62 protein-coding genes and 1 tRNA gene (2 of these 63 cut by a window edge) are annotated in these 53,562 nt (G+C 63.5%); 29 read left to right on the top strand and 34 right to left on the bottom strand.

The genetic code is table 11. The features are described 5' to 3' along the window. A protein-coding gene (locus ABIB80_RS20370; protein ID WP_311985791.1) for an acyltransferase family protein crosses the window boundary here: on the top strand, positions 1-640 show its 3' portion. Its footprint begins 383 nt before the window's first position; the window shows 640 of its 1,023 coding nt (coding positions 384-1,023); its start codon lies off the left edge, out of view; its stop codon occupies positions 638-640. A gap of 132 nt (positions 641-772) precedes the next feature. Continuing rightward, positions 773-964: a DUF3072 domain-containing protein gene (locus ABIB80_RS20365; RefSeq protein ID WP_219680320.1), complete on the top strand. Its 192-nt coding sequence runs from the start codon at positions 773-775 to the stop codon at positions 962-964. A 27-nt stretch (positions 965-991) separates the two neighbouring features. Here the strand turns inward: ABIB80_RS20365 and ABIB80_RS20360 are convergent, their stop codons facing one another. The 3 genes from ABIB80_RS20360 to ABIB80_RS20350 all read right to left on the bottom strand — a co-directional run bounded on the left by ABIB80_RS20360 (position 992) and on the right by ABIB80_RS20350 (position 1,865). Then, positions 992-1,261: a hypothetical protein gene (locus ABIB80_RS20360; RefSeq protein ID WP_219680235.1), complete on the bottom strand. Its 270-nt coding sequence runs from the start codon at positions 1,259-1,261 to the stop codon at positions 992-994. A 5-nt stretch (positions 1,262-1,266) separates the two neighbouring features. Then, positions 1,267-1,509 carry a hypothetical protein gene (locus ABIB80_RS20355; RefSeq protein WP_245285858.1) on the bottom strand — a complete coding sequence of 81 codons (243 nt, stop codon included), beginning with the start codon at positions 1,507-1,509 and terminating at the stop codon, positions 1,267-1,269. A gap of 116 nt (positions 1,510-1,625) precedes the next feature. Continuing rightward, positions 1,626-1,865 carry a hypothetical protein gene (locus ABIB80_RS20350; RefSeq protein WP_007591404.1) on the bottom strand — a complete coding sequence of 80 codons (240 nt, stop codon included), beginning with the start codon at positions 1,863-1,865 and terminating at the stop codon, positions 1,626-1,628. Between the two features lie 180 nt (positions 1,866-2,045). Here ABIB80_RS20350 and ABIB80_RS20345 point away from each other — a divergent pair, with 180 nt between their 5' ends. The 5 genes from ABIB80_RS20345 (at position 2,046) to ABIB80_RS20325 (ending at position 4,683) form a co-directional block, all read left to right on the top strand. Continuing rightward, positions 2,046-2,300, top strand: coding sequence for a hypothetical protein (locus ABIB80_RS20345; RefSeq protein WP_007591405.1), 255 nt, complete (start codon positions 2,046-2,048; stop codon positions 2,298-2,300). Positions 2,301-2,580: 280 nt separating this feature from the next. Then, positions 2,581-2,979 carry a VOC family protein gene (locus tag ABIB80_RS20340; RefSeq protein ID WP_007591406.1) on the top strand — a complete coding sequence of 133 codons (399 nt, stop codon included), beginning with the start codon at positions 2,581-2,583 and terminating at the stop codon, positions 2,977-2,979. Positions 2,980-3,203: 224 nt separating this feature from the next. After that, a complete protein-coding gene (locus tag ABIB80_RS20335; RefSeq protein WP_219680237.1) occupies positions 3,204-3,656 on the top strand; it encodes a VOC family protein in 453 nt (150 codons plus the stop codon). After that, positions 3,623-3,805, top strand: a complete 183-nt coding sequence (locus tag ABIB80_RS20330; RefSeq protein WP_157158543.1) for a hypothetical protein — start codon at positions 3,623-3,625, stop codon at positions 3,803-3,805. The genes ABIB80_RS20335 and ABIB80_RS20330 overlap by 34 nt, the downstream gene beginning before the upstream one ends. A gap of 239 nt (positions 3,806-4,044) precedes the next feature. Continuing rightward, entirely contained in the window at positions 4,045-4,683 is a 639-nt protein-coding gene (locus tag ABIB80_RS20325) for a glutathione S-transferase family protein (protein ID WP_007591409.1), read from the top strand. Positions 4,684-4,791: 108 nt separating this feature from the next. On the opposite strand, the gene ABIB80_RS20320 is transcribed toward ABIB80_RS20325, so the two are convergent. Genes ABIB80_RS20320 through ABIB80_RS20310 form a run of 3 tightly spaced genes read right to left on the bottom strand, consistent with a single transcriptional unit; the run spans position 4,792 to position 5,513 of the window. Then, on the bottom strand, positions 4,792-4,959 hold the full coding sequence (locus ABIB80_RS20320) for a hypothetical protein (RefSeq protein ID WP_007591410.1): 168 nt from the start codon (positions 4,957-4,959) through the stop codon (positions 4,792-4,794). A 5-nt stretch (positions 4,960-4,964) separates the two neighbouring features. After that, a complete protein-coding gene (locus ABIB80_RS20315; protein ID WP_007591413.1) occupies positions 4,965-5,210 on the bottom strand; it encodes a hypothetical protein in 246 nt (81 codons plus the stop codon). 48 nt (positions 5,211-5,258) lie between these two features. Beyond that, positions 5,259-5,513, bottom strand: a complete 255-nt coding sequence (locus tag ABIB80_RS20310) for a PilZ domain-containing protein (protein WP_007610106.1) — start codon at positions 5,511-5,513, stop codon at positions 5,259-5,261. A gap of 225 nt (positions 5,514-5,738) precedes the next feature. Here ABIB80_RS20310 and ABIB80_RS20305 point away from each other — a divergent pair. The 7 genes from ABIB80_RS20305 (at position 5,739) to ABIB80_RS20275 (ending at position 11,289) form a co-directional block, all read left to right on the top strand. Further along, positions 5,739-5,813: transfer RNA gene (locus tag ABIB80_RS20305), tRNA-Glu, on the top strand. Positions 5,814-5,916: 103 nt separating this feature from the next. Next, positions 5,917-6,558, top strand: a complete 642-nt coding sequence (locus ABIB80_RS20300; RefSeq protein WP_219680240.1) for a hypothetical protein — start codon at positions 5,917-5,919, stop codon at positions 6,556-6,558. A 164-nt stretch (positions 6,559-6,722) separates the two neighbouring features. After that, complete coding sequence (locus ABIB80_RS20295; RefSeq protein ID WP_007591418.1) at positions 6,723-7,349, top strand: pilus assembly protein PilZ; 627 nt, start codon at positions 6,723-6,725, stop codon at positions 7,347-7,349. 104 nt (positions 7,350-7,453) lie between these two features. Beyond that, entirely contained in the window at positions 7,454-7,711 is a 258-nt protein-coding gene (locus ABIB80_RS20290) for a hypothetical protein (RefSeq protein ID WP_007591419.1), read from the top strand. Between the two features lie 563 nt (positions 7,712-8,274). Beyond that, positions 8,275-9,315, top strand: coding sequence for a PrsW family glutamic-type intramembrane protease (locus ABIB80_RS20285; RefSeq protein ID WP_007591420.1), 1,041 nt, complete (start codon positions 8,275-8,277; stop codon positions 9,313-9,315). A gap of 74 nt (positions 9,316-9,389) precedes the next feature. Next, a complete protein-coding gene (locus tag ABIB80_RS20280) occupies positions 9,390-9,968 on the top strand; it encodes an HdeD family acid-resistance protein (protein ID WP_007591421.1) in 579 nt (192 codons plus the stop codon). Between the two features lie 235 nt (positions 9,969-10,203). Next, positions 10,204-11,289 carry a 3-deoxy-7-phosphoheptulonate synthase gene (locus tag ABIB80_RS20275; RefSeq protein WP_007591423.1) on the top strand — a complete coding sequence of 362 codons (1,086 nt, stop codon included), beginning with the start codon at positions 10,204-10,206 and terminating at the stop codon, positions 11,287-11,289. A gap of 54 nt (positions 11,290-11,343) precedes the next feature. On the opposite strand, the gene ABIB80_RS20270 is transcribed toward ABIB80_RS20275, so the two are convergent. Genes ABIB80_RS20270 through epmA form a run of 3 tightly spaced genes read right to left on the bottom strand, consistent with a single transcriptional unit; the run spans position 11,344 to position 13,798 of the window. Beyond that, the gene (locus ABIB80_RS20270; protein WP_007591425.1) at positions 11,344-11,598 is read right to left on the bottom strand and encodes a hypothetical protein; all 255 of its coding nucleotides are present in this window, start codon (positions 11,596-11,598) and stop codon (positions 11,344-11,346) included. Positions 11,599-11,642: 44 nt separating this feature from the next. Then, positions 11,643-12,737, bottom strand: coding sequence for a lysine-2,3-aminomutase-like protein (locus ABIB80_RS20265; protein WP_035992751.1), 1,095 nt, complete (start codon positions 12,735-12,737; stop codon positions 11,643-11,645). Beyond that, entirely contained in the window at positions 12,734-13,798 is a 1,065-nt protein-coding gene (gene epmA, locus ABIB80_RS20260) for an EF-P lysine aminoacylase EpmA (protein WP_354128185.1), read from the bottom strand. The genes ABIB80_RS20265 and epmA overlap by 4 nt, the downstream gene beginning before the upstream one ends. Positions 13,799-13,960: 162 nt before the next feature. On the opposite strand from epmA, the gene efp reads away from it, so the two are divergent. From efp to ABIB80_RS20245, 3 genes are all read left to right on the top strand, one after another. Further along, entirely contained in the window at positions 13,961-14,527 is a 567-nt protein-coding gene (gene efp / locus ABIB80_RS20255) for an elongation factor P (RefSeq protein ID WP_007591435.1), read from the top strand. A gap of 23 nt (positions 14,528-14,550) precedes the next feature. Then, positions 14,551-16,173, top strand: coding sequence for a M23 family metallopeptidase (locus ABIB80_RS20250; protein WP_354128184.1), 1,623 nt, complete (start codon positions 14,551-14,553; stop codon positions 16,171-16,173). A gap of 180 nt (positions 16,174-16,353) precedes the next feature. Next, positions 16,354-17,262 (top strand): amino acid ABC transporter substrate-binding protein, encoded by a 909-nt coding sequence (locus ABIB80_RS20245; RefSeq protein ID WP_354128183.1) that lies wholly within the window; start codon positions 16,354-16,356, stop codon positions 17,260-17,262. Positions 17,263-17,362: 100 nt separating this feature from the next. Here the strand turns inward: ABIB80_RS20245 and ABIB80_RS20240 are convergent, their stop codons facing one another. Further along, positions 17,363-17,866 (bottom strand): cupin domain-containing protein, encoded by a 504-nt coding sequence (locus ABIB80_RS20240; RefSeq protein WP_007591444.1) that lies wholly within the window; start codon positions 17,864-17,866, stop codon positions 17,363-17,365. A 21-nt stretch (positions 17,867-17,887) separates the two neighbouring features. After that, entirely contained in the window at positions 17,888-18,367 is a 480-nt protein-coding gene (locus ABIB80_RS20235; RefSeq protein ID WP_354128182.1) for a carboxymuconolactone decarboxylase family protein, read from the bottom strand. Positions 18,368-18,421: 54 nt separating this feature from the next. On the opposite strand from ABIB80_RS20235, the gene ABIB80_RS20230 reads away from it, so the two are divergent. Next, the gene (locus tag ABIB80_RS20230; RefSeq protein WP_007591456.1) at positions 18,422-18,943 is read left to right on the top strand and encodes a MarR family winged helix-turn-helix transcriptional regulator; all 522 of its coding nucleotides are present in this window, start codon (positions 18,422-18,424) and stop codon (positions 18,941-18,943) included. An 18-nt stretch (positions 18,944-18,961) separates the two neighbouring features. On the opposite strand, the gene ABIB80_RS20225 is transcribed toward ABIB80_RS20230, so the two are convergent. The 3 genes from ABIB80_RS20225 to ABIB80_RS20215 all read right to left on the bottom strand — a co-directional run bounded on the left by ABIB80_RS20225 (position 18,962) and on the right by ABIB80_RS20215 (position 19,791). After that, the gene (locus tag ABIB80_RS20225) at positions 18,962-19,144 is read right to left on the bottom strand and encodes a hypothetical protein (protein WP_007591457.1); all 183 of its coding nucleotides are present in this window, start codon (positions 19,142-19,144) and stop codon (positions 18,962-18,964) included. A 75-nt stretch (positions 19,145-19,219) separates the two neighbouring features. After that, positions 19,220-19,471 (bottom strand): hypothetical protein, encoded by a 252-nt coding sequence (locus ABIB80_RS20220; RefSeq protein ID WP_007591458.1) that lies wholly within the window; start codon positions 19,469-19,471, stop codon positions 19,220-19,222. A 59-nt stretch (positions 19,472-19,530) separates the two neighbouring features. Next, entirely contained in the window at positions 19,531-19,791 is a 261-nt protein-coding gene (locus tag ABIB80_RS20215; RefSeq protein WP_007591459.1) for a hypothetical protein, read from the bottom strand. Positions 19,792-19,926: 135 nt separating this feature from the next. Here ABIB80_RS20215 and ABIB80_RS20210 point away from each other — a divergent pair, with 135 nt between their 5' ends. Continuing rightward, a complete protein-coding gene (locus ABIB80_RS20210; protein WP_354128181.1) occupies positions 19,927-21,147 on the top strand; it encodes a lytic murein transglycosylase in 1,221 nt (406 codons plus the stop codon). Positions 21,148-21,178: 31 nt separating this feature from the next. On the opposite strand, the gene ABIB80_RS20205 is transcribed toward ABIB80_RS20210, so the two are convergent. The 3 genes from ABIB80_RS20205 to recJ all read right to left on the bottom strand — a co-directional run bounded on the left by ABIB80_RS20205 (position 21,179) and on the right by recJ (position 24,781). Beyond that, positions 21,179-21,976, bottom strand: a complete 798-nt coding sequence (locus ABIB80_RS20205; protein WP_354128180.1) for an aldolase — start codon at positions 21,974-21,976, stop codon at positions 21,179-21,181. A gap of 109 nt (positions 21,977-22,085) precedes the next feature. Then, positions 22,086-22,895 (bottom strand): SDR family NAD(P)-dependent oxidoreductase, encoded by an 810-nt coding sequence (locus tag ABIB80_RS20200; protein WP_007591463.1) that lies wholly within the window; start codon positions 22,893-22,895, stop codon positions 22,086-22,088. A gap of 44 nt (positions 22,896-22,939) precedes the next feature. Further along, positions 22,940-24,781: a single-stranded-DNA-specific exonuclease RecJ gene (gene recJ / locus ABIB80_RS20195; protein WP_354128179.1), complete on the bottom strand. Its 1,842-nt coding sequence runs from the start codon at positions 24,779-24,781 to the stop codon at positions 22,940-22,942. Between the two features lie 278 nt (positions 24,782-25,059). Between recJ and ABIB80_RS20190 the strand changes: the two genes are divergently transcribed. Then, on the top strand, positions 25,060-26,136 hold the full coding sequence (locus tag ABIB80_RS20190; RefSeq protein ID WP_007591471.1) for a methyl-accepting chemotaxis protein: 1,077 nt from the start codon (positions 25,060-25,062) through the stop codon (positions 26,134-26,136). A 160-nt stretch (positions 26,137-26,296) separates the two neighbouring features. Here the strand turns inward: ABIB80_RS20190 and ABIB80_RS20185 are convergent, their stop codons facing one another. Next, positions 26,297-27,283, bottom strand: a complete 987-nt coding sequence (locus tag ABIB80_RS20185; protein WP_007591473.1) for a helix-turn-helix domain-containing protein — start codon at positions 27,281-27,283, stop codon at positions 26,297-26,299. Between the two features lie 499 nt (positions 27,284-27,782). On the opposite strand from ABIB80_RS20185, the gene ABIB80_RS20180 reads away from it, so the two are divergent. The 3 genes from ABIB80_RS20180 to ABIB80_RS20170 all read left to right on the top strand — a co-directional run bounded on the left by ABIB80_RS20180 (position 27,783) and on the right by ABIB80_RS20170 (position 30,204). Further along, positions 27,783-28,796 (top strand): formylglycine-generating enzyme family protein, encoded by a 1,014-nt coding sequence (locus tag ABIB80_RS20180; RefSeq protein WP_354128178.1) that lies wholly within the window; start codon positions 27,783-27,785, stop codon positions 28,794-28,796. A gap of 237 nt (positions 28,797-29,033) precedes the next feature. After that, entirely contained in the window at positions 29,034-29,777 is a 744-nt protein-coding gene (locus tag ABIB80_RS20175) for an SDR family oxidoreductase (protein ID WP_007591489.1), read from the top strand. A 10-nt stretch (positions 29,778-29,787) separates the two neighbouring features. After that, positions 29,788-30,204 (top strand): cupin domain-containing protein, encoded by a 417-nt coding sequence (locus ABIB80_RS20170; RefSeq protein ID WP_354128177.1) that lies wholly within the window; start codon positions 29,788-29,790, stop codon positions 30,202-30,204. A 41-nt stretch (positions 30,205-30,245) separates the two neighbouring features. On the opposite strand, the gene ABIB80_RS20165 is transcribed toward ABIB80_RS20170, so the two are convergent. The 9 genes from ABIB80_RS20165 to ABIB80_RS20125 all read right to left on the bottom strand — a co-directional run bounded on the left by ABIB80_RS20165 (position 30,246) and on the right by ABIB80_RS20125 (position 39,154). After that, on the bottom strand, positions 30,246-31,244 hold the full coding sequence (locus ABIB80_RS20165) for a L,D-transpeptidase family protein (RefSeq protein ID WP_219680279.1): 999 nt from the start codon (positions 31,242-31,244) through the stop codon (positions 30,246-30,248). Positions 31,245-31,256: 12 nt separating this feature from the next. Further along, the gene (locus ABIB80_RS20160; protein ID WP_219680282.1) at positions 31,257-32,318 is read right to left on the bottom strand and encodes a glycosyltransferase family 4 protein; all 1,062 of its coding nucleotides are present in this window, start codon (positions 32,316-32,318) and stop codon (positions 31,257-31,259) included. 135 nt (positions 32,319-32,453) lie between these two features. Next, positions 32,454-32,663: a hypothetical protein gene (locus ABIB80_RS20155; protein ID WP_354128176.1), complete on the bottom strand. Its 210-nt coding sequence runs from the start codon at positions 32,661-32,663 to the stop codon at positions 32,454-32,456. Positions 32,664-32,800: 137 nt separating this feature from the next. Continuing rightward, positions 32,801-33,805 (bottom strand): 4-hydroxythreonine-4-phosphate dehydrogenase PdxA, encoded by a 1,005-nt coding sequence (locus tag ABIB80_RS20150; RefSeq protein WP_354128175.1) that lies wholly within the window; start codon positions 33,803-33,805, stop codon positions 32,801-32,803. Further along, positions 33,802-35,364, bottom strand: a complete 1,563-nt coding sequence (locus tag ABIB80_RS20145) for a tripartite tricarboxylate transporter permease (RefSeq protein ID WP_007591511.1) — start codon at positions 35,362-35,364, stop codon at positions 33,802-33,804. Before ABIB80_RS20145 ends, ABIB80_RS20150 begins: the two co-directional genes overlap by 4 nt. An 11-nt stretch (positions 35,365-35,375) precedes the next feature. Beyond that, positions 35,376-35,858: a tripartite tricarboxylate transporter TctB family protein gene (locus ABIB80_RS20140; RefSeq protein ID WP_035992756.1), complete on the bottom strand. Its 483-nt coding sequence runs from the start codon at positions 35,856-35,858 to the stop codon at positions 35,376-35,378. A 193-nt stretch (positions 35,859-36,051) separates the two neighbouring features. Further along, the gene (locus ABIB80_RS20135) at positions 36,052-37,044 is read right to left on the bottom strand and encodes a Bug family tripartite tricarboxylate transporter substrate binding protein (RefSeq protein WP_007591514.1); all 993 of its coding nucleotides are present in this window, start codon (positions 37,042-37,044) and stop codon (positions 36,052-36,054) included. A gap of 46 nt (positions 37,045-37,090) precedes the next feature. Beyond that, on the bottom strand, positions 37,091-38,350 hold the full coding sequence (locus ABIB80_RS20130; RefSeq protein ID WP_007591516.1) for a CaiB/BaiF CoA transferase family protein: 1,260 nt from the start codon (positions 38,348-38,350) through the stop codon (positions 37,091-37,093). Positions 38,351-38,359: 9 nt separating this feature from the next. Further along, positions 38,360-39,154: an enoyl-CoA hydratase/isomerase family protein gene (locus ABIB80_RS20125; RefSeq protein WP_219680291.1), complete on the bottom strand. Its 795-nt coding sequence runs from the start codon at positions 39,152-39,154 to the stop codon at positions 38,360-38,362. A gap of 118 nt (positions 39,155-39,272) precedes the next feature. On the opposite strand from ABIB80_RS20125, the gene ABIB80_RS20120 reads away from it, so the two are divergent. The 3 genes from ABIB80_RS20120 (at position 39,273) to ABIB80_RS20110 (ending at position 43,113) form a co-directional block, all read left to right on the top strand. Continuing rightward, on the top strand, positions 39,273-39,938 hold the full coding sequence (locus ABIB80_RS20120) for a GntR family transcriptional regulator (RefSeq protein ID WP_088940849.1): 666 nt from the start codon (positions 39,273-39,275) through the stop codon (positions 39,936-39,938). A 190-nt stretch (positions 39,939-40,128) separates the two neighbouring features. Beyond that, positions 40,129-41,100, top strand: a complete 972-nt coding sequence (locus tag ABIB80_RS20115) for an MBL fold metallo-hydrolase (protein WP_007591519.1) — start codon at positions 40,129-40,131, stop codon at positions 41,098-41,100. 192 nt (positions 41,101-41,292) lie between these two features. After that, entirely contained in the window at positions 41,293-43,113 is a 1,821-nt protein-coding gene (locus ABIB80_RS20110; RefSeq protein WP_354128174.1) for a peroxidase family protein, read from the top strand. A 30-nt stretch (positions 43,114-43,143) separates the two neighbouring features. Here ABIB80_RS20110 and ABIB80_RS20105 read toward each other — a convergent pair whose 3' ends face one another. Further along, positions 43,144-43,872, bottom strand: a complete 729-nt coding sequence (locus tag ABIB80_RS20105; protein ID WP_219680299.1) for a haloacid dehalogenase type II — start codon at positions 43,870-43,872, stop codon at positions 43,144-43,146. A 465-nt stretch (positions 43,873-44,337) separates the two neighbouring features. Here ABIB80_RS20105 and ABIB80_RS20100 point away from each other — a divergent pair, with 465 nt between their 5' ends. Beyond that, positions 44,338-45,234: a hypothetical protein gene (locus ABIB80_RS20100; protein ID WP_354128173.1), complete on the top strand. Its 897-nt coding sequence runs from the start codon at positions 44,338-44,340 to the stop codon at positions 45,232-45,234. A gap of 91 nt (positions 45,235-45,325) precedes the next feature. On the opposite strand, the gene glpX is transcribed toward ABIB80_RS20100, so the two are convergent. From glpX to ABIB80_RS20080, 4 genes are all read right to left on the bottom strand, one after another. Then, positions 45,326-46,327, bottom strand: coding sequence for a class II fructose-bisphosphatase (gene glpX / locus ABIB80_RS20095; protein WP_007591522.1), 1,002 nt, complete (start codon positions 46,325-46,327; stop codon positions 45,326-45,328). Between the two features lie 138 nt (positions 46,328-46,465). Beyond that, complete coding sequence (locus tag ABIB80_RS20090) at positions 46,466-47,782, bottom strand: homoserine dehydrogenase (RefSeq protein WP_007591523.1); 1,317 nt, start codon at positions 47,780-47,782, stop codon at positions 46,466-46,468. 29 nt (positions 47,783-47,811) lie between these two features. Further along, complete coding sequence (locus ABIB80_RS20085) at positions 47,812-49,032, bottom strand: LL-diaminopimelate aminotransferase (protein ID WP_007591524.1); 1,221 nt, start codon at positions 49,030-49,032, stop codon at positions 47,812-47,814. A 214-nt stretch (positions 49,033-49,246) separates the two neighbouring features. Further along, complete coding sequence (locus ABIB80_RS20080) at positions 49,247-49,522, bottom strand: hypothetical protein (RefSeq protein WP_035992760.1); 276 nt, start codon at positions 49,520-49,522, stop codon at positions 49,247-49,249. 255 nt (positions 49,523-49,777) lie between these two features. Between ABIB80_RS20080 and ABIB80_RS20075 the strand changes: the two genes are divergently transcribed. Then, positions 49,778-51,586, top strand: a complete 1,809-nt coding sequence (locus tag ABIB80_RS20075) for a PHA/PHB synthase family protein (protein WP_007591526.1) — start codon at positions 49,778-49,780, stop codon at positions 51,584-51,586. Between the two features lie 65 nt (positions 51,587-51,651). Next, complete coding sequence (locus ABIB80_RS20070; protein WP_007591527.1) at positions 51,652-52,050, top strand: MAPEG family protein; 399 nt, start codon at positions 51,652-51,654, stop codon at positions 52,048-52,050. Positions 52,051-52,072: 22 nt separating this feature from the next. On the opposite strand, the gene ABIB80_RS20065 is transcribed toward ABIB80_RS20070, so the two are convergent. Beyond that, complete coding sequence (locus ABIB80_RS20065; protein ID WP_007591528.1) at positions 52,073-52,660, bottom strand: class I SAM-dependent methyltransferase; 588 nt, start codon at positions 52,658-52,660, stop codon at positions 52,073-52,075. Between the two features lie 14 nt (positions 52,661-52,674). Beyond that, a protein-coding gene (gene argC, locus ABIB80_RS20060; RefSeq protein ID WP_007591529.1) for an N-acetyl-gamma-glutamyl-phosphate reductase crosses the window boundary here: on the bottom strand, positions 52,675-53,562 show its 3' portion. 159 nt of this gene lie beyond the right edge of the window; the window shows 888 of its 1,047 coding nt (coding positions 160-1,047); its start codon lies off the right edge, out of view; its stop codon occupies positions 52,675-52,677.

Genomic DNA, 53,562 nt, shown 5'->3' with positions numbered 1-53,562 from the left:
GGCTTTCGAACTGCACTTCTATGTCGCCGTCGCGGTCGTCTTGGCGATCAAGCCGGACCGGCTGTTCGAGATCTTGTTCGCTGGATTCGGCCTGGTCATTCTTGCTCTCGTCTTCGGCCTTGAGTTCGGGATCTACTTTCATCCGCTGGTGCTGGAATTCGGTGCCGGCGTTGTCATCGCCTATCTCCAGAGAAGCGGACGATTGCGCTTTTCGCGCCACTTCCCAGCCGTTTCCGCGGGCCTGTTCGTGGCCGGCTGGTACTGGATTTTCGTGCACGGCGCGATCGACGCGCAGTTCGCGCGCGTCCTGACCTATGGCGTAGGTGCGGGATTGCTGATCCATGCTGTGATCGCTGTCGAGACCGAAGGACGATCCTTCTCACCGATCCTGCAATGGCTCGGCAAGATTTCGTACGCGCTGTATATCGTCCATTATCTGGTGGTGAAATGGATCGCCAGCTTTGACGGACTGTGGCGTCTGTCGATCGTCGGGACAATCATCGCCGGCATCCTGCTCTCCATCGGTCTCGCCGCCGCCTTGCATGTCGCGGTTGAGGCACCGATCCTCGATTGGGGGCGCAAGGCAAGTCGCAAGATAGGTCTCATGCGCAGACGCCGATCGCTGCCGGCCGTTCCGTGATCATCTCCCGACGCTGAATCGGGGCAAGTGCGGCCCTTGCTGCGTCATGGGTCAGCCACGAACAAATAAGGAACAAAAGGCGTCAGCCGGCATTGAACCTGAAAAGGAGAGATCGCCGTGACTGACAACAAGATGGCGGACAACACCCAAAAGGATCCGAAGGATTGGGTCTCCGGCGACGACCCGATGACCGGTGCCCAGGAATCTTACCTCAAGACCCTCGCCGAGCAGGCCCACAAGGAGCTGCCCAAGAAGGATCTGACCAAGGCAGAGGCCTCAGAGCTAATCGATACGATGCGGCAGAAGGCCGGGCTCGAGAAGTAGATATCTGGCATCACCGTCATTGTCAGGTCACTTCGGCGAACCGCGAATTGCCAGCTTGACGACCGTGAGGACGACGAAGGCGGGCGCCCCGTAAACGATGGCATTCACGGCCCAAGTGATGGCGATGCCCAGGAAAACGGAACTGCCGACAGCTCCCCAGAAAAGATAAGCTGCGGATATGCCCGGCATCTCCCATGCCATCACAGCGATGGAGTAGTCGGTGAGCTGCTCCATGACGAGCAGCACCGTCGAGACGGGCGCCCCGATTGCCAGTGCGGGGATGAGAACGGATTTCATTGTCTTCAAAGGCCCAACAGCCCCATCAGTATCGGAATCATAAAAAAGGCTGCCAGGCCGAGGAGGCCTCCTACGGCAACCTTCACCCAACGCCGTTGGATTTTCGGCTCGAGCCATGTCGCCAGTTTGACCCAGAGCGCATACGCCCATCCAGCAACAATCGAGCGGATAAGTGCGAACAGAAGCTCGCCTAGAATATTGGCCATGGCGGTTAGTCGCGTCATCTCCGCGAGGAGTTCATCTGCCAACGGCTAAACAAGCCTGTCCACCCGTGAGTGAGGTGGCCAAATTCCGCGGTTTTGGATCACCGTTCTGAGGGCCCGGTTAGCGCTGTGGAGGTGCTTCGCGTGAAGGGGCTCGTCTTCTAGCGCTTGATCTTCTGCGCACTCCCGCTCTTGCACATAGCAAGACTATTCCAGCGGCGCGCAGAGGCATCGGCACCGTCACCGTTGAAACCGCCCTTCGCTTCCTCGGCTTTGCAGCAGGCTTGCGAGAAGCCAGCCTGCAGGCAGAGCGTCATGCTGCCCGCAGCCTTTGCCGTGTCCGGAGCCGCACACCACGGCGCCACGAGTGAAGCAACCAAAAGTGCCGTTCTAAAACGCATCAATATCTCCCGGGAGCTTGCAATTGAGTCCCCCTTCGGTCGACCGGCGCGACGCCCCGACCTCCAGCGACCTGAAGAGTCTCCAACGATCGACTATCTGGAAAGTTGAGCGTTCTGACAACAGCGCCTTGTAGCTTTGTTTACGGCGGCTATTGTACAGGCGCTTCATTGGGAGATTTCATGAAAACAATTATCGCTGTTTCCGCATTGCTGCTGTCAACAATCGGCGCCCACGCCGCCTCGAACAGCACCCCTCATGCGCTCGATTGCATGGCAAAGAACGGCTTCACGCGTGACATGTGGGTTGCGAAGCGAGCCGGGACCAACGCCCAGGTTCAGTCCTACATCGCCTGCCGCGACGGCATCTCGGTTGAGAAGGCCAGAGCTGTCGGTAAGAAGGACGGCAACTTCGATACCTGGACGCCCAAGCGTTGAGTCATCACGGGGCCCGTCTTCCTTGGAGGCTGGGCTTAGGCCTCGAACGAACTGGCGCGCTGCCCATGTGACTCTAAAATTGCGGTGACGGTGCAGTCCAGCCCTTTCACCGGGATCATCGTGTCTCACTTGAGGCGCAGTCCAGCATTGCCATCGCAATTCATGCCCGTAGTTCGCGCGCTCGGCACGGCATCGTGACTGCTGACATCAGGGTGGCAGCAGCGGTGTGCGACGAGCCCCGCGATGCCGCTCAAATCTGCGGTCAACCAAAGGACATGCCATGAAGTTCGCCTCCACTCGCCTGATCGCCTCCGACATCAACATCATGGTCTCGTTCTATGAAATGGTCACCGGAGTTTCCGCCGAATGGCTCGCGCCGGTGTTCGCCAAGATCGTAACGCCGGGCGCCAACCTGGCAATCGGCGCTGCCGAGACGGTCGCGCTCTGGCAAGAAAACAGTGCCGAGCCCGGCGCAAACCGCACCGCCGTGATCGAGTTTCAGGTTGAAGACATCGATGCGGAGTATGAGCGCCTGAAAGACAAGGTCACCCTGGTTCATGAGCTGAAAACGATGCCATGGGGCAACAAGACGTTCCAGTTTCGTGACCCCGAAGGCACCGCAGTATCGCTCTTCATGCCGCCGATCGAGCAGGCCGGAAAGCGCCTCGCGGCGCAATAGGCCGCGGCAGCAGACCGGCCCGCATACGTTGCCGGTGGCGCGTGTGCGGCACTGGATTTGCGGTGAAAGTGCATTGAAGTCGCCGGCTGATTTGCTTCATCAGCGGGCTTCACCCTCACGCACACGTGCACCCACCCTTTGCCCCTCCCCCCAATTTCCTGCTATCTCCTTCTCCGCCGTCTCGGCCCAAAGCAAAACCCCATCCGTTCAAGGGAGCAACAACCATGCGATACCTCCACACCATGCTGCGCGTGCGCAATCTCGATGTCGCGCTGAAGTTTTACCAGGATGCGTTGGGGCTCAAGGAGGTGCGGCGGATCGAGAACGACAAGGGGCGTTTCACGCTGGTGTTCCTGTGCTCGTCGGACGATCTCGAGGCGCTCAAGAAGCAGCCATCGAGCCGCGGCGCGCCGCTGGTCGAGCTCACCTGGAATTGGGACGAGGAAAAATATGGCGAGGATCGCTTCTTCGGCCATCTCGCCTATGAGGTCGACGACATCTACGCGACCTGCGAGAAGCTGATGAAGGCGGGCGTCACTATCAACCGCCCGCCGCGCGACGGCAACATGGCCTTCGTCCGCTCGCCGGATCTGCACTCGATCGAGCTGTTGCAGAAGGGCGACCCGAAGCCGCCGCAGGAGCCGTGGTCGTCGATGCCGAACACCGGCCATTGGTAGGCTCGCCGCTGGAACAAGCCCGTGCCAGCAGCGTTCTCTCTTCGACAATGCAATTGGAGGAGGACGCGATGGGACGCGGAATTTTGTTGTGGATGCTGGGTGTGCCGATCCCGGTGATCATCTTGCTATGGCTGTTCTTCGGCCGCTGATCGCCTGACCAACTTGACCCTGCACGAAAGCTCCGCCTCAGGCGGAGCTTTTTGCATGCGGACCTTTTGCATGAGAGGATCGGCGCAATCGCGCGTCGCTCGCCGCAGTGGATTCCGCTATCACCCGCGCTTGTCGGGTGGAGCGCACGCGTCGTCCGGGACTGACGCTGCCGAAGCACCCCGGATTGCGCTTCGTTCCATCCGGGCTACGACACCAAGAAAAGCTTGGGGAGGATGATGTGCCGGACCAAAAGCTGACGATCTGGGGCCGCGCCAATTCGGTCAACGTGCAGAAGGTGCTGTGGTGCCTCGCCGAGCTCGGCCTGGCTTACGAGCGCATCGACGCCGGCATGGCCTTCGGCAAGACCCGCGAGGCCGACTATCTCGCGATGAACCCCAATGCGCGGATCCCGACGCTGGTCGAGGGCGACTTCACGCTGTGGGAATCCAATTCGATCATGCGCTATCTCTGCCTCGCGCACGGGCGCGGCACGCAAATCTATCCCGAGGCGCCGAAGCTGCGCGCCAGCGTCGACCGCTGGCTCGACTGGACGCTGTCGATGGTGCAGCCGGTCGACCGCCCGGTGTTCTGGGGCCTCGTGCGCACGCCGCCCGCCGAGCGCGACATGATCCAGCTGCAGAAGGATGCGGATGCCGCCGCCGAGGTCTGGGCCATCGCCGACCGTCTGCTCTCCACGCGTCCGTTCATGGACGGCGATGCGTTCACCCTCGCCGACATTGCGATCGGCGCCTATGCGCGGCGCTGGCTCGGCGTCGAGGGCATCACCCGGCCCGCGCAGCCGCATCTGACGCGCTGGCTCGCCGAGCTCGGCAAACGGCCCGGTTTTGCGCAATTTGTGGCACCGCCGATGTCGTGAGCGGTGATGCGGCCTAAACTCCGTTGAGAGCACGATGAATCCGCACTTCGCCGCGCGCCGCCGGGAGGTGGCGGCTACTGTGCATGGGGTTGTTTTCGCGTTTTTTGTTTAAGGCCAGCCGCGCTCGAACAGCAGCACGCAGAAAATCAGCACGAGCGTGACGGCCGCGGTGGCGAGCCGCGCGGTCCAGCTCAGGCCGCGGCCGACCCACCACAGCAGCGCGCAATACATCACGAACGGGACGATGATCTCGGGCCGCATGATGTCCGGCGGCATCGACGTCAGCGCCTGACCGTGGTCTCGATGCTGATCGAGCCGCCGATCTTGACGCAGGTGCCGGTGCTCTCGACCAGATGGAAGCCGCGGCCATAGGCGGCGCAAGAGCCCGCTTTCGCGCTCCCGCCGGCACCCTTCAGCGGCAAGTCCTTGCCGGCCTGTGGGCGCTCCGCAGGCGGGAGACGCAAGGCTTCCGCCGCGGCCGCGGACGTCGTCAGCAACGAGATCAGGATGAGGAGCGGCGCACGCATGCGGGCCGTTCTAGCCCGGACCGGCGCCGCGCGCCATCGGGGGTCGCTTCAGATGAACTTGATGCCGGCCGATTTGCCGCGGCGCCACACCACCTGGCAGCTCCGCCCGGTCCGCGCATCGCGTGCGAATGCCATCCGGATCACGCCCGGGAGCTGGCTCGCATCCTCGTCCAGCGTGATCTTGGCGCCCGTGGCGGAGATGTCCTGGACCAGGCATTGCCGCGCCGCGAACCCGCCCTCGAGCGTGATCCAGGCATGCTGCGACAGCGACTTGCGGGCTGCGCGCTTCTTGGGCGGTGGCATCGGCTTAAATTCTCCCCGTCCAGCGCTAGCTCAGGGAACCTAAGAAACCGTTGAATTTGCCCCGACTGATCCTGGGGCGGGAGGCTATCCACCGGTGCCAAAAGACCGTTCCCGAACGGCTTGCCCAGGGCGCCAAAGGCCATTATAGGTTCGCCCGCTGCAGCCGCCGGGCATGACTCGGGCGGCCAGCGGCCGTGCCGCGAAAAGCGGCGGGGCCCTGGGTTTGCTCCCTTCGTCTATCGGTTAGGACGCCACCCTTTCACGGTGGAGAGAGCGGTTCGATTCCGCTAGGGAGCGCCATCATCCGGACGTTTGGATGACGCGGCGAAATCTGCCGCCCTCGCAATGAACCTCCTTCCCCCTCGCCTCCGACCAATGTCCAGACGGAACCAGATGCAGGCCCATGGCGCAGCATAAATCTCCCTCGGACGACCAGGCCGGGATTGCCTCGCCGGCGCCGCCGCCATGGATCCACCGGACGGCAGCCTACGCGCCGGAACGGCGCGCCAGAATGCTGGAGCACATGGCGCGCGCCAGATCGCTGTCTCGGGCCACGGCTGCGCCGTCGCCTACGGCCGGCACGAACATTCTCGCTGACGCCTACGGCTACGCCGTGCTGTTCGGCATCATCGCACTCCTGTTTCAGTCGCGCGTTCCGCTCTACCTCGGCGCCTTCCTCTTCTTCAGCGATGGCGAGCGCATCGAACTCGCTCTTGGAAAGATCGGCATCCGTATCGAGCCCGGCACGATCGGGCCCGAAATCATCAAGGGCTTCGTATCCCTGTTCGGATGGTTCGCGCTGCTGGCATCGCTGAAAGCGTCCGTTCCCGCGTCGCTCTCGACATGGATGCTTCCGGATACATCGTGGTCCTTCCTCGCCGGAATCGCTCTTTTGTTCGCCATCGTCGAAGCAGTCGCAACGCGCGCGATGCAGCATTCATTGCCGTGGTTCGGATTTGAGAGAAGACCGAGCAGCGTGGCCTGCGCGACGATCAAGCTCGTCATGGCCCTTGGCGTGCTGGCCCTGCTGGTGCTGCTCGGATGACGCGATCGTGAGGTCACGGGACTGATAATCGCGGCGCTATGCCGCCTGTCTCGACCGGCGCATTTACCAAAAATTTACCCCTGCTCGTGAGCGCCGGTATCATTTGCTTAGAATTTGATTGCTACCGTGGAACTACGGAACCCTCCGAACCACGATTGGCGCCCATGTCCGTCGCAGAATTCCTCAGACAGCGTGCCGTGCAAGTCACCGTGAGTGGCAGCTACTCGCTGCCGCGTTGGTACGATTGCGAGGGCAAGCTCCGGACCTTCGCCTGCCGCACCAGCCGCGTCTCGCCGTTCCGCATGATGGTCGACGTTCCCGTGGTCGGCAAAGTCGGCGAGCGCGTGACCTCCTACTTCCAGGACTTTGGCGAATTCCAGTGCACCATCAGCGCGACGCTGAAATCGGGCTTCCTGATGGAGCTCGACATGACGCGGGCCCGGCGCGCCTGGATGTCGGAAAAGCTGACCTGGCTCGAGAAGAAGCAAAAGGACGCCAGTGTCCAGGAGCTGCGGAATGACGCGCGCTTCGTTCCGCAGGTCGCGCACACCTTCCTGACGCTCGCCGACGGCAACACCCATGCCTGCTTCATCATCGACGTCTCCACGGCCGGTGTCGCCATATCCTGCGAATACGATCCGCCAGTGGGAACTCCGCTTGCGGTCGGCGCTTGTGTCGGGCGCGTGATCCGCAAATTCGAAAACGGCTTTGCTGTCAAATTCGCGGAAAAGCAGTCGCGGGACGACGTCGTCCGGCTGATCGTCCGCTCGCCCATGCTGCAATCGGCCTGAACCGCCGGCCTCGCCGCCCTATCGCAGCCCTATTTCGAGATAAGCTTTTGAAGGTCCGCGCCTCGTGCCGGGCATCATTTGCAGACTTGCGATCGGGGGACCGAATGGCAGTCGACAAGATCACGGTCGATAAGATCACCTGGGACAAGGTCGGCCGGGTCACCGAGCCGGGACGCTACATGTACACCTTCGGCTGGCTCACCATCACCGCCGGCGATCTCGATATCTGGAAGCAATACCCGCAGGCAGCGTTCACGCTGATGGCGCAGCATTCCGAGCCGGACGCGTCCATCGGCGAGGAATTCCATCTCGGCGCTTTCGACGTGGCGCCCGACGCACCGCCGCCGTTCACCACGCATTGAGTCAAAGCGGGCTTGGGAGCGGCAGCCCTGCACGTGGTGCAGGCCGGGAAGGAACGCGGTGGCATAGCGGTTGCTTTATCATTGCCATGACCCACATCCCCGCCGTCGATCAGGCCTTCCTGCTGTTGCTCATCGTGCTCTGCCTCGGCACGTGCCTCATACGCGCCTTCTGGGAGGTGGAGCAACTCCGGGCCCGCCGGACCGCGTCGCCATCCCGCGCGACCAGGCGTGACTAGGCCGTCGCCCGGCCGTGCATAGCCCGCACGGGGCAATCCCGGCTCTGGACTTGCCGCGGCGACACGTTCATCGTGAATCGAAGAAACCTGCACATTGCCTTGATCTGACTTACCAATCGCGATCCGATGACAGGCGCGCGACCGTTGTCAGAAATGACGAGGTGGTTCTGTCATGCGATTGATTGCGCTCCATATTCTACACCTCGGCGACCGTCCTGATGAACGTAGGCTGTCGCGCTTGTTAAGCGACGCGACAGCAAGCGCATGACACAAGGTCGCATCGGGCAATGTGGATAAGCGGATCAAGGGAACCTATTTTCGGCGCCGATGTACCTGATTGAAGCTTTACCCACCGTCATCGGAACGGCCGCCATTGCCCCGGCGCTGCTGATGCTGTGGCTTGTCATTGCCGCCGAGGAACGCCCGGGACCGCCGGCCCAGGTCTGGACCGCGTTCCTGCTCGGCGCGGCCAGCATTTCGCTGCTGGGCCTGGCCCGCGCCCCTTTCGCCAAAATGGTCGCGGCTCCGGACAACCCGTGGGCGGCGCTGGCCATGCATTCGATCTTCGGCGTCGCGCTGCCGGAGGAAGCGGTCAAGGTGATCGCGATCGTGCTGGTCGCCTCGACCAAGCGGCGGACCTTCGCCAATCCGATGGACACCGTGGTCTATGGCGCTGCGGTCGGCCTGGGCTTCGCCGCCTACGAGAACCTCGCCTATCTCGTCCAGCACGCGGAGATGTGGCGCTCGCTGGCTGCATTGCGCAGCGTGCTGACCGTGCCATTCCACGGCGCGCTCGGCATCATCGCCGGCGCCTATCTGACCATCGCGCGCGCCGGCACGGCGCTGGGTGCGAACCGCCATCATCGCGACTGGGCCCGTCTCTCCAGCCGGCTGCTGATCTTCGCAGGCCCGCTCGCCCTGCATTCGGCGTTCGACTTCCCGCTGCTCACACTCCAGCGCATGCCGGATCTCGATCCGACGCTGCGGATGTGGTTGGGCGGCGCGAGCCTGCTGATCGGCTTCAGCTCGATCGCCTTCGCCATCCGCCTGGTGCGGCGCGTCGCGCGCCATCACGCGCCCCGGACCGAGGTCGCGCGCGAGCGCCTCAGCCAGCTCCGCCGGATGTGGGCGCTGCTGCTCGCGGGCGGCGGCGTCGGCTTTCTCGGGCTCGCCTTCGTGCTGACCTCAATCCATCACTGGCTCATCAACCCCGAGCGCAATCTGACCCTGGCCCTGATCCCGATCGGCCTGGTCTCGATCCTGCTCGGCCTCGCACTTCTGATCGTCACGACCGCGATCTATGTTCTCGGGCGCAACCGCATCCGCACCAGCGGCGAAGGTTTTTCGTCGGCGCACGGCGGCGGCTGAGCCGCGGGATGGCAAGCGCGGTGTGCACGTACTAGACTGGATCGAGCACACACCTGTCGATCCGGAGCCCGCCCATGACATCGCCTGAGGATTTTTCCCGGCTGCAATCCGCCATGAGCCGGACGGTCAAGGCACATTGGAAGGCCTTCCTGTTCGAAGGCATCCTGCTTGCAGTGCTCGGCGTTGCCGCGTTGATCCTGCCGCCGCTCGCAAGCCTTGCGATTGCGATCTTCCTCGGCTGGATGTTCCTGATCAGCGGCATCGGCGGATTGATCGCCACCTATTGGGCGCGCAGCACGCCGGGCTTCTGGTGGTCGCTGATCTCGGCCGCGCTCGCGGTGCTCGCAGGCATGCTGCTGCTGGCGCGACCGATGCAGGCCGTGCTGACGCTGACCATCGTGCTCGGCGCCTATTTCCTCGCCGAGGGCATCGCCACCATCATGTACGCGCTGGAGCACCGCCGCGAGCCGGGCGGCCGCTGGTCGTGGCTTCTTATCTCGGGCCTCGTCGATATCGCGATCTCGTTCATGGTGATCACGGGATTGCCGAGCTCGGCGGAATGGGCGATCGGCATCCTCGTCGGCATCAACCTGCTGTTCGGTGGCGCCACGCTGATCGGCATGGCGCTGGCGGCACGCAAAAGCAACAGTTGAGGCGCCCCGTGATCCTCACCTCGCTTAGGGGGTGACAACCCGCCGATCGCGCGCTATATGACTGGCCATGATCACCGTCACCACCAGCTTTTATTGGTATTTTAGCTACGACAGCTCGCTGGCGGTGGGAGGATCACGCTCAATCTGACAAATTGCAGCATCTAGTCCGAACAGCCGCCAGACCTGGCGGCTTTTTTATTGGCCGGCAGGGTCTCAAAATGACAAGGAGCCCGCCGTGCTGAGCACGACCGACGATCTTCGTATCCGCGAACTGAAAGAACTGAGCACGCCTGAAGAGGTGATGCGGGAAGTCCCGCGTACGCTCACCGCGACGCGCGTGGTGATGGCGGCACGCAACGCCATCCACGCGATCCTCAATGGCCAGGACGACCGGCTTCTGGTCGTGGTCGGCCCCTGCTCGGTGCATGATCCCAGGGCCGCGCTCGAATACGCCGAGCGCCTCGCGAGCTTGCGCGAAGAGCTTGCCGATCAACTTGAAATCGTGATGCGGGTCTATTTCGAGAAGCCACGCACCACGGTCGGCTGGAAGGGCCTGATCAACGATCCTGATCTGGACGGCAGCTTCGACATCAACAAGGGCCTGCGGCTGGCGCGCAACGTGCTCTCGGCCGTGAATAATCTCGGCCTGCCCGCCGGCACCGAATTCCTCGACATGACGACGCCGCAATACATTGCCGACCTCGTGTCCTGGGCCGCGATCGGCGCGCGCACGACCGAAAGCCAGATCCATCGCGAGCTGGCCTCGGGGCTGTCCTGCCCTGTGGGGTTCAAGAACGGCACCGACGGCAATGTGCGCATCGCGGCGGACGCGGTGAAGTCGGCCTCGAATCCGCATCATTTCATGGCGGTGACCAAGCTCGGCCGCTCGGCGATCGCCTCAACCGCGGGCAACGAGGATTGTCACATCATCCTGCGCGGCGGCAGCACGCCGAATTACAATGCGGCAAGCGTCGCAGCGGCCTGCAACGATCTGGCGAAAGCGAGCGTCGCACCGCTCGTGATGGTCGATGCGAGCCACGCCAATTCGAGCAAGAAGCCGGAAAACCAGCCGCTCGTGACAGCCGACATCGCCGGCCAGATTTCCGGCGGCGAGAACCGCATCATGGGGGTGATGGTCGAGAGCAATCTCGTCGCCGGACGCCAGGACGTGGTGGCGGGGAAGCCGCTCACCTATGGCCAGAGCATCACGGACGGATGCATCGACTGGGCGACCACGGCAACCGTGCTCAAACAGCTCGCTGACGCGGTCGAGATCCGGCGCAACACCAAACGCGCAGGGCTGCACGAGCGCTCCGCCTGACCGAACGATCGCGGGCGGGGTGAGGCTGTCGCACCCTGCCCGCTGCTCCGGCGCCTAGCAGCCGCGGCAGATGCTCTTGATCTTCTTGTCGAGCGCCTGATTTTCCTTGCTGAGGGGATCGTTCGGGTCGCTCAGGTTCTTCTCGCTGGGCACGTCGCCGACGCGCGGCTGGCGATGGCCCACGGGTGCCTGCGGCAGCGATCCGGACGCCGCGCCGCCCGATGTCGATCCCTTCGTGCCGCCGGTCTGCGCGACCGCCGCGCCGCCGAGCAAGACCGCGAGCGATACTGCCACCATGATCTTCTTCATGTCTCTCCCTCCATTCCTCGAGCCAGAATCTCCATCACGACCAATCAGGTCTCGGGCGGATAGAGGTGAACGTCGCCGCAATAATCCACGATACGATAGCGCGTTTCCGATGCCGCATCACCCGCATCAGGTGCGGTATTTTGCATCGGCAACACGTAATTCGGTCCCACCGGCGACTTGCCGGCGCCGCCGGGAATGTCGATGACATAGTCGGGCTGACACAGTCCCGACACCCGTCCGCGCAGCTGCCGCATCAAATCCTGCCCCTCGGCGAGCGTCGTTCGCAGATGCGCCGTGCCGGGCGCGAGATCGCCGTGATGCAGATAATAGGGCTTGATCCGGCATTCGACGAAAGCTCGCATCAAATCCGACAGAGCGGTCGCGTTGTCATTGACGCCGCGCAAAAGCACGGACTGGCTTACCATGGGAATTCCGGCATCGACCAGCCGCGCGCAGGCGGCACGCGCGGGCCCCGTCAGTTCGCGCGCATGGTTGGCATGCAGCGCCACCCAGGTGGTGGCGCCTTCGACCTTGAGCGCCCCGACCATCTCCTCGCTGATGCGCGCGGGCTCGGCCACGGGCACGCGGGTGTGAAGGCGGATGATCTTGACGTGATCGATTCCGGCAAGATCCGCCATGATCTCGCTCATCCGCCGCGGCGACAACATCAGGGGATCGCCCCCGGTCAGGATCACCTCCCAGATCTCGCTGTGCGATCGGATGTAGTCGATCGCGGCGCGATAGGCGCCGTCCGAGAGCGCGTTCTCCTTGCCGGGTCCAACCATCTCGCGGCGGAAGCAGAAGCGGCAATAGACCGCGCAGACGTGAACGAGCTTGAACAGCACACGGTCGGGATAGCGATGCACGATCCCGGGAACCGGCGAGTACGGATGATCGCCGATCGGATCTGCGTTCTCGCCCGGCTGCATCTCGAGCTCCGCGGCAGTCGGAACGAATTGCCGCGCGATGGGATCGTCGGGATCGGACCTGTCGATCAGATCGACCAGCGCCGGCGTGATCGCAACCGCATAGCGTGCGGCAACGCGATCGAGCACCGGCAGCGCTGTGGCTGATACCAGCTGCTCGGCGACAAGTTCGGCCGGCTCGCGCAATGTGCGCGCAAGATTGCTCTTCATCATGTCTCGCTTAACGCTTCATTTGCAGGCGGCGTCCAGACCACCTGATCAATTCGCGATGCGCCGCTCGCCAGCATCACCAGCCGGTCGAAACCGAGCGCGACGCCGCTCGCCTCCGGCATCGCCGCGACCGCGGCCAGAAAGTCCTCGTCCAGCGGATAGGCTTCGCCGTAGCGGCGTTGCTTCTCCGCCATGGATTGCGTGAAGCGCTTGCGCTGCTCCTCGACGTCGGTCAGTTCGCCAAAGCCGTTGGCGAGCTCGACACCGCAGGCGTAGATCTCGAACCGCTCGGCAACGCGGGGATCGCCTGCCTTCACGCGCGCCAGTGCCGCCTCTGGAGATGGGTATTCGAACAGAATGGTCAAATGCCCCTGCCCCAGATGCGGCTCGACATGCTCGACCAGAACCTTGCTGAAGATGTCGGACCAGGTGTCGTCCTCGGCCACACGGACCTTGCCGGCAGCGGCCCGGGCAAGCGCGGCGCGGTCGCCTTCGCCACCGGAAATGGTCGCAAGCAGATCGATTCCCGCAAACTGCTCGAAGGCGCCGGCCACCGTCACAAGTTCAGGCTCGGCGAAGGGATCGGCGGTCCGGCCGCGGAAGGCGAAGGTGCCAATCCCGGTCGCTTGGGCGGCGCGGCCGATGAGGACGACGCAGTCGGCCATGATGGCGTCATAGGGGGCGCCTGCCCGGTACCATTCCAGCATGGTGAATTCGGGCAAATGCAGGTCGCCGCGCTCGCGGTCCCGGAACACCCGGGCGAACTCGAAAATCCGGGTCTCCCCGGCCGCCAGCAGCTTCTTGCAGGCGAATTCCGGCGAAGTCCGCAAATATCGGCTCACACGGCTGCCGTCGGGTCGCACGATCTCGGTCCGGGGGGCGTGCAGGTGGGTCTCGTTGCCCGGAGAGACCTGGAGAACGGAGGTTTCGACCTCGACAAAGCCCTGCTCGGCGAAAAATCCCCGTAGAGCCCCGGTGATTGCTCCCCTGGCCTGCAGGAAGGGCCGGCGGTCGAGATGCCGCGAGGGGGACCAGAACGGCGACATCGGCTTGTCCCCAGCCATTAACCGGCCGTCCCGCAGGCCAGCAAAATGCTGGCATCCAACGGCAAAACCAGTATGTTGCGGCCCGAAACGGGTGCCGCGGTCTGATTTGGGGCCCCAGGTCCCCCATCAATTTGACCACGTCCTGGCCCGAGCCGGGCCAAGCAAGCAGGAAATACAGCTTTGAGAGTCATCGCCAGTTCTATTCGCAAGGGCAACGTGATCGAGCAAGACGGCAAGCTATATGTCGTCGTGACCGCCGAGAACATCCATCCCGGCAAGGGCACCCCGGTCAGCCAGATCGAAATGCGCCGAATCTCGGACGGGGTAAAGATCTCCGAGCGCTACAAGACCACCGACCAGGTCGAGAAGGCCACGATCGAAGAGCGCAACTATACCTTCCTGTACGAAGATGGTGACGGCTATCACTTCATGAACCCGGAGACCTATGACCAGGTCCAGGTCTCCAAGGACGTGATCGGCGACGCGGCGGCCTATCTTCAGGAGAGCATGACGGTCAAGCTGTCGCTGCACGGCGCCAATCCCGTATCGATCGCCCTGCCGCAGCGCGTGACGCTGGAAGTGGTCGAGACGGAGCCCGTGACCAAAGGCCAGACCGCCTCCTCGTCCTACAAGCCCGCCGTGCTCTCGAACGGCCTGCGCACCACGGTGCCGCCGCACATCGCCGTCGGCACCCGAATCGTCGTGATGACCGAAGACGGCTCCTACTCCGAGCGCGCCAAGGACTGACGGGGCCAACGCGAGCGCAACAGGTGCCGCCGGGGGGCGAGACAGTGGTTGGGAAAGGTTTCCGCTTCGTCTCGCAACTTCTGGCGTCGCTTTCGCTCCTCATTGCCTCTCCGCTCACTGCGGATGAATTCCGCAGCCCCTCGCTCACGGCGCTGCGCGTCGATTGGCGCGCGGCGCTCGATCAGCTGCGCACCGAAATCAACGCCCATCCCCGGGTCGCGGACGATTTCATCTTCGCGCCCCGTCGTTCGGTGCCGCGCTATGATCCGCGCACGATGCCGGCGCTGGTGCAGCTCAACGCGATCTCCTCGCAATTCTTCACCGGCATCTCCCGCAGCTCCGTGCCCGTGCTGCTGCCGTTCGACGCTGCTGCGTATTTCGAAGCACGGCACAATGGTGCGCCAGCGACCGTCGCGCTGTCGCGCTACCAGGCCGACTTCAATTCCGTCGACATGTTCGATGCCGGCCCCGCCGGCTACAGCGCGACCTTTTCGTTCGAGCCTGGTACCGGAGACGGCATGCCGAGCCGGGTCTTCGCAAGACCGGTCGAGGTGCAGATCACGGGTTCGGCGCTCGTCTATGACATTGCCGATCCCTCGGGCGGCAAGGGCGAGCCGGTCAAACCGCTCGCAGCGCTCTACCCGGACCTGCGCAAATTCATCCGGGAAGGCTATGTGCGCTACGCTTTCACCCGTTTCGGCGTCGCCTATGTGGTGTCGATCCAATGCCTCGACAGCGTCGCCAAGCCGCGGCGGCTTGCCTGCAAGGAGGCCTATCCGGTCGCCGAGCGCTTCCTGAAGGCGCTGCGCGTGGCGGGCGGCCAGCGCATGCGGCCGCTCACGGACATCGCTTCCAACATTCTCGATCGTCCCGCGGCGCGTTCCCCGGACTTCACCTATCGGCCGAGCGGCGACATCATCCCGAACACCGGTTATCGCAAGCAGGGCGGCCATCCCGACGTGATGGCCTACGCACAGATCCGCTTTCCTCTCGAGAAGGCGCCCGCTTTCGTACACTCGCAATCCTATGCCAAGCGCGACAAGATGGAGAGCACGACCGCTTACCCCTGGCGCGACAATTTCTGCGAATCCCGCAGTTTCGAGGTCTGGCAATGCGGCGGCGGTTATGGCCATCAGGGCGAGGACATCCGCGCGGCTGAGTGCCCATCGCCTGGTGAAGGCCGCCAAGCCTGTGATCCCAAGCAGCGCGCCATCGTCGCCGTGCGCGATGCGAGGGTCATACGCGCTTCCAAGGACCAGGCCGTGACGCTGCAAATCAACAGCCGGACCGAGCACATCCGTTTCCGCTACATGCATATGAACCCGCAGGCGCTGAACGCCGATGGCCTGCTCAATGGTCGCATCGTATCGGAGGGTGAGAAGATCGGCGTGGTCTCGAACTATCTCGATCATCCCGCCGGCACCTCGATGCACCTGCATTTCGACGTGCAGGTGTTCACCCGCGACGGCTGGATCTGGGTCAGTCCTTACGTCACGTTGGTCTCGGCGTACGAGCGTCTGATCCATGCCCGCGGCCGCGAGGTCGGCCCGGAGATCGCCGGCACGCCGCAGCCCGTGGCACATGCGCTGCCGGAGGACGTGCTCAAGCCGGACCTGCGCGAGGGATCGGGCGGCGACGAGAATTGACGCTGCTTGCGCCATCTAGACAGCCAACCAAACTGTCTGATGACGGTCCTATGACAGCGAATTGCACGCACACCGCCTGACCGGCCCGGCCTCCTTATGACGGAGCCTTCTCTGGCCTCGAAATTGTCTGGCCTCAGAATTGCTTTCCTCCCCACGGGTAAACAGGATGAAGGGAAGCACATGCGTTGTCTCACTATAGTGGCCGTTCTGGCCGTCGCGTTCGGCGTGCCGGCTCATGCGCAGGAATTGAGCGGGACCTTGAAGAAGATCAAGGACACCGGCGCGATCACACTCGGCGTGCGCGACAGCGCGGTGCCCTTCAGCTATATCGACGAGAAGCAGAAGACCGTCGGCTACGCCATCGACATCTGCATGAAGATCGTCGAGGAGATCAAGGCCGAGCTCAAGCTGGACAAGCTCGCGGTCAACGAGAACCTGGTCACCTCGTCCAGCCGCATTCCGCTGATGGCGAACGGCACCGTCGATCTCGAATGCGGCTCGACGACCAACAACGCCGATCGCCAGAAACAAGTGTGGTTCACCAACACGCATTTCCTCACGGCGAGCCGCTTCGTGTCCAAGAAGACTTCGAAGCTCGACCAAATCGACGATCTCAAGGGCAACGCCGTCGTCTCGGTCTCGGGCACCACCAACATCACGCAGCTCAACAAGGCCAATGCGGCCCGCTCGCTCGACATCACCGTGATGAACGCAAAGGATGTCCCCGAAGGGTTCCTAATGGTCGAGACCGACCGGGCCGTGGCCTTCGTCATGGACGACATCCAGCTGGCGGCGATGATCGCCTCCTCGAAGGATCCGTCGCTGTACGCGATCAGTACCGGCGCGTTCTCCGATCCGGAGCCTTACGGCATCATGCTGCGCAAGGACGACGCGCCGTTCAAGGCGGTGGTCGATCGCGCGACCGCAAAACTCTACAAGAGCCCGGAGATCGAGCAGATCTACAACAAATGGTTCATGGAGCCGGTGCCGCCGCGCGGCCTGAACTTTCACGTACCCATGCCGGTGTCGATGAAGAAGTCGTTCGAGCATCCGTCGGACAATCCTGATCCAGCATCCTACGGCGGCTGACGAGAGAGCACGCTGGTAACGTAGCCCGGATGAGCGAAGCGACATCCCGGACTCACGCTACGACTGCCCCGGGTGTCGCTTCGCTCACCCGGGCTACGGATCAATCCAGCAACGTCGTGAGTTGCGCGCCCTCGTCCGCCACGAACACCGCGATCAATTCTGCCGGCTCCGTGGTACTCGCATTGGCCGAGACCAGATGGGTCGAGCCGGGCGGCTCGAAGAAGGACTGGCCGACGCCGAACGTCTCGACCGGGCCGCCGCCGAGCTGGGAGCGGATCTCGCCCTTGGTGATGTAGGCGGTGACGGATCCTGCGTGACGATGCGGCCGCGAGAACCCGCCGGGGCCGTAGAACACGCGCACGATCGTGACGCGCTTGCCCGGCACGTTCGGCAGCGCGTAGGAGCCGATCGGCTCGACCTTGTCGAGCGGCGAGCTTTCGGCGGCGGTGGCGCAGAGCGGCGAGAGTGCGCCGGAAATGGTGTCCATCGTCACCGGCAGCGCTTTGCCGATCGCAAGCGCGCAGGCGAGACCGCCGACGACGGCGATCGCCATCGAACGCGATGACGCCGGGCGCGGCGCGGTGGGAAAACTCATTGCTGTCATCATGATCTCCCTTCGTTGCAATCAGGACGCTGCGGCATTGGCTTCGACGGGCCGCGTCGCCGGCGTCCAGCGAAACGCCGCACCAAAACGGTTCCAGACGTTGATCGAGGCGACCGCCGAGGTCAGGTACGTCAGCTCGGTCTCGGAGAATTCACGGCTCGCCTCGGCGTACACGTCTTCGCCGACGCCGTCGGGCAGGCAGGTCAGCGCCTCGGCCCAGGCCAGCGCGGCACGTTCGCGCGCGGAAAAGATCGGCGCCTCGCGCCAGACCACGACCAAATTGAGCTTGTCGACGGGCACGCCGATCCGCTCCGAAAGCAGGATGTGATGCTGCAGGCAGAAGGCGCAGCCGTTGATCTGCGAGGCGCGCAACTTGACCAGCTCGAGAAGCTGCTTGTCGAGGCCGGCGTCCGCCGCAACCCGGCCCAACGCGAGCACCAGATCATAGGCATCGGGCGCAATCCGTTTGAAATCCTCGTATTCGCTGCGGGCATGTGACATTGCCATTCACCTCGTGTTATTATAAGAAGGCTTACATCTTATAAGAGCTCTTATATGTTGCGCAAGTCGCCCAAGATCACGAGATCGAAATCCCGGAGCAAAACCGCCGGCCCTGACGCCGTGCGCCTGCCCGCCCCCGGCGAAGGCAAGCGTGGCGAGCAAGGCTATCTCGGCTATCTCTTGCGCCAGGCCCATGCCGCAGTCCGTCTCACGATGGAGCGGACACTCGCCGATCTCGGCGTGACGCCACCGCAATTCGCGGTGCTGACGATGCTGAATGCCTATCCCGGCCTGTCGGGCGCCGACGTCGCCCGTCTCACCTTCCTGACTCCGCAGACGGTCGGCGTCATCATCCGCAATCTCGAGCGCGACGGCGCGATTGAGATGACACCCCACCCCGTCCACGGCCGCATCCAGCAATGGACGTTGACGTCGCGGGGAGCGACGTTGTTGAAGGCGTGCAGGGAGCGTGTGATCGCGCTGGAGAAGCGTCTGGCCGCGGGATTGGATGCCGGCACCGAGGCGAGTATTCGCCGCTGGCTCGCCGGCATCCCAACTGATCTGCAGGAGGACTAGGCGAGGACCAGGCCAAGTCTAGTCGCCCCCGCCTCCCTCACCGCCGTCACACCCGCCGGCATCGGAGAAGTCGCCGCCTCCGGCACCGCCTCCTTGAATGCTGCGGCCAAAATTCTCGGCGATGATCATCAGGACCACGACGAGGAGTCCGGCGCCGAACGGCCAGGGATTCGCACGGATGATGTCGAACAGCTCCCGCATAAGTGCATTCTGCGCAGATGGAAGCGAACCGACAGTAAAGTGACGGGGCCCAAATTTGGGGATGTTCGACCAAGCCTACCCGCCCTTCAATACTTTCTTAACCTCACCGTCCGGCCAAGCCTCGCCCGCCGCAATCACCCGCACGCGGCTTTGATCGGTGCCATTCACGAGTACATGTGAACTCATCCGATCCCCGCTCGGCTCGAGGCGCAAATCGGTTTCGGGCTTCCAGCTCAGCGTCGTCGCGAGATCACCAGGGAAAATCTGCCATTGCGATCCGTCGTCGAGCTCGACGACGTGGCTCTCCGCATGCGCGCGTATCTTCATTCAACCCCGAATTTTCGAACAGAAAGCGGGCCCCGACAATCGGCCGGGGCCCTGCTCCGTCAGTCGTTGTCGTGATGGATTACGGTCTTCTCGCGGTTACCGAATTCATCTTCCTTCTTGATGACCGTAGTGCGGTCGGCAGGCTCGCGCTCCTTGATCACGGTGGTGCGATCACGATCGCGGTCACGCTCTCGATATTCCGGGGACTGTCCGACGGTCACACCGGCGCCGACCGGACCAACATGAACACCGACTTCGTCGGCGAATGCGGGGGCTGCGATAGCGGTGACCATGGCGGCCGCAAACAGATATTTCCTCATCTCGTCCTCCTCGATTGCATGCGGAGGGAATGCGGGAGTGCGACAATTTGTTCCGGAAGGAACAGGACTGGACGTCCCGTTCCGAGCCTCCAGGAACCGACTCACAGGAGCCATGTTTCCGGCTACAATAAGTCGATGAAACACGCTGATTCCTCGGTCCATCATACCCGCCGCGCCTTCACCATCGGTGCAGCCACCCTGCTCGCTTTCCCGACGCATGTCTTCGCCGCACCTCCAGGCTTCGACGAATGGCGCGAGTCTTTCCGCGCACGTGCCATGGCGAAAGGCATCTCGGCTGCGACATGGCAGCGCGCGATGGCGCGGGTCGAGCCCGACATGAGCGTCTTCAAGCAGATGCGCAACCAGCCCGAATTCCACGAGCAGGTCTGGCAATACATCAACCGTCGCGTCTCCGACTGGCGCATCATCAACGGCAAGATCGCGCTGAAGAACAACGAGGCGCTGCTCGCGCGCATCGAGCGCGATTTCGGCGTCGAGCGCGGTACGCTGCTGGCGCTGTGGGGCGTCGAGTCCGCTTATGGCGATCCGCTGGTGCAGCAGAACCACATGACGCCGGTGTTTCCCTCGCTCGCCGCCCTCGCCTGGAACGAGCCGCGCCGAAAAGCCTATTGGGAAACTGAGCTGATCAACGCGCTGCGCATCGTCGACAAGGGTTGGAGCACGCCTGAGCAGATGCAGGGATCCTGGGCCGGCGCAATGGGGCATTCGCAATGGATGCCGGAAGTCTGGCTCAATGTCGGCATCGACTATGACGGCGACGGCAAGGTGTCGCCGTTCGGCAAGCCCGACGACGCGTTGGGCTCGACCGCAAAATATCTCGTCAATCGCGGCAAATGGCACCGCGGCGAGCATTGGGGCTACGAGGTGCGCACGCCCGGTGAGATGAGCGGCAGCCGGACCTATGCGGCTTGGCAGGCGGCCGGCGTCACCCGCGCCGACGGCCAGCCGTTTCCGCAAGCCTCCGCATCCGCGCAGATGTGGACGCCGGTTGCGGGCGGGCCGACATTTCTGCTGGGACCGAATTTCAACGCGGTGAAGAGCTACAATCCCTCGATGAACTATGCGCTGGCGATCTGCCATCTCGGCGACCGCTGCCTCGGCGCCCCGCCTTTCATCCAGCCATTCCCCGGCTCCGAGCGCGCATTGACGCTCGCCGAGGTGCAGGAGATGCAGACGCGCCTGACCAAGGCGGGTTTCGATACCGGCGGCACCGATGGCCGTGTCGGCAACGACACCATGAAAGCGATCAAGGACTTTCAGCAGCGCGCGGGCATCACGCCTGCGGACGGCTATGGCGGGCTGAAGGTGCTGGCGAAGCTGCGCCAGGGGTCTTAGTTATGGCTCCATCCGGGCTACGACGCGATCGCTAGTGCCGGTACTGCGGCTCTTCCGCATCGAGCTGGCGGCGGATTGCGGCAAGATGCAGCCGCGCGGATTCGGAATCGCCCTCGCGCATCTGCCTGTAGGTTTCGGCCGCAATCGCGGGATCGACCGGCAGTACCTGTCGCCCGGTCGACATCGACAACACCTGCACCTCGGCGGCGCGTTCGAGATAATAAAGATCGTCCCAGGCCTCCGCGATGGTCGGCGCCAGCACCATCACGCCGTGATGCTTCATGAAGATGATGTCGGCATCCCCCACGGCCGATGCGATGCGTGCGCCTTCGCGGTTGTCGAGTGCGAGGCCGTTGTAGTCGCGGTCCACGGCCGTTCGACCGTAGAATTTGAGCGCGGTCTGGCCGGCCCAGATCAGCGGATCGCCCTCGGTCATCGACAGCGCCGTGGCGTAGGGCATGTGGGTGTGGAAGGCGACCTTGGCGCGCGGCAGGCGCTTGTGCATCTCGGCATGGATGTAGAACGCGGTCGCCTCGGGCACGCCCTCGCCGTCGAGCACATTGCCGTGGAAGTCGCAGATCAGAAGTTTTGACGCGGTCAGCTCGCGGAAGGCGTAGCCGTAAGGGTTGACCAGGAAGAGATCGTCATGGCCCGGCACCACGGCCGAGAAGTGGTTGCAGATGCCCTCCTCAAAGCCGTTGCGCGCCGCCATCCTAAAGCAGGCGGCAAGATCCTCGCGCGCGCTGCGGATCGCGTCGCTCGCGAGATCCGGACGGTTCGATCGAAACGTTGCTGGCGTGGATGACGAAGAGTGAAGGCTGTGCGCCATGGCGGAAGGACACCTCTGTCGATCGGAAGACGCCCGCGTTGTACAGGTCCGACGCCTGCGCGTCAGCCCCCGCGGGCGCCACCCTGCCCTTCGCAGCCCGCGCGGCGGCCTACTGCCGCCGCGGCACGCCGCCGGCGTTCATGCCGCCGTCGATGACGAGCTCGCTGCCGGTGACGTAGCGCGAGGCATCGGAGGCCAGATACAGCACGCCGGAGGCAATTTCCAGAGCCTGGCCGGCACGGCCGAGCGGCGTCGCGACGCGCGCACGCTCGTCCGGGTCGATCGGCGCGTTGCCCTGGTTGCCGGTCGCACCTGTCGGGATCTTGCCCCAGATCGGCGTGTCGATGATCCCGGGATGGACGGAGTTGACGCGGATGCCGTCACAGGCCGCCGCGCACTCCATCGCGATCGACTTTGCGAACAGCCGCACGCCGCCCTTGGTCGCCGAATAGGCCGACAGCCCGGGCGCGCCGCGCAGGCCCGCGAGCGAGGACATCATGACGATCGAGCCGCCGCCGGTCTTGCGCATCAGGGGCAGGCAATGCTTGACCGAGAGGAAGACGCCGTCGAGGTTGATCGCGTTCTGCTTGCGCCAATCGCTGAGCGTCATGTCGACGATCGAGGGCACGGCAATGCCGATGCCGGCGTTGGAGACGAGAATATCGAGCCGGCCAAAGCGCTTCGCGATCTCGGCTGTGATCTCGATCCAGCGCTCTTCGCTGGTGACGTCCTGCTCCAGGAAAATCGCCTTGCCACCGGCCTTGGTGATGCGATTGGCGAGCTCGGGGCCGCGCAGCTCGTCGATGTCGGTGGCGATGACGGTGGCGCCCTCGCGCGCGAACATCTCGACGACGGCCTCGCCGATGCCGGAGGCGCCGCCGGTCACCAGCGCGACCTTGCCCTCAACCTGCCCTGCCATGTTCACTCCCTTTTTTGCTATTCGTTTTTTGTTGTTTGCCGGACCTATCTAATCATGGATGGTCCCTGGTCGGGCAGCGCGACGTCGATGACGCGGAATTGCACACGCTCGGCGCCCTGGTAGCGATCCACCGACAATGATCCCGCGACATGCAATTGCTGGCCGCGATTGGCGACGAGCGCGTTGCCAAGCTTCTGTCTGATCGAACGGAACGCGATGCCGTTGACGATGGCGCCGTCGCCCGACTTGAAGCGTAGCCTCAAATGTGCCTGTCCCACCTCGTCGGCATAGACGAGCTGGTGCGCCGGCAGCGCCAACACGACTTCCGGATTGCCGCTGCCGAACGGACCTGCGCGGTTGAGCGTCGTTGCAAGCTCGGTCGTCACCGCGCGCGCGGAGACCGCGCCGTCGATGTAGAGCTCGTTGACGTGGCGCGCCTCGGCAACGTCGCGGGCCAACGCATGCTCGAGATAGGCGCGAAATTCGGCGAGCTTTTCCTTGCGCAGCGTGACGCCCGCGGCCATGGCGTGGCCGCCGCCCTTGAGCAGAATGCCGTCGGCGACCGCCTGCCGTACTGCCTTGCCGAGATCGACGCCGGCAATCGAGCGGCCGGAGCCGGTGCCGATGCCGCCGGGCTCCAGCGCGATCGCGAAGGCGGGCCGCGAGAACTTCTCCTTCAACCGGGACGCAACGAGACCGACCACGCCGGGATGCCAGCCTTCGGAGGCCGTCACGATCACGCCGATCTTGTCCTCGAGCCCGATCGAGGCGAGCGCCTCGGCTTCGGCCTGCGCTTCGGCCGCCTGCTCGATGATACGGCGCTCGCTATTGAGGCGGTCGAGCTCGGCGGCGATCCGCGCGGCCTCGACGCTGTCACCCTCCAAAAGCAGCCGCACGCCGAGATCGGCGCGGCCGATGCGGCCGCCGGCATTGATGCGCGGCCCTAGCATGAAGCCGAGATGCCAGGCCTCCGGCGGGCCGTTGAGCCGCGCCACGTCCATCAGCGCGGTGTGGCCGACATGGTCGCGCCGCCGCATCGCGATCAGGCCTTTGGCGACGAACGCGCGGTTGAGCCCGATCAGCGGCGCGACATCGGCAACCGTGCCGAGCGCAACGTGATGCAGCATGCCGAGCAGATCCGGCTCGGGCATCTCCGCATTCCAGAAGCCGCGTTGGCGTAGCTCACGATTGACCGCGACCAGCGTCACCAGCACGAGGCCGACGGCGGCGAGATGGCCGAGACCGGAGAGATCGTCGAGCCGGTGCGGATTGACCAACGCGTCGACCTCCGGCAACTCCGTGCCGGCCTGATGATGGTCGATCACGACGACGGACATGCCGAGACGTTTTGCTTCGGCGAGCGGCTCGATGCTGGTGGTACCGCAATCGACGGTGACGAGCAGCGTGGCGCCCTTTGCGGCCAGCGCACGCACGGCTTCCGTGTTGGGCCCGTAGCCCTCGAAGATGCGGTCGGGAATGTGGATCAGCGGATCGAGCCCGCAATGGCGCAGATGCCAGGTCAGCAGCGCCGCCGAGGTCGCGCCGTCGACATCGTAATCGCCGAAGATCGCGACCTTCTCGCCGCTTCCCGCGGCATCCGCGATCCGCTTCGCGGCGGCTTCCATCTCCGTCACCGTGAACGGGTCCGGTAGGAGCTTGCGGATGGTTGGATCGAGGAAATCGGCGACGGCATCGCTGTCGACACCGCGACCTGCCAGCACCCGCGCCAGCAGCTCGGGCAGTTGGTGGCGCTGCACGATGGCAAGCGCCTTCGCCGCCCCGCGCGCATCCAGCCGGTCGCGCCAGAGCTTGTCGGTGAGCGAGCGCGCCACTCCCAGGAACGCCTGGGGCGCTTCGACGGGCAAGGCGGTGGCGGGCGGCGTCATGAACAGCGGTCGGTTTGAGGAACCTGGGAGCCGGAGGTATTGCATCGCCCGGCCGACGGAACGATTGGCCCGCAATCCCCCGGGATTTGCAATGTCTGCGCCGCACAAAGCGGTGGATTGCCGCTTTGCTGCGCGGACTGACTATCATTTGAGCATTCCGCAAAACAGCAAATTAAGCAGGCGTTAGGCGGAATCTTCGAAAAAGAATTGTATTCGATCTGTCAGTGATTGTTCCGGGTTCGTTGCAGATCAGACCTCATTGCCAAGGGAAGCCCCCGATGTCTGCTGCGCTGGGTCTCAAAGCCAAGCCGATCGCAAATGAATCCGCCGAGGATGATTCCGACATCTCCGCGCTGATCAACCGCCTTACGGCGGAGGTCAACCAGATCGCGGTCGATAAGACCAAGTCGATCCAGCAGATCACCAACCAGATGAAGATGCTGGCACTGAACGCGCTGATCGAAAGCTCGCGTGCCGGCGCACAGGGCGCGGGCTTCGCCGTGGTGGCGCAGGAGGTCCGTGGCGTCGGCCAGCAGGTCGAGACCATCGCCCGCGAGCTCGAAAGCCAATTGACGAAACGGACCGGCGATCTCGTCTCCTCGATCGACCGGATGAGCCAGCGCTCGCGCGGCGAGCGCATGGTCGATTTGTCGCTCAACGCCATCGAGCTCATCGACCGCAACCTCTATGAACGGACCTGCGACGTGCGCTGGTGGGCGACCGATTCCGCGTTGGTCGATTGCGCGGCCTCGCCCGACGGCGCGGCCGTGTCCCATGCCTCGCAGCGTCTCGGCGTGATCTTGGGCGCCTACACCGTCTATCTCGACCTCTGGCTCTGCGACCTCGATGGCAACGTCATCGCCAACGGCCGCGCCGACCGGTTTCACGCCGTCGGCCAGAACGTCGCCCACACCAAATGGTTTCGCGAGGCCAAGACCCTGCGCTCCGGCGACGACTATGTCGCCGGCGACGTCGAGAACCAGCCGCTGCTCGGCAATGCCCAGGTCGCGACCTATTGCGCCAGCGTCCGCGCCGGTGGACAGGCTAACGGCGCGCCGATCGGGGTGCTCGCCATCCATTTCGACTGGGAGGCACAGGCCCGCGCCATCGTGCAAGGCGTGCGTGTCGGCGACAGCGACAAGGCGCGCGTGCTGCTGGTCGACTCCAATCTTCGCGTGATCGCCGCTTCCGACGGACAAGGCATTCTCAGCGAACGCATCTCGCTGTCGCTCAATGGCCAGCGTTCCGGCTTCTATCAGGACGGCTCGGGCACGCTGGTCGCGTTCCATGCCACCCCGGGCTACGAGACCTATCGGGGTCTGGGCTGGTATGGCGTGATCGTCTGCGGGGCGTAAAGCTGAAGGCGGCCTGCCTATCCAACTCAAAACTGTGAAAACAACCCCATGCACAGTAGCCATCTGGTTGTTTTCATGACGGTTTTTTTCGCCGTTTCACGCCGGCAAAACACCGGCACGCATGCCATCATGGCGTCGTTCGCGGTCCAGACTCAGAGCGCTAGGTTCTGGTGATATCGTCTTCGACGGGCTGCACCGTCGCAATTCCAAGCGTTTGCGACGGACGCTCCCCGAACATTGCCAGGTAATATTGCGAAAACCGGCCGAGCTCGTAAAAGCCCTGTTGCATGGCGACGGCTGTCACGGTGGTCGAGCCAGGTGCGCTCTGGTGCAGGATCGAATGAACAGCGCAGAGACGCTTGTGCCTGAGGAAGGTGACCGGACCGAGACCGAATACCTCCTGAAAGGCGCGGTGGAGGGTGCGCCGCGATACGCCGAGCGCCGCGCAAATTTCCGACACGTGCACCGGACGGGTGCCGGCGTCGTCGAGAAACTCCTCGACCTTGCGGATCAGCCGGCGTGCGGAAGGGAGCCAGCCATTCCCGTCGGGTGGCAGCGACGACGCGACGTTGGCAGCCATGCATTCGGCGATCGATCGTTTCCAGAAATCGGCAGTTGATAGCGTCAGCCCATATTTGTTGTCGCGCAGGTGCGACATGATCCGGACCAGGCGGCGCGAGGCGATCGCGCCGGTCTCGATGTGCGCGCGGAAATGACCGCGGCTGCGCCAGGTGTCGGGATCGCTTAGCCGTGCTTCTCCGCCGAACAGCGTCGCGACCTCGTTGATGTCGAATCGCATGGCGGCGTAGGCGGAGCCGCCGTGAAAAACACCGTCATGTTCGAGCCGCGGCGGAATGACGAGCACATCATTGAGCTGCATGTCGAACGACCAGTGGGCGACGCGCTCTTCGGCCGCGAGCAGCATCCCGATGATCAGTCTGTCGTCGCTGGAAACCCGCTGCGTGCGCATGCCGACGTTGAAAGCACCAATGCTGAGCGAGAAGTCGCCGATGCCGACATGGGATAAAGTTCCGCGCAACCGACCGCGGCCGAGTTGCATCACATCGACATGCGAGCCGTGGACGGCCTGCTGAAGACCTTCGAAACCATCCAGCTTGCGCGAATCAACCAGAAGGAATTGCCCCATGGCTGTACCGTGTTACTGAAGCGCGACAATTCTGCGGCACGCGATAGCGAAGTACCACTACAACGCGAGGTGGGTACGACAAGCTGACTTCGCGTTTTCAGGCAAGTCATCGCCGAATTTGTCGCAAGATTTGCTCTCAAATGCCTCTGCACTGAAGGATCTGAGCCATGGGGCATTAGGTCTCACTGCCCGGGCAGACTGGCACAAATTGCACATCACAGCCGTCCAATCTTCGGGTATCATTTGCAACCTTAGCGATATTAAGCGGAAGCGTTCTGCGGGTGGCAGAGCGCACGCGGCATGGATTTGCCGCGTGTTCGAAGACGTGCGTGCAAAGGAAAGAGATGTGGACGCAATGCAGCGTCCTCCTCTGCCCGGAGCGCCAAAAAAGTGGGGGACCAGACAATGCGTCCAATGGGCCGGACAAGGAGCCATCGTCGAAGTCTGCCAGAGGTAGCGCAGTAGCATCGGGTGGAATGCGGGTATCGGAGCTTCCACCATGTTGCGAGCGGATCTGGATCACTGCGAGTGGTTGCCGGATGATTTGAAGACCGGCGAGATGGTCTTCATTCCCGGCGGAACCTTTCGCATGGGATCCGACCATCATTATCCCGAGGAAGCGCCGAGCCATCGCGTCGCTGTCGACGGCTTCTGGATCGACCGCACGCCCGTGACTAACCGGCAGTTCAAGCAGTTCGTCAACGCAACCGGCCATGTCACCGAGGCGCAGGTCGTTCCGGATCCGAAGGACTATCCGGGCGCGCTGGCGGAGATGCTCTACGCGGGATCGCTGGTGTTCTCCCCGCTGCCGCGCATCACCGATCTCACCGACTGGAGCCAGTGGTGGACTTTCCTGCGCGGCGCCAACTGGCGCCATCCCTATGGTCCCGGCAGCAACATCAAGGACCTCGACGACCATCCGGTCGTTCACGTCTCCTTTAGCGATGCGGCAGCGTATGCCCACTGGGCCGGCAAGGACTTGCCGACGGAGGCGGAGTGGGAGTTCGCCGCGCGTGGCGGCCTCGAGGCGGAGGAATACGCCTGGGGCGATGCGCTGGTGCCGGGCGGCAAGCACATGGCCAATATCTGGCAGGGCAACTTCCCCGTCCAGAATCTCGGCGAGGATGGGTACGAGCGTACCTCGCCGGTCATGGCCTTCCCGCCGAACGGCTACGGTCTCTACGACATGATCGGCAACGTCTGGGAGTGGACCTCCGACTGGTGGTCGTCGAAGCACGCCGCCGACGCTGCAAAGCCCTGCTGCATCCCCAAAAATCCCCGCGGCGGCGGTGAGCACACAAGCTACGACCCTCGCCTCCCCGACATCCAGATTCCGCGCAAGGTCCTCAAGGGCGGCTCGCATCTTTGCGCGCCGAACTATTGCCGCCGATATCGCCCGGCTGCGCGGCACGCCGAGCCGGTCGATACCTCGACCGGCCATGTCGGGTTCCGCTGCGTGGTGCGAATGCCGTCTGTAACCGAACGCCAACGAGAAGGACGTGCTGCAATCTAGCGAGCGCCGCTGGCGGATGCCGGCGTCAGCGGTGCGCTCCGTGCGTCGGACTATTTCGATACGCAACTTTATCTATCGGCGATTGGACAGACGTCTTCAGCATTTTTGGACAAGGCAGGCCGGTTACAGGCAAGAGCCTGCCCCATTTCCCCGGTAAGAGTCGCCTCATCGCTTTCGCGACGCGGGCGCCGTCGATCCTGAAAGGCTCGCGCTCGCAACGTGCCGAGGAGATAGGCCATGAAGATCGTCGTGATCGGCGGGACCGGATTGATCGGATCCAAGCTCGTAACGAAGCTCAAGCAACAAGGCCACGACGCTGTTGCGGCTTCGCCGAAGTCAGGCGTGAACGCCGTGACCGGGGAAGGCCTCGCAGCAGTGCTGGCGGGTGCGGATGTCGTGGTTGACGTTGCCAACGCGCCGTCCTGGGAGCCTGCCGCCGTGCTTGAATTCTTCGAGCGTTCGAGCAAAAACCTCGCTGCGACCGAGGCGGCTGCGGCCGTGAAGCATCATGTGGCGCTCTCGATCGTCGGGACCGAGCGCTCGCCCGACATCGCCTATTTTCGTGCCAAGCTGGCGCAGGAGACCATCGTCAAGGCATCTCCGGTCCCCTACTCGATCGTCCGCGCCACCCAGTTCTTCGAATTCCTCAGCGCCATCGGTGACATGGGTGCGGCCGAGGGCCGGATCGTCGTTCCCACGGCATTGTTTCAACCCATCGCGGCCGACGACGTGGCTGATCGCCTCGCAGAGGTCGCGATGGGCCAGCCGCTCAACGGCACGATCGATATCGCAGGACCTGAGAAGGCGCCCTTCAACGAATTCATCGCACGGCGCCTGAAGGCGTCCGGCGACGCTCGACCCGTGGTGGGAGACCCAAAGGCGCCGTACTACGGCGCTCCCATCGACGACACATCGCTGAACCCTCTCGGCGAGGCGCGGCTCGGCAAAACGTCGCTCGCAACATGGCTCGCGAGGCTTTGAGGAGACTCCCATGCGCAAATTGCTGATCGCAACCGCTGTCTATGCCGCATCATTCCTGACGGCCCATGCCGCCGAGACGGCGGCCCCCACGGCCAAGGCGACCGTCGTGTTCGACCAGGCGCTGCCCAATGTCCCGGGGAAGAGCATGAAAGGCGTGCTGGTCGAGTATGGTCCCGGAGGCTCCTCGCCGGCCCACATCCACGCGCCCTCGGCTTTCATCTACGCCACCGTCCTGGAAGGCGCGATCCGCAGTCAGGTCAATGACGGCCCCGCCAAGGTCTTTCACAAGGGCGAGAACTTCTCTGAAAAACCCGGCGACCGTCATGCCGTCAGCGCCAATGCCAGCGACACCGAACCCGCAAAATTGCTGGCTGTCTTCGTGGTGGATACGGCCGACAAGGAGCTGACGATGCCGATCCCGAAATAGCGCACAATCGGCGAGCGGCGTTGCCACCTCGAGGCGTTCGTTCATCCGGGGCTGCCCACGAATGCCACCGGCGTGCCTTTCGAGACACGGCCGGCGACGCGCTCGGCATCCCAATTGGTCAGACGCACGCAGCCGTGAGATTCCGCCTTGGAAATCTTCTCCGGCGAAGGCGTGCCGTGAATGCCGTAGCCCTCGGCAGACAGGTTGATCCAGACCGTGCCGACCGGATTGTTCGGGCCGGGCTTGATGGTGAAGGGCTTGCGGGAATGGACGCCCTTGAAACGATAAGCGGGATTGTAGCGATAGTACGGATTTCGGCTGACTTCCGTGACCTTGAGCGTGCCTGAAGGCGACGGCTTCTCTTCGCTGCCGACCGTCGCGGGATAAAATCCGATCAGCGCATTCGATTTGTCGAACAGTTTTACAGTCTGCCTGACCTTGTCGACCTCGATCCTGTCGGCCTTGGTGGAGATGCCCTCGCCTGCGCCTGATGTGTCCACCACGACGATGGTGTCGCCGGCGCGATCGAAATGGCGCCCGGAGTTGAGCGCGGCCAGGAGCTGCTCGCTCATGTGAAATTTCTCGGCCAGGGCCTCGCGCGCACTGGTGAAGCCTAGCTTTGTAAGCTCCATCATGTCCTCCATCTTCGACGGCAGCTTTTTCAGGAAAGGACCCGCCACGTCCTGCTCGGTGATGGCATAGGTCATCGTCACCGGCCGGTCGTCCGCCCGTAACGCGGTCCAGACATCGTCCGTCACGGTGTCCGAAACCGGCAGCTGCCGCGCTTCGGCATAGGCCCGCAACGCCTTTTTGGCGTTCTCGCCGAACCTGCCGTCGATCTCGCCGGGCGAGAAGTGCGCGCGGTCCAGCAGGACCTGCAACCGGACACCCGCCGCGGTCGGCTTATCGTTCGACAGGGTTTTCTTCGACGGCTCAGCGACCTTGATGGCAGCGGCGTCGATCTCCGCGGCGAACGCCGGCGGCGCAGCCAGAGCGAAGACCAGAAAGATGCAAATCTGCCCCGCTTTTCCGAGCGACATCGCCGGGTCCTTTCACGTTTCCGACGGTTCAGTGATCAACTCCCGAGCCGCGGCGGCAGCCAGTTTGCGGTACTGGTCTTCGTACTGCCTCGCCATTCGGCTCGCGGAAAAGCGCTCCTCGAAGCGGGCGCGCACCTTCCTTCGATCCAGCTTGCCCAATTCGCCGACTGCCCTGACGGCCTGCTCCTCGTTCTCGACGATGAAGCCTGTCAATCCGTGCTCGACGACTTCGGGGACAGAGCCGGAGCGATAGGCGATCACCGGGGTTCCGCATGCCATCGCTTCGATCATGACCAGCCCAAACGGCTCCGGCCAGTCGATCGGAAACAACAGCGCAGCGGCTTCGGCAAGGAAGGGCTGTTTCTCCGCGTCATCGACTTCACCAACAAGCTGGATGTTCTTACCGTCGATGTTGGGCTCGATGTGCTTCCTGAAGTAGGCTGTCTCGGCGCGGGGGACCTTCGCGGCGATGCGGAGGGGCATCTGGACCGCACGTGCGATGCGAATGGCGTCTTCCGGACCTTTGTCTGCGGTGAGACGCCCGAGAAACGCCAAATAGGACCCCTGTTCGTAGGACGGACGAAACAGGTTGGACGGCAGCCCGTGCTGGATGGTTCCGATCCATTTCGCATCGGGAAGCGGCAGGCGCTGATGATCGGAAATCGACACAAAGCATGCTTCAGGGAATTGCCTGGCTACGTCGGGTAGCCCAGGCAAGTCGAGGCGACCGTGCATGGTCGTGAGGAACGGCACGCCGAGACGGCTGAGCAACGGCAACGACAGCCAGTCGACATGCGCGTGGATCACGTCGAACTCCTTCGCACGCCTTGCAATCGCCTCCATCAGCATGGCGCTCGCGGCCGTCGGGTCCGCCCCCTTCCGCCCGAGACGCAGCGCGCGTGGCCAAACCGGATGAAGCGCACCATTCGTCCTGGAATCGCCGCTCGCAAACAGCGTGACCTCGTGGCCGAGCTCGACCAGCCCATCCACCAGCCAGGCCACTACCCGCTCGGTGCCGCCGTAAAGTTTCGGAGGGACGCTTTCGGCGAGGGGAGCAATCTGAGCGATGCGCATGAGAGGCTACCCGTTAAACCGCCGCACGCACGACCAGAATGATCGCGGCGGACAGAAGGTTCGAAATCGCGAGCAGCGTCCAATTCGGCCTGGCACTTGCGGCCGCGACCCGGCAGACGAGCCCTTCCATGAGCCTCAACATTCGTCGTCAGGAAGCCGATCGAGGAAGGCAATCCCGAATTGCGTGAGTTCTTCGGCATCGCTCCCGCGCGCTTTCCATCTCCCTTGCAGATGACGCTCAAGCAGGCAGCAACAACTATCCGCGGCATCGACGTGGCGATGCCGGGCGCGGTAAACGGACCAAGCAATATCCACCGCCGTTCGTAGCGGGTCGTCGTCGACCATGTTCCAACTCCGAGATTGGAGACGTTCATGCGACGGCAACTCGTTACGAGGACGGAAGTTTCCACTTCTTCCCGGAAAGTCCGAAACTGCGTGGCCACCGCAGACACAAGCAGGCGCCCACCTCCCCGTCGGAGAAATCAGGCGACGCGACGCACGGCCATCTCCGCGGCGAGCAACACCGCGGCACGACTGGCACCGACTGATGCAATGCCTTGGCCGGCGATGTCGTAGGCAGTGCCGTGCGCCGGCGTGCAGATCGGAAATGGAAAGCCGCCGAGCAACGTCACGCCGCGATCAAAGCCCATCAGCTTCATCGCGATCTGGCCCTGGTCGTGATACATCGTCAGCACTGCATCGAAGGCGCCGCTTTTGGCGCGCAGGAACACGGTGTCGGCCGGGAACGGCCCTTCGGCGGCAATGCCCTCGCGCTGGCCGGCCGCGACCACGGGTGCGATGACATCGATCTCCTCGCGGCCGAAATTACCGCCGTCGCCGGCATGCGGATTGAGACCGGCGACCGCGATGCGCGGCCGGGCGAAGCCGGCATTGCGCATGCAGGCATCAGTCAGCTTGAGCGCGCGATGGATACGTTCGCCGGACAGTCGCGCGGCGACGTCCTTGAGCGGGATGTGGGACGTCACGCGGGCATTCCAGAGCCGGTCCAGCACATTGAACTCGCTTGCGGGAGTTTTGAGTCCGACCACTTCGGCGGAGAACGCGATCTCATCGTCATACTCGGCGCGGGCCAGCCGCATCGCCTGCTTGTTGAACGGCGTAAAGCAGGCGGCATCGACCCGGCCGTCGCGGCCGAGTTCGAGCGCGTGCTTGTAGTTGGCAAGCGCGAACCTGCCGCCGGCGAGGCTCGCGATCCCGTGCTGGACCTCGCCGGGATCGAGGTGCCCGAGATCGACGAACAGCGTCTCGCCCTCCGCCGCGCGCAAATCGGCCCCCTGCTCCACCATGGTCAGCTCCGGGTTGACGCCGGCAATCCGCGCGCCCTGGTCGAAGACGCGCCGGTCGCCGATCACGACGATCCGGCCGCGGGCGCGGATGTCGTCCTGCACCACGAGCTTTGCGGTCAATTCCGGGCTGATGCCAGCGGGATCTCCCATTGCCAGTGCAATGAGCGGCTTTGCGGTCATATGATCACCTTCTCTCGAGCGGTCTCTCGAGCTGTGTTCTGGACTGTCGTCTCGTGGATCGACGGCGCAGGCTTGCGCAGCAAGCGCGCAAGCTGCAGCACGAGCGGAAGCAGCAACAGCACGATGCCCGCCACGATCAGGCATGTCACCAGCTTGTTGGCGAAGAATATCCCGAGCGATCCCTTGGACATCAGCATCGACTGCCGGAACGCGTCCTCGGCCTTGTCGCCGATGACGGTCGCGAGCACGAGTGGCGCCAGCGGATAGAACAGCTTCTTGAAGAGATAGCCGACGATCCCGAAGCCGAGCATCATGACGACATCGAGATAGGAGTTCGACACCGAATAGGCGCCGACAACGCAGATGATCACGATCAGCGGCGCGATGATCACGAAGGGAATCCGCATCAGCGCCGCAAAGACCGGCACGGTCAACAGCACCAGCACAACGGCGACGATGTTGCCGACATACATCGACGCAATCAGGCCCCAAACAAAGTCCTTTTGGTCGACGAACAGCATCGGCCCGGGATTGAGGCCCCAGATCATGAGCCCGCCCATCATGACGGCCGCGGTGGCCGAGCCGGGAATGCCGAGCGAGAGCATGGGCAAAAGCGCGCTGGTGCCGGCGGCATGATCGGCCGTCTCCGGCGAGATGATGCCTTCGACCTCTCCCGTGCCGAAGTATCGGCCACGGCGCGAGAAGCGTCGGGCGATGCCGTAGCTCATGAACGACGCCGCAGTCGGGCCGCCAGGCGTGATCCCCATCCAGCATCCGATGGCCGCGCTCCGCAGCAGCGCAACGCTATGTCGCGGCAGGCGGCCGACGGCACGAAACACCTCGCGCCACTCTATCTTCGACGAGACTGCGCGGGCATGAAACTCTTCCTCGACGGCGACGAGCAGCTCGCCGATGCCGAACAGGCCCATCACCGCGACGACGAAGTTCACGCCCTTGACCAGCTCGTCGACGCCCATCGTGAGGCGCACGCTGCCGGAGACAGTGTCGATGCCGATGGCGGCAATGGCGAAGCCGATCGCCAGTGCGACGACGGTCTTGATCGGCGCCGCCCCGCCCATGCCGACGAAGCTGGCGAAGGCCAGGAAATAGACTGCAAAATATTCCGCCGGCCCGAAGGCGAGTGCGACCTGCGCGACCCACGATGCGAGGAAGGTGATCAGGATGACGCCGATCAGCGCGCCGAATGCCGCCGAGCCAAAGGCGGTGGCGAGCGCTGTCGTCGGACGTCCATCGCGCGCCATCGGGTAGCCGTCGAAGGTGGTGGCGACAGACGACGGCTCGCCCGGGATGTTGAACAGGATCGAGGTCACGGACCCGCCGAACAGCGCGCCCCAATACATGCTGGAGAGCAGGATGATGGCAGAGACCGGCTGCATGCCGAAGGTCAGCGGCAGCAGCAGCGACACCCCGTTCGGAGCACCCAGCCCAGGCAGCACGCCGACGAGAATGCCGAGCAGCACGCCGATCACCATCAGCGCCAGATGCGGCAGCGTGATCGCGATGCCAAAGCCGTGAAGGAGTTCTCCGAGATTGTCCATCGGCCTCTCCGTCAGAAGCCGAACGCCGCGGCGAGCGCGCCGTGCGGCAAGCTCACCTGGAACATGCGCTCGAACACGACGTAGAGCGCGAGCGCTGTCGCCGCCGCCATGCCAAGCGCGCGCGGCACGGATTGTTGTCTGGGGATCGCCAGCACCGCGAAGATGTACAGGGCTGAGGCGACGTACATCCCGGCCAACGGAATCGCAGCCACGAAAATCGCGGCCGGCACGAACAGGCCGGCAAGCCGGCGCAGCTCGATCGATGTGATGGCGATGGGGACGTTCGCCAGTGACGCAACCGGCATCAAACCGCGCACCAGGTTGTAGAAGCTCCCGAGCACGATGATGATCCCGGTCAGGAACGGGAACGTGCCGGCGTCCACGCCCGCGCTTGACCAGCCGATGCCGTTATCGAGACTGGAGACGACGACGGCCACACCAAAGCTGCCGGTGAGAACGGCGGTCGCAAGTTCGAGGGCGCGGCGCGAGATCATGGGCCGCTCCAGCGAAGCGCCAGATGTTTGCTCAATCCTCGTCCTGAGGAGCGCGCTTTGGCGCGCGTCTCGAAGGACGGCTCCGGACGACATCCCATCCCCGGCCATCCTTCGAGACGCCCGCCTGCGGCGGGCTCCTCAGGATGAGGACGGTGGTTGAACTCGGCTGCGCGATCGAACGCCATCGGCCGCCTCACTTGACCAACCAGCCCTGCTCGCCCGCGACCTGCTTGACGTGCTCGAGGTCCTCCTTGATGAACTTGTCGAGTTCGGCGCCAGTCAGGAACGTGTCGACCTGGGAGGTTTTCTCGATGTAGTCCTTCCAGTCCGGCGTCGCCTGCACCTTCTTCATGAGGTCGACATAGAACGCGGCCTGGTCCGGGGTGACCTTGCCGGGGAGCCACACCGTCCGCGGTTGCTCATATTGCTTGATGTCGAGGCCCTGCTCGACGCAGGTCGGAACGTCGCCCCAGCCTTCGGTCGCGGTGACCTTGGCGCCCTGCGGCAGCCGCTTCGGGCTGAAAACGCAAAGCGGTCGTTGCGTTCCACCGCGCCATTGCCCGAGACTTTCGCTGGGATTGTTGACGTGGGAGTCGAGGTGTCCGCCGGCGAGCTGCACGGCAGTCTCTGCGCCGCTCTTGAAGGGGATGTAGGTCAGCTTGATGTGGCCGGCTTTCTCGATCATGCGGGTCAGCACCTCGTCGGTATCCTTCGACTGCGCGCCACCCATCTTGAATTCGCCCGAGGCGGCCGCCTTCAGATAGTCGCCCGCCGTCTTGTAGGGCGCGTCCTGCTTGACCCAGAGCAGGAACTCGTCCTGCGCCATCGCCGCGATCGCAGTGAGATCGGTGTAGTTGAAGGCGACCTTGGAGACGAGCGGCTGCTGCCAGGCATTCGACGTGCCGAAGATCACCTTGTAGGGATCGCCGGCGGACGCCTTGCCGTAGACATAGCCTTCCGCGCCGCTGCCGCCCCCTTTGTTGACGACGACGATCGGCTGCTCCACCAGCTTGTGCTTGGTGATGATGTTCTGCACGGCGCGCGCGAGATTGTCGGTGCCGCCGCCGGGCCCGGCGGTCGCTACGAACTCGATCGGCTTTTGCGGTTGCCAGGCACTGAGCGCCGGCATCGTGCCGGCGAGCACAATTGCGGCGGCGGAGAGCAGAAGTGTTGACGTCCGACCCATGATGTCCTCCAGCTGATTTTTGTATCTTGTTGTTTTCGACGTCCGGTCAGGCGACGCGTTCCTCGCGTCTTCCTGATGCCAGGACGATTGCGCCTTCTTTTTCCAGCGCTTCGATCTGCTTCTGGTCGAACCCGTGCTCGACCAGCACCTCGCTTGTATGCTCACCGTAGACCGGCGCGCCCGTGCGCACTTTGCCCGGGGTCTGCGAAAACTTGACCGGCAAGCCGATCGTCTTCACGGGTCCGAGCGTGGAATGCTCGACCTCGACGACCATCTCGCGCGCCAGCGTCTGCGGATCGCGAAGCGCCTCCAGCATGTCGTGCACGGGTCCGCACGGCACGCCCTTCTCGTCCAGCGCAGCGAGCCAGTGCGCCCGCGTCCGGGTGCGAAAGCGCTCGCTCAGGACAGCTTCGAGCTCCTTCAGATTGGCCATGCGGTCGGCCCCGGTGACGAAGCGCGGATCGGAGGCGAGTTCGCTCGCACCGAGGGCTTCCAGCATCAACAGCCAGTGCTTCTTGTTGGCGCCGCCGACCACCAGCCAGCCGTCCGAGGCCTCGAAGGCCTGGTACGGCGCGTTGAGCGGATGGGCCGAACCCATCGCACGCGGCGCAGTGCCAGCGGCCAGCGCTATCGTGGATTGCCAGTAGGTCTGCACCAGCGCGGCCTCATAGAGCGAGGTCTCGACCCACTGCCCTTCGCCGGTCTTGAGACGGTGCGTGTAGGCCGCGAGGATGCCCATGCTCGCCAGCAGGCCGGCGGTGATGTCGGACAGCGGCGGGCCGCATTTCACCGGCGGACCATCGGGACGTTCGCCGGTAAAGCTCATGATGCCGCTCATGGCCTGGGCGACCAGATCGAAGCCGCGGCGGTGCTTGTAGGGTCCGGTGCGGCCGAAGCCCGACAGCGAGCAATAGATCAGCGCTGGATGCTGCTTGTGCAGGTCGTCGTAGCCGAAGCCGAGGCGCTCCATGGCGCCCGGCGCAAAATTCTCGACCAGCACATCGGCGCCCGCGATCAGCCGCCGCAGCACCTGCTTGCCGCCCTCGGTCTTCAGATCCAGCACGATGCCACGCTTGTTGCGGTTCATCATCAGGAAGGAGGCCGCCTCGTCGCCAATCTTCGGCGGCACCGAATGGCGGGTGTCGTCACCGTTCGGCGATTTCTCGATCTTGATCACGTCGGCGCCCATGTCGGCCAGCATCAAAGTGCAGGTCGGCCCCGCCATGACATGGGTGAGATCGATGACCTTGAGGCCGGCAAGCGGCCCCGAACGGCCGGAGGTTGATTGCGAGCGATCGCTTTGCATCGGGGCGTCCTATTGGCCGCGCCATTGCGGCGCGCGCTTGGTGAGGAAAGCATCGAGCCCTTCGCGAAAATCCTGGCTCGTGTAGCACATCAGGATGAGGTCCTCGCCCTCGTCCGGCGTCAGCCGCCTTTGCAGACGCGCCACGGCCTGTTTGGTCGCATTCAGCGTCAGCGGCGCGTGGCTGGCAAGCAATCGGGCAACCTCGTCGGCGCGCCTGTCGAGCGCGGTAAGATCCTCGACGACCTCGCCGAGCAGCCCGACACTGGCCGCCTCCGTCGCGTCGACGAGGCGCGCGGTGAAGATCAGATCCTTGACGCGGGCAGCGCCGATCAGCGCGGTGAGACGACTGACATTGGACATCGACAGGCAATTGCCGAGCGTGCGGGCAATAGGAAAGCCGATTTTCGCGCTTTGGGTGCCGATGCGGAGATCACAGGCCGCGGCGATGCCCGCGCCGCCGCCGGTGCAGAACCCGTTGATCGCTGCTATCGTCGGCACGCGGCATTGCTCGAGCGTGGTCAGGACCCGATCGATGCGGTTTTCGTAGTCGATCGCGTCCTGCGGCGACTTGAAATCGCGGAACTGATTGATGTCGGTGCCCGCGGCAAAGGCCTTGTCGCCGGCCCCGCGCAGCACCAGCACCTTGATCGCGTGATCGTCGTTGATCTCCTCGCAGATCGCGGCGAGCCGCTCGTACATCGCGAAGGTGAAGGCATTGCGCGCCTGCGGGCGGTTGAAGGTGATCCGCCCGATACCGTCCTGGCGCTCGAAAACGAGGTCTTCCGCCACCACCTGCTGGTCCATTTTCCTCATGTCCTTCTGCTTTTCTACATTTTTGAATGCAAAATGATCGATTTACAAGCTGGAACTTGCATTAATTCGCATATAGCCTCATTTTTGCATTCAAATGGACTTCAGACCCATGCTCCATGAGGAAGTCGTCGGCCGCATCCGGGCCATCCTGCTCGACGGCGAAATCCCGCCCGGCGCGCGGATTCCCGAGCGCGAGCTGTGCGAGCGGCTTCAGATATCGCGCACGCCGCTACGCGAGGCGCTCAAGGTGCTCGCCGCCGAAGGGCTCGTGCAGCTTTTGCCGCATCGCGGTTCGCGCGCCGCAAAACTGACCGACAAGGACATGCGCGACCTCTTCGAGGTCTGCCAGGGTCTCGAAGCGCTCGCCGGCGAACTCGCCTGCGAACGCATCACCGATCCCGAGATCGACGCGATCGCCGCCGCGCATGCGGAGATGGTGCATCATCATCGCGAGGGCGACCTGATCCGGTACTATCGCGGCAACCGCGCCATTCACGAAGGCATCGTCGCTGCGGCCGGAAACCCGGTGCTTGCAGGGCTGTATACGTCCGTGACCGCGCGCATCCGCCGCGCGCGTTATGTCACGCCGATGACGCCCGAGCGCTGGGCGGTCGCCGTGAAGGAGCACGATGCCATCCTGAATGCACTGCAGAGGCGCGACGGCGTCGGCCTCGCCCATATCCTGCGCGCGCATCTACGCCACAAGCGCGAAGAGGTTTTGCAGGCGGGCTTTGCTGAAACGGAAGGCAGTGACCTGGTGCCGCGGATTGCGTGAGACGGCATTCGCGACGCAGAAAGAAACTCGCGGCCCCCCTACAACGCGCGGTCAAGAGACACAATCGCGACACAATCATTGATTGCATTCAGCCGTGCGGTCGGATCGTGCTGACGCGAGGCGATCGGCGCGGGCCGAATGTAACGCGCAAACAATTGCGCAAAACAAAAGACAAAAGCGGAGGAAACGCATGACAATCGATGTCTCACGTCGATCCTTGTTCGCTCTCGGGGCTGGCCTTGGTGCCAGCGCAATGCTCGGCAGCAGCGCGATGGCGCGCGCTCCCAAGCTCGGCACCCAGACGCCTTACTGGCACCGCTTCGTTCTCGGCGATGCCGAAGTCACCATCGTCTCCGACGGACCGCTGCCGCTCGGCGACCCCTCCGGGACCTTCACCGGCGTTCCCAAGGAAGAGGTGAAGAAGATGCTTGTCGACAATTTCCTGTCGCCGGACAATGTCGTGCTCGAACAGAACTCGCCGATCGTCAACACCGGCGACAAGCTCATTCTGTTCGATACCGGCATGGGCAGCTCGAAGATGTTCGGCGCCACCACCGGCCGGCAGCAGAAGAGCATGACCGAGGCAGGCATCAAGCCTGGGGACATCGATGCGGTGGTCTGCTCGCATGCGCATATCGACCACATCGGCGGCATCGTGGACGACGGCGGCAAGCCGCTGTTTCCGAACGCGCAGATCTACATCTCGCAGACCGATTTCGACTTCTGGACCGACGAAGGCAAGCTCGGCAGCGACGCCAAGGATTTCGTCGTTCACGCCCGCAAGAACCTGCTGCCGGTGCGCGACCGCATCGTGTTCTTCAAGGATGGCCAGGAATTCCTGCCCGGCGTTCAGGCGATCGCAGCGCCCGGTCACACCGTCGGCCATACCATCTTCATGGTCTCGTCGGCCGGCAAGTCCTTCGCCTTCATGGGCGACCTCTCGCACCATCCCGTTCTGCTGCTCGAGCGGCCGCGGATGGAATTCTCCTACGACACCGACCCGAAGCAGGCGGCCGAGTCGCGCGTCAAGCTGCTGACTATGCTTGCGGCGAACAAGACGCCCGTGATGTCCTATCACTTCGCCTGGCCGGGCTATGGCCATGTTGCCAAGGCCGGCGAAGGATTCCACTATTATCCCGAACCGATGCAGATGACGTTGTAATCGGCGGATCAGGTCCGGGTGGCGCACGCGCCGCCCGGACCGCCCGAACGATTACCGCTGTCCGGCTGACCGGCAAGCAATTGCAATCCGCAATGTCTCCGGCGGCGTTGGCAGGCGGACATTTTGGTGTTATTGAACTACAGCTACTAATTGCAGATCGCATTTATTGACGTGAATTGTTTGGGAGCGTCAATGTCCCGCGAGAACGATGGTTTTGTCTTCCATCGTGACCGGCTCCAATGGGTCCCGGATGTTGTCTATCGGGCCGTCAACTTCTTTGTCACATGGGACAAACTGCCGACCCTGCTCGGAGCTGCCAATCTCTCGGCGTTCCGCGACCGGCTGCGTGAGCACAATCTGCACCATACCGGCTACGGCACGACATCGCCTCGCTGGAGCACGGGCAATGACCGCTGGCGTTCCGCCGACGGCTCGTTCAACAGCCTCGACCATCCGCGCATGGGGATGGCTGGCGCCCGGTTCGGACGCAATTTCGCGCTGCCCGAATGTGTACCGGGCAGCCTGGACGACCTGCTCGAACCCAGTCCGCGCTTGATCTCGGAGGAATTGCTGGCGCGCCGCGAATTCATTCCCGCGACCAGCCTCAATCTGCTGGCCGCCGCCTGGATCCAGTTCGAAACCCATAATTGGTTCAGCCATGGGGCCCCTAAGTCGGGAAACGAGTTCAAAATTCCGCTGAAGCCAAACGACGAATGGCCTGCGGATGAGCGGATCGACGGCTGCATGAAGATCCGTCGAACCGTTTGCGACGAGACGCCACGTGAACCATGGCTCGGCGCGACCCCCACGTTCCGCAACCTCAACTCGCACTGGTGGGACGCCGGACAGATCTACGGCAGCGACCGCGCGAGGCAGATGCAGATCCGTTCCGGGGCAGATGGGAAGATCGCTGTCGGCGATGATGGGATGCTTCCAGCCGATCCAGTCCATCCGGGCGCCGATCTCACCGGCTTCAATGACAATTGGTGGGTGGGGCTCAGCCTGCTGCACAACCTCTTTGCACGCGAGCACAATGTCATCTGCGACGGCTTGAAGACGCGGTATCCGACCTGGAACGACGAGGCGCTATTCCAGCATGCGCGCCTGATCAACGCAGCCCTGATCGCCAAGATCCACACCGTCGAATGGACGCCAGGCATCCTCGGCCATCCCGCACTGGACTTCAGCATGCACGCCAACTGGTCGGGGATCCCGTGCCGGGTGCTGCGCGCAGTGCTCGGCAAGAACAGCGAGGCCGCCTTTGGCATCATCGGCTCTCCGACGGACCAGCACAGCGCGCCCTACGCGATGACCGAGGAATTCACCGCCGTGTACCGCCTGCACCCGCTGATCCCCGAAAAGATGGATGTACGGCGGCTCGATAGCACACAGGTTACCCTTAGCGACCTGGTCGATATGCAGGGCCCCGCCTCCCGCGAGTTCATGCAGACTCACGGCTTCGTCGACCTGCTGTACTCGTTCGGCACCGCCCATCCCGGCGCCATTCGCCTGCACAATTATCCGAACTTCCTGCGCCAGTTCACCAAAGACGGCCAGCCGTTGCTGGACGTGGCCGCCATCGATATCATGCGCGATCGCGAGCGCGGCGTGCCGCGCTACAATCGGTTTCGCGAACTGGTCGGCAAGAAGCGGGTCAACACATTCGAGGAAATCACCAGCATCCCCGGCGCGGCCAGGAAGATGCGCGCGATCTACAAGGGCGACGTCGATCGCGTTGATCTGATGGTCGGACTATTGGCCGAGGACCTGCCGGATGGTTTTGGCTTCAGCGATACCGCCTTCCGCATTTTCATCCTGATGGCATCGCGGCGTCTCAAGAGCGACCGGTTCTTCACCGATGACTACCGGGCGGAAGTCTACACCAATTTCGGTCTGGACTGGATCCACAACAACGGAATGAAATCGGTGCTGCTGCGGCATGTGCCGCAACTCGGACCGGCGCTCGAGGGCGTCAACAACGCCTTCGCCCCGTGGAACGTGCTGCGAGGCTGAGCCTTGGCCCTCTGCAAAGTCGCAGCCACCTTAGCACCCGAGCTTGTCGGCGATTCCGCCAAAATCCCTGGCGACGATGTCCCAATTGCCGGTGGCCTCGAAATCGACCTTCTGGAGCGGACCGTATTCGGTCGGTCGCGCCACGAAAGCCGTCTTCAGCCCGTTCTTCTGCGCGGCAGCGAGATCGCCGTTGTGGGCAGCGACCATCATCACCTCTTCCGGCTTGAGGCCGAGCAGGCGCGCGGCGCCGAGATAGGTTTCGGGATCGGGCTTGTAGTGCTCGAACAGCTCGGCCGACATGATGAGGTCCCAGGGAAGCCCTGCGAACTTCGCCATGTTGGTGAGCAGCGCGACATTGCCGTTTGACAGCGGCGAGATCACGAATTTCGTCTTCAGCCGCGTCAGGCCCGCGACACTGTCGGGCCACGGATACAGGCGGTGCCAGCCCCTGGTGAGGTGATCGAGATCGGCTTCGGTCAGGCCTGGAATCGAAAATTGCGCGACCAGCTTTTCCAGCGAGCGGCGATGCAGATCATCGAGCATGACATAGCCGCGCTCGGGATGTTTGCGCACGTCATCCATCGAGGCCATGTACATGCCGCGCCAGCCGTCGACGAGTGCGGTCCAGTCGGCGGAGATGCCGCGGCCCTTCGCCCACCACATGAAGTCCGTGATCAGGCTGGTGCGCCAGTCGACGACTGTGCCGAACACGTCGAAGACGAGGGCTTTGACGGCGGAGAGATCGGATGTCGTGGTCATGTTTCGCTTCGCGGATTTTCCGCGCCCCAGCTGGCTTCGTCTCAGATGAAAGGCTTTAAAGCATGATCCTTTCCGTGCAACAATAGCGCTAGTCCCGCACATCAAACACGCGCAAGATGAACAAAGTGACGGGTCTCAACCAGTCGGGGTGCAGCGCATCTGTCATGACCACCATCCCTGTTGCATGTATATTGCTTGAGGATGCCCGCCTTCCGGACGAGGCATCTTTAATCGAGACGTTACGCGTTCGTCATCCTGGCTTGCGGTGGGACCGCAGCCCAGTCGCACCAAGTAACGATACCGACGGTCCGATGTTCATCCGCGTCGGCGATCATCTCATGACCATCCTCTTGATGCCCGCACCCATGCCCTACGATCAGCAGCTGTGGCAGCGAGCCTCCTGGGTATGGCCCGGAGGCTTTCCACGCCGCCGGCCGCCACCGCGCGCACCTCGTCGTCGCGACAATGGGCTCCGCCGAAGACAACTCAGAACCGAAAGCGCTTGGGTTCGCCGAGAGTGTGCGCCTTACGACTGCCTTTGTCGGCGCCATGCTTGAAGCACTTCCCGGCTGTCTCGGCGTCGTCTGGCGCGGCAATGTGGGCCGCTCGCCCGAGATGTGGCTCGAGCAGTCACGCCGCTCGTTCGAGCCGTTTCCGGATCATCCGTTCGGATTGTGGATGGAAATCATTCCCTTCCGTTCCGGAGAGACCGTCGGAGCCTATACGGTCGGACTGTCCGCATTCATCGGACGCGAGATCGAATTTGAGGTGGACGGACTCGACCAACGCGGCGTCACGCTTCGTGTTGCCAACGCTTCGTCCTATTTGATTGCAAATGGCCTCGACAAAAACATCGAGAGCGGGACGGTGTACAAAGACGATGACGAGAACATCGGTCACGTTGCGGTGCTCCACCGCAACTCGCGCTTTCGGATCGGGCCGGTCATTTCGTTCTTTTCTCTTCAGGACCGAGCTGGAAGGCTCAAGACCTACCAGATCATTCCGTCATCTCTCGCGCGAAATCACCCGCTTCTGATCATGCTGGGCAAGGTCGGGCTTTTCGATCCGGCGAAGTCAGAGAACCTGATAGAGCTGCGGCCAGATCACTACGTATCGGAAGCTCGCCTGGAAATCCTCGATGGCGGCGTATCGCAAGAGCTGTCCAAAATGCTCGCGACCGACGCCTATGCCGAGGCGGACACGAATGCGCGCCGCGCGCTCGCGAGCGGAGACATTGCGTCAGCGAGGGCTTTTTTGCTGCCTCGGGCTGAGGAAGTTGGTGAGCTCCAAAAAGCGCTCCAACTCGCTCTGACCTTGCGCGATGCGTTCTTGTTCATGCCGGCCGCGCCGCGCAGCCCTTAGTAGACAGGCGATGGATCATGTCCATCCTGGTGCTGTATGCGACGACGTCCGGCTAAATTCGCCGAACGAACGCAGGCGGACGTCGCTGACACTAGTCCAAATGGAACTTCGCCAGTTCGCGATGCTCGGCCTTGATGTAGCGCACGGTGCCGGTGACGGAACGCATCACCACCGTCTCGGTCTCGATCACGCCGTCCTTGCGGAATTTGACGCCTGACAGCAGCGAGCCCGTGGTGACGCCGGTGGCGGCAAACAGGCAGTCGCCGCGCGCCATGTCCTCGATGCCGTAGATCATCTTGGGATCGTTGACGCCCATCTTGGCGGCGCGTTCGCGCTTCTCTTCGGAGTCGAGGATGAGACGGCACTGCATCTGACCGCCGATGCAGCGCAGCGCCACGGCCGCGAGCACGCCTTCCGGCGCGCCGCCGGTGCCGAGATACATGTCGACGCCGGTATTGTCGGGGTCGGCGCAGTGGATCACGCCGGCGACGTCGCCGTCGGTGATCAGGCGCACGGCGGCGCCGGTCGAGCGTACGCTCTCGATGATGCTGGCATGGCGCGGCCGGTCGAGCACGAGAACGGTGATGCCGTCAGGCTTGACGCCCTTGGCCTTGGCGAGGCGGTGGACGTTTTCGGCCGGTGTCGCATCGAGCTCGACGACGCCCTTGTCATAGCCGGGACCGATCGCGAGCTTCTGCATGTAGACGTCGGGCGCGTGCAGCAGCGTGCCGCCGTCGGCCATCGCCATGGTGGCGATCGAGCCCGGCATGTTCTTGGCGCACAGCGTGGTGCCTTCGAGCGGATCGACGGCGATGTCGACCTGCGGGCCGGCGTTCATGCCGACCTTCTCGCCGATGAAGAGCATCGGCGCCTCGTCGCGCTCACCCTCGCCAATGACGATGGTGCCCTCGATCGGGAGCTTGTTGAGCTCGCGCCGCATCGCGTCCACCGCGGCCTGGTCGGCCGCCTTCTCGTTGCCGTGCCCGCGCAGACGCGCCGAAGACACCGCCGCCCGCTCCGTCACACGCACGATCTCCAGCGTGAGAATGCGCTCGAGCAACGCTTGCGGCGGGACTGAAATATGGGTCGACATCGGCTCACTCCTTCGAAACAGTTTTGGACGGACATCTCCGTCGCATCAACTCGTAACACCCACAGTTCGTTCGAACCGTGTCTTATTCTTGGAGCATGACCTTTCCGGAAAACCGCTTCACACTTTTCCAGGTCATGCTCAGTTCTTCTCGATCCTGATGACCTGGGGTCGCCCACTGATCACCTTGTCCTTCTGCACGGCCGCGAGCGCGCGGCGCACGGCGTCCTCGTGCGTGGCATAGGTGATGAGGATGACGGGCACCGGGACCGCCTTGCCGTCTGCCGGCGCAGCGCCGCCATTGGGATGGCGCTGCACGATCGACTCGATCGAAATCTTCTGCTCCGCAAGCCGCGTCGCGATCGCAGCCGCGGTGCCCGGGAAATCGCGTGCCAGAAGTCGGATGTAGTAGCCGCCCTCATGGCGCTCCATCGGCGCCTTCTTGGTATCGCGCAGCTGCGAAATCGGCCGGCCGAACGGATTGGCGCGAATGCCGCGCGCGACGTCGGCGATGTCGGCCACGACGGCGGATGCGGTCGCAGCGCCGCCGGCACCGGGGCCGACCAGCGTGATCGGCGGGATGCCCTCGCCATCAATCGTGACCGCATTGGTGACACCCATCACCTGTGCGATCGACGAGGATTTCGGAACCATGGTCGGATGCACGCGCTGCTCGATGCCCTTGGCGGTGCGAACCGCGACGCCGAGGAGCTTGAGCCGGTAACCGAGATCGTCAGCGGCACGGAGATCTTCCGGCGCGATGGAGGAGATACCTTCGACATACACCGCGCTTTGAGCAACTTTCGTGCCGAAAGCGAGGCTGGCGAGAATGGCGAGCTTTTGCGCGGTATCGTGGCCGTCGACGTCGAAGGACGGATTGGCCTCGGCATAGCCGAGCCGTTGCGCGTCCTTCAGGCATTCGGCGAAGGACAGGCCCTCCTGCTCCATCCGGGTCAAGATGTAATTGCAGGTGCCGTTGAGGATGCCGTAGACCCGGTTGATGCCGGTTCCGGCAAGGCCTTCGCGTAACGTCTTGATGACAGGGATCGCAGCGCCGACGGCTGCCTCGAAATTCAGCGCGCCGCCGTGCTTTTCGGCGGCCTTTGCCAGCTTGAGGCCGTGCTTTGCCAGCAACGCCTTGTTGGCGGTGACGACGGATTTACCGGCAGCGAGCGCGGCCTCGACCGCCGACAAGGCGGGATCGCCGGAGCCCCCCATCAGTTCGACGAAGCAGTCGATGCCGGGATGCGTGGCGAGGGCAAGCGGATCCTTGACCCACTCGACGCCGCGCAGATCGACGCCGCGTTTCTTGGCCTTCGAGCGCGCGGTGACGGCGACGACGCGGATGCCGCGGCCGCTGCGGCCGGCAAGCACGCGCGCCTGCGTTTCAATCAGACGGACAACTTCGGCGCCCACGGTGCCGAGCCCCGCTATGCCCACTTTCAGGGGTGCAACCATGATGCCTTGGAAAACCTGCGGAAGAGAACTTAACGCCGAGTGGCGAGCGGAACGACGTTGTGCAACGTTTCGATGCCGCTTTCAAGGAAGCGGCGCACGCCGCGCGCGGCCTGCCTGATCCGTTGCTCGTTTTCCACCATGGCGATACGGACATATCCTTCACCATGCTCGCCGAAGCCGACGCCGGGCGAGACCGCGACACCGGATTTCTCCACCATCAGGGTCGCGAACTGCATGCTGCCGACGCTGCGGAAGGCTTCCGGCAGCGGCACCCAGGCGAACATCGACGCCTCCGGCGGCGGGATCTCCCAGCCGGCACGGCCGAACGATTCCACCAGCGTGTCGCGCCGCTTGCGGTAGGTGTCGCGCATCTCCTTGATGCAATCGTCCGGTCCGTTCAGCGCGGCGGTCGCTGCGACCTGGATCGGCGTGAACGCACCGTAGTCGAGATAGGATTTGACGCGGCCGAGTGCCGCAATCACGCGCTCGTTGCCGACCGCGAAGCCCATGCGCCAGCCAGCCATCGAATAGGTCTTCGACATCGAGGTGAACTCGACGGCGACGTCCATCGCGCCCGGCACCTGGAGCACCGAGGGCGGCGGGTTGCTTTCGTCGAAATAAACCTCGGCATAAGCGAGATCGGACAGGATCAGGATCTCGTGCTTCTTCGCGAACGCGACCAGGTCCTTGTAGAAGTCGAGGCTCGCAACATAGGCGGTCGGGTTCGAAGGATAGCAGACGACGAGCGCCAGCGGCTTCGGGATCGAATGCACGATCGCTCGCTCGACCGCCTCGAAGAATTGCGGCGTCGGCTCTGAGGGCACCGAGCGGATCACGCCGCCCGCCATCAAGAAGCCGAAGGCGTGAATCGGGTAGCTCGGATTGGGACAAAGGATGACGTCGCCGGGCGCGGTGATCGCCTGCGCCACGTTGGCAAAGCCCTCCTTGGAGCCGAGCGTCGCCACCACCTGGGTGTCGGGATTGAGCTTCACGCCGAAACGGCGGGCGTAGTAGCCGGCCTGGGCCCGGCGCAGCCCGGGGATGCCGCGGGAGGCCGAGTAGCGGTCGGTGCGCGGCTTGCCCAGCGTCTCCTTCAGCTTCTCCAGCACATGCGCCGGCGCCGGCAGGTCCGGATTGCCCATGCCGAGGTCGATGATGTCGGCGCCGGCATTCCGCGCGGCTGCCTTGGCCCGGTTGACCTGTTCGAATACGTAAGGCGGAAGGCGGCGGATGCGGTAAAACTCTTCCATGGCTCTCTCGGCTCCGGGCAACCGGTCAGGACAGAATCGACAGGACATAAAGACCAGGCGGAAGGCGCCTGCGTCCTTCGCGAAAATTACTCAAGATCAAATACTTAGAGCAATTATCGACGACGTTGACTGAAGTCGTTCGCCCTGACTCTCGGCTGAACTAAGGTCTTTTAGCACGGCGAGGCGGAGGCGCCAGCGATTACCTTGCAGGGCCCTATTTCGCGTCCTTGGTGGCGACCGCCTGACGGTCGCGCGCGGCAGCAAGCTCGGCCTCGATCTTGGCGCGTTGGTCCGGCGGGATGACCGCCTGATCGCGATCCGGAGGCAGATCGTGCACCGGCAGATAGCTCCCGGCCTCCCTGGGATGCGCTTGCGCATCGGAAGGCGTCATATCCGCAAGCTGACTCGAGCAGCCGCCTAGGGCGAGCGCCACCATCAGCAGCGCGCCACAGATCCGCCGCGACTTTTGCAGGTCCCTCAACGCCAACACTAGGGAAATCCCCACTTCGTCCCAAAGCACGGCCCCGGGCAACCTTACCCAAGCCCGCGCCCAAGCTCAAACCATTGCTGCCCAAATGGTGCGAGCGAGAAAATAGCCCAGATACCCACCAAGCCGAGCGGTGCGGCTCGATTGTGACGGAACCAAGAAAATTTGTCGCACTGCAACACATCTTCGCGAGTGTTTAACGCCAAACATGCGAGCTTCGCGGTGACGAATACGGAATGAATCGTTACTGTTCTGCTCATGAGTATGGCCACGATCGATACGCCCAAACCCGAGACGAAGTTCGATGCGGAAGCCTTCGCGATGAATGTCGCGCGGGCGATGGAGAGCGGCGGCAAGGCGCTCGCCGCGTACCTGAAGCCGCGCGAAAGCGGCGAGGTGCAGGATCGTCCGCCGGCCGAGCTAGCCGAGGTCGTCAAGACCTTCACCGCCGTCGCCGAATACTGGCTGTCGGATACGTCGCGGTCTTCCGCACTCCAGACCAAGCTCGCCAAGGACTATCTCGACCTCTGGGGCTCGGCGGCGCGCCGCATGGCCGGTCAGGACGCCCCGCCCGCGATCGCGCCCTCGCCGCGCGACAAGCGCTTTGCCGATCCGGAATGGAAGTCGAACCAGTTCTTCGATTTCGTGATGCAGCTTTATCTGCTCACGACCAAATTTGCGCAGGAGCTTGTGCGCGACGCCGAGGGGCTCGATCCGCAGACACGCCGCAAGGCCGAGTTCTACGTCCAGCAGCTCACCAACGCGATGTCGCCGTCCAACTTCGTGCTAACGAATCCGGAAGTGCTGCGCGCGACGGTGGCCAGCAGCGGCGAAAATCTCGCGCGCGGGCTGAAGATGCTGGCCGAGGACATCGCCGCCGGCAAGGGCACGCTGAAGATCCGTCAGTCCGACCCGGACAATCTCGTCGTCGGCGTGAACATGGCGACGACGCCCGGCAAGGTGATCTACCAGAACGAGATGATGCAGCTGATCCAGTATGCGCCGGCGACGGAGAACGTGCTGCGGACGCCGCTCCTGATCATCCCGCCCTGGATCAACAAGTTCTACATCCTCGACCTCAAGCCGGAGAAATCCTACATCAAGTGGTGCGTCGATCAGGGCATCACCGTGTTCGTGATCTCATGGGTCAATCCCGACAAGCGGCTCGGTGCCAAGAGCTGGGAAGACTACATGAAGGAAGGCCCGCTCACGGCGATGGACGTGATCGAGAAGGTCACCGGCGAGATGAAGGTGCACACCGCCGGCTATTGCGTCGGCGGCACCATGCTCGCGACCACGCTGGCCTGGCTCGCCGAGAAGCGCCGCCAGCGTGTGGCGTCCGCGACATTCTTCGCGGCACAGGTCGACTTCACCCATGCCGGTGATTTGCTCGTGTTCGTCGACGAGGAGCAGATCGCATCCCTCGAGCAGGACATGAAGGCGGCCGGCGTGCTCGAAGGCTCGAAGATGGCGATGGCCTTCAACATGCTGCGCTCCAACGATTTGATCTGGTCCTATGTCATCAGCAATTACCTCAAGGGCCAACAGCCGAGCGCGTTCGACCTGCTGCACTGGAATTCGGACGCGACGCGCATGACCGCGTCGAACCATTCGTACTATCTGCGCAATTGCTATCTTGAGAACCGGCTCTCGACCGGCACGTTGGTGCTGGACAACACCTTGCTCGATCTCTCCAAGGTCATGGTGCCGATCTACAATCTCGCAACCCGCGAGGACCATATCGCGCCGGCAGAATCGGTGCTGTACGGCTCCCAGTTCTTCGGCGGTCCGGTGAAATACGTATTGTCCGGCTCGGGCCACATCGCCGGCGTGGTCAATCCGCCCGCCTCGAACAAATACCAGTACTGGACCAACGACAACGTGAAGTCCGCCAATGTCGCCGAGTGGATGAAGGGCGCGGTCGAGCACAAGGGCTCGTGGTGGCCGGACTGGCGGCAATGGCTGGGCGCACTCGATCCCGAGGAAGTCCCGGCCCGCACGGTCGGCAGCGAGGCGTTTCCCCCGATCGAGGACGCGCCCGGCAGCTATGTCAGGGTTCGCGCATAGCAGAATCTTCCGCGCTTTCGTATAAGCTCCACGCCTGCGGCAGAAATTGATGAGGGGACCGGGTTATGACGCGTGAATTGTTCTGGCTGACACTGACGGTGGTCCTGACTGGAATCCTCTGGATTCCCTACACCATCAACCGCTGCCAGATTCGCGGCCTCGGTGGCGCGATGGCCAATCCCTCGCGCACCGACAAGCCGCAGTCGGAATGGGCGAACCGCCTGATGTTCGCGCATGACAATGCCGTCGAGAACCTCGTGCTGTTCGCGCCGCTGGTGCTGATCCTGAACGCCATCGACTATTCCTCGAAATGGACGGTGCTTGCTTGCGCCGTCTATTTCTGGTCCCGCGTCGCGCATCTGATCGTCTATGCGCTCGGGATCCCGGTGTTCCGCACATTGGCCTTCACCGTCGGCTTCATCGCGCAGGCCGTGCTGGCCGTCGCGATCTTCAAGGTGGTTTGAGATCAGGCCTTGTAGTCTGAAATCAGGCCTTGCGAACGACGAGATGCAGCATGTTCGCCGGCGTCTCGTCGAAGCTCTGGATCACGTTCCTGTCCGACGACAGCGTGATCCATGGACCTGCGCTGGCGTAGGTCGCCTCGAGCCATTCCGGCGACGCATAATTGTAATAGCGCCCGAGACTGTCCCGGCCATCGCCCTCGCCCATCTTGTAGCTGGCGTAGAACACGCCTGACGGCCTGAGCGCGCGACGAATCTGCGCCAGGATGCCGGCGAGTTCGTCGCGCGGTACGTGCAGGAGACAGGCGCTGGCCCAGACGCCGTCATAGGCCTCGTGCGCGTCAAGCTGGTCGAACCGCATCGCCTCGACGGCATGACCGAGCCGCTGCGACGCGATCTCGGCCATTTCAGGCGAGCCGTCGGTGGCGCGCACCGAAAAACCTTCGGCCAGCATCACCGCCGAATGATTGCCGGCGCCACAGCCGAGCTCGAGGATCGAGCCGCCGGACGGCAGCAGAGCGAGAAAGCCTCGCAGCCGCGTCGAGGGCGCCTTCGCCCAGTCCGCATAGGACCTGGCGTTGCTCCGATAGAATTGCAGAGTCCCTTGGTCCACGGCGGCCACTCCGATCAGGGAAACAGCGCGATCTGCTCCAGTCCAGCGGTCTCGGGAAATCCGAACATCAGGTTCATGTTCTGGATCGCCTGACCGGCCGAGCCCTTCACCAGATTATCAAGCACCGAAATCACGATGGCGCGGTTCTTGATCCGGTCGGCGATGACACCGATCTGGACATAGTTCGAGCCGCGTACGTTCTGGGTCTGCGGTAGCACGCCCTTCTTGACGACATGCACGAACGGCTCGTTCGCGTAGGCTTTCTCGAGGGCGGCCCGCAAATCGTCCGGCGTCGCGCCATTGAGCTTGACGTAGGACGTGCAGAGCTCGCCCCGCGACATCGGTATGAGATGCGGCGTGAAATTGACGGTCACGCTCGCGCCCGCCGCGACGCCGATCTCTTGTTCGATCTCCGGCGCATGCCGGTGCGTGCCGACCGAATACGGCGAAATCCCCTCGCCCGCCTCGCTGAATAGCGTGTTCTGTTTCAGGCCGCGTCCGGCGCCGGTGACGCCTGACTTGGCGTCGATCAGGATGTCATCGACGTCGATCAGATTTGCTTTCGCCAGCGGCACCAGCGCCAACAACGCTGCCGTCGGATAGCAGCCGGGACAGGCGACCAGCCGCGCCGCGGCAATCTTCTCCCGATAGAATTCGGTCAGGCCGTAAACGGCTTCGCCCTGCAACTCGAGTGCCTGATGTTCGTGGCCGTACCACTGCGCGTAGGTGTCCTTGTCGCGCAGCCGGAAATCGGCGGACATGTCGAGGACCTTGATCTTCGGGTTGGCCTTCAGCACGGCCGCGATGATCTGCTGCGTGGTGCCGTGCGGCAGCCCGCAGAACACCGCATCGAGCTTGCTCCAGTCGACCTCTTCCCATTCCACGAGTTGGGGCAAATCCAG

It is taken from the genome of Bradyrhizobium sp. i1.15.2 (assembly GCF_040548425.1).
Lineage (GTDB): Bacteria > Pseudomonadota > Alphaproteobacteria > Rhizobiales > Xanthobacteraceae > Bradyrhizobium > Bradyrhizobium canariense.
The sequence above is the reverse complement of the archived record's forward strand: the minus strand, read 5'-3'. Positions and strand labels throughout refer to the sequence as shown.

Bases quoted from the DNA above. Each gene is read 5' to 3' on its own strand.
- ABIB80_RS20245 (WP_354128183.1), top strand. From the start codon at position 16,354: ATGCGTTGTCTCACTATAGTGGCCGTTCTGGCCGTCGCGTTCGGCGTG.
- ABIB80_RS20135 (WP_007591514.1), bottom strand. From the start codon at position 37,044: ATGGGTCGGACGTCAACACTTCTGCTCTCCGCCGCCGCAATTGTGCTC.
- ABIB80_RS20175 (WP_007591489.1), top strand. From the start codon at position 29,034: ATGAAGATCGTCGTGATCGGCGGGACCGGATTGATCGGATCCAAGCTC.
- ABIB80_RS20120 (WP_088940849.1), top strand. From the start codon at position 39,273: ATGCTCCATGAGGAAGTCGTCGGCCGCATCCGGGCCATCCTGCTCGAC.
- ABIB80_RS20210 (WP_354128181.1), top strand. From the start codon at position 19,927: ATGAAACACGCTGATTCCTCGGTCCATCATACCCGCCGCGCCTTCACC.
- ABIB80_RS20110 (WP_354128174.1), top strand. From the start codon at position 41,293: ATGTCCCGCGAGAACGATGGTTTTGTCTTCCATCGTGACCGGCTCCAA.
- ABIB80_RS20105 (WP_219680299.1), bottom strand. From the start codon at position 43,872: ATGACCACGACATCCGATCTCTCCGCCGTCAAAGCCCTCGTCTTCGAC.
- ABIB80_RS20160 (WP_219680282.1), bottom strand. From the start codon at position 32,318: ATGCGCATCGCTCAGATTGCTCCCCTCGCCGAAAGCGTCCCTCCGAAA.
- ABIB80_RS20145 (WP_007591511.1), bottom strand. From the start codon at position 35,364: ATGGACAATCTCGGAGAACTCCTTCACGGCTTTGGCATCGCGATCACG.
- ABIB80_RS20070 (WP_007591527.1), top strand. From the start codon at position 51,652: ATGACGCGTGAATTGTTCTGGCTGACACTGACGGTGGTCCTGACTGGA.
- ABIB80_RS20240 (WP_007591444.1), bottom strand. From the start codon at position 17,866: ATGACAGCAATGAGTTTTCCCACCGCGCCGCGCCCGGCGTCATCGCGT.
- ABIB80_RS20205 (WP_354128180.1), bottom strand. From the start codon at position 21,976: ATGGCGCACAGCCTTCACTCTTCGTCATCCACGCCAGCAACGTTTCGA.
- ABIB80_RS20150 (WP_354128175.1), bottom strand. From the start codon at position 33,805: ATGACCGCAAAGCCGCTCATTGCACTGGCAATGGGAGATCCCGCTGGC.
- ABIB80_RS20165 (WP_219680279.1), bottom strand. From the start codon at position 31,244: ATGTCGCTCGGAAAAGCGGGGCAGATTTGCATCTTTCTGGTCTTCGCT.
- ABIB80_RS20220 (WP_007591458.1), bottom strand. From the start codon at position 19,471: ATGAAGATACGCGCGCATGCGGAGAGCCACGTCGTCGAGCTCGACGAC.
- glpX (WP_007591522.1), bottom strand. From the start codon at position 46,327: ATGTCGACCCATATTTCAGTCCCGCCGCAAGCGTTGCTCGAGCGCATT.
- ABIB80_RS20115 (WP_007591519.1), top strand. From the start codon at position 40,129: ATGACAATCGATGTCTCACGTCGATCCTTGTTCGCTCTCGGGGCTGGC.
- ABIB80_RS20235 (WP_354128182.1), bottom strand. From the start codon at position 18,367: ATGTCACATGCCCGCAGCGAATACGAGGATTTCAAACGGATTGCGCCC.
- ABIB80_RS20100 (WP_354128173.1), top strand. From the start codon at position 44,338: ATGGGCTCCGCCGAAGACAACTCAGAACCGAAAGCGCTTGGGTTCGCC.
- ABIB80_RS20280 (WP_007591421.1), top strand. From the start codon at position 9,390: ATGACATCGCCTGAGGATTTTTCCCGGCTGCAATCCGCCATGAGCCGG.
- ABIB80_RS20265 (WP_035992751.1), bottom strand. From the start codon at position 12,737: ATGATGAAGAGCAATCTTGCGCGCACATTGCGCGAGCCGGCCGAACTT.
- ABIB80_RS20290 (WP_007591419.1), top strand. From the start codon at position 7,454: ATGGCAGTCGACAAGATCACGGTCGATAAGATCACCTGGGACAAGGTC.
- ABIB80_RS20170 (WP_354128177.1), top strand. From the start codon at position 29,788: ATGCGCAAATTGCTGATCGCAACCGCTGTCTATGCCGCATCATTCCTG.
- ABIB80_RS20285 (WP_007591420.1), top strand. From the start codon at position 8,275: ATGTACCTGATTGAAGCTTTACCCACCGTCATCGGAACGGCCGCCATT.
- ABIB80_RS20340 (WP_007591406.1), top strand. From the start codon at position 2,581: ATGAAGTTCGCCTCCACTCGCCTGATCGCCTCCGACATCAACATCATG.
- ABIB80_RS20180 (WP_354128178.1), top strand. From the start codon at position 27,783: ATGTTGCGAGCGGATCTGGATCACTGCGAGTGGTTGCCGGATGATTTG.
- recJ (WP_354128179.1), bottom strand. From the start codon at position 24,781: ATGACGCCGCCCGCCACCGCCTTGCCCGTCGAAGCGCCCCAGGCGTTC.
- epmA (WP_354128185.1), bottom strand. From the start codon at position 13,798: ATGGCTGGGGACAAGCCGATGTCGCCGTTCTGGTCCCCCTCGCGGCAT.
- ABIB80_RS20185 (WP_007591473.1), bottom strand. From the start codon at position 27,283: ATGGGGCAATTCCTTCTGGTTGATTCGCGCAAGCTGGATGGTTTCGAA.
- ABIB80_RS20300 (WP_219680240.1), top strand. From the start codon at position 5,917: ATGGCGCAGCATAAATCTCCCTCGGACGACCAGGCCGGGATTGCCTCG.
- ABIB80_RS20190 (WP_007591471.1), top strand. From the start codon at position 25,060: ATGTCTGCTGCGCTGGGTCTCAAAGCCAAGCCGATCGCAAATGAATCC.
- ABIB80_RS20365 (WP_219680320.1), top strand. From the start codon at position 773: ATGGCGGACAACACCCAAAAGGATCCGAAGGATTGGGTCTCCGGCGAC.
- ABIB80_RS20090 (WP_007591523.1), bottom strand. From the start codon at position 47,782: ATGGTTGCACCCCTGAAAGTGGGCATAGCGGGGCTCGGCACCGTGGGC.
- ABIB80_RS20320 (WP_007591410.1), bottom strand. From the start codon at position 4,959: ATGCCGCCGGACATCATGCGGCCCGAGATCATCGTCCCGTTCGTGATG.
- ABIB80_RS20125 (WP_219680291.1), bottom strand. From the start codon at position 39,154: ATGGACCAGCAGGTGGTGGCGGAAGACCTCGTTTTCGAGCGCCAGGAC.
- ABIB80_RS20230 (WP_007591456.1), top strand. From the start codon at position 18,422: ATGTTGCGCAAGTCGCCCAAGATCACGAGATCGAAATCCCGGAGCAAA.
- ABIB80_RS20075 (WP_007591526.1), top strand. From the start codon at position 49,778: ATGAGTATGGCCACGATCGATACGCCCAAACCCGAGACGAAGTTCGAT.
- ABIB80_RS20360 (WP_219680235.1), bottom strand. From the start codon at position 1,261: ATGAAATCCGTTCTCATCCCCGCACTGGCAATCGGGGCGCCCGTCTCG.
- ABIB80_RS20295 (WP_007591418.1), top strand. From the start codon at position 6,723: ATGTCCGTCGCAGAATTCCTCAGACAGCGTGCCGTGCAAGTCACCGTG.
- ABIB80_RS20270 (WP_007591425.1), bottom strand. From the start codon at position 11,598: ATGAAGAAGATCATGGTGGCAGTATCGCTCGCGGTCTTGCTCGGCGGC.
- ABIB80_RS20140 (WP_035992756.1), bottom strand. From the start codon at position 35,858: ATGATCTCGCGCCGCGCCCTCGAACTTGCGACCGCCGTTCTCACCGGC.
- ABIB80_RS20335 (WP_219680237.1), top strand. From the start codon at position 3,204: ATGCGATACCTCCACACCATGCTGCGCGTGCGCAATCTCGATGTCGCG.
- ABIB80_RS20225 (WP_007591457.1), bottom strand. From the start codon at position 19,144: ATGCGGGAGCTGTTCGACATCATCCGTGCGAATCCCTGGCCGTTCGGC.
- ABIB80_RS20130 (WP_007591516.1), bottom strand. From the start codon at position 38,350: ATGCAAAGCGATCGCTCGCAATCAACCTCCGGCCGTTCGGGGCCGCTT.
- ABIB80_RS20345 (WP_007591405.1), top strand. From the start codon at position 2,046: ATGAAAACAATTATCGCTGTTTCCGCATTGCTGCTGTCAACAATCGGC.
- ABIB80_RS20085 (WP_007591524.1), bottom strand. From the start codon at position 49,032: ATGGAAGAGTTTTACCGCATCCGCCGCCTTCCGCCTTACGTATTCGAA.
- ABIB80_RS20310 (WP_007610106.1), bottom strand. From the start codon at position 5,513: ATGCCACCGCCCAAGAAGCGCGCAGCCCGCAAGTCGCTGTCGCAGCAT.
- ABIB80_RS20350 (WP_007591404.1), bottom strand. From the start codon at position 1,865: ATGCGTTTTAGAACGGCACTTTTGGTTGCTTCACTCGTGGCGCCGTGG.
- ABIB80_RS20200 (WP_007591463.1), bottom strand. From the start codon at position 22,895: ATGGCAGGGCAGGTTGAGGGCAAGGTCGCGCTGGTGACCGGCGGCGCC.
- ABIB80_RS20155 (WP_354128176.1), bottom strand. From the start codon at position 32,663: ATGGTCGACGACGACCCGCTACGAACGGCGGTGGATATTGCTTGGTCC.
- ABIB80_RS20215 (WP_007591459.1), bottom strand. From the start codon at position 19,791: ATGAGGAAATATCTGTTTGCGGCCGCCATGGTCACCGCTATCGCAGCC.
- ABIB80_RS20315 (WP_007591413.1), bottom strand. From the start codon at position 5,210: ATGCGTGCGCCGCTCCTCATCCTGATCTCGTTGCTGACGACGTCCGCG.